The sequence below is a fragment of the Streptomyces sp. HD genome (assembly GCF_028369295.1).
Lineage (GTDB): Bacteria > Actinomycetota > Actinomycetes > Streptomycetales > Streptomycetaceae > Streptomyces.
Genome location: NZ_JAQMYP010000006.1, coordinates 115343 through 170717, shown reverse-complemented (window position 1 = coordinate 170717; position 55375 = coordinate 115343). Strand labels below are relative to the sequence as shown.

The 55375-nt window shown below is 71.5% G+C and carries 56 protein-coding genes and 1 pseudogene (1 of these 57 only partly in view); 31 read left to right on the top strand and 26 right to left on the bottom strand.

Translation table 11 applies throughout. The annotated features are described in order from the left end of the window. Both POF73_RS08470 and POF73_RS08465 read right to left on the bottom strand, forming a co-directional pair. A protein-coding gene (locus POF73_RS08470; RefSeq protein WP_272113910.1) for a phosphatase PAP2 family protein crosses the window boundary here: on the bottom strand, positions 1-500 show its 5' portion. The gene continues 172 nt to the left of window position 1, outside the view; only the first 500 of its 672 coding nucleotides appear in the window; its start codon is at positions 498-500; its stop codon lies off the left edge, out of view. Positions 501-604: 104 nt separating this feature from the next. After that, the gene (locus POF73_RS08465) at positions 605-1144 is read right to left on the bottom strand and encodes a DUF5134 domain-containing protein (RefSeq protein WP_272113909.1); all 540 of its coding nucleotides are present in this window, start codon (positions 1142-1144) and stop codon (positions 605-607) included. Between the two features lie 145 nt (positions 1145-1289). On the opposite strand from POF73_RS08465, the gene POF73_RS08460 reads away from it, so the two are divergent. From POF73_RS08460 to POF73_RS08450, 3 genes are all read left to right on the top strand, one after another. After that, positions 1290-1493 carry a hypothetical protein gene (locus POF73_RS08460; RefSeq protein ID WP_272113908.1) on the top strand — a complete coding sequence of 68 codons (204 nt, stop codon included), beginning with the start codon at positions 1290-1292 and terminating at the stop codon, positions 1491-1493. Further along, positions 1490-2026 (top strand): MarR family winged helix-turn-helix transcriptional regulator, encoded by a 537-nt coding sequence (locus POF73_RS08455; protein WP_272113907.1) that lies wholly within the window; start codon positions 1490-1492, stop codon positions 2024-2026. The genes POF73_RS08460 and POF73_RS08455 overlap by 4 nt, the downstream gene beginning before the upstream one ends. Positions 2027-2160: 134 nt before the next feature. Continuing rightward, positions 2161-4338: a cellulosome protein gene (locus tag POF73_RS08450; protein ID WP_272113906.1), complete on the top strand. Its 2178-nt coding sequence runs from the start codon at positions 2161-2163 to the stop codon at positions 4336-4338. Between the two features lie 7 nt (positions 4339-4345). On the opposite strand, the gene POF73_RS08445 is transcribed toward POF73_RS08450, so the two are convergent. Next, positions 4346-5116, bottom strand: coding sequence for a VOC family protein (locus POF73_RS08445; protein ID WP_272113905.1), 771 nt, complete (start codon positions 5114-5116; stop codon positions 4346-4348). A gap of 191 nt (positions 5117-5307) precedes the next feature. On the opposite strand from POF73_RS08445, the gene POF73_RS08440 reads away from it, so the two are divergent. After that, a complete protein-coding gene (locus tag POF73_RS08440; protein ID WP_272113904.1) occupies positions 5308-6219 on the top strand; it encodes a GNAT family N-acetyltransferase in 912 nt (303 codons plus the stop codon). A gap of 7 nt (positions 6220-6226) precedes the next feature. Here POF73_RS08440 and POF73_RS08435 read toward each other — a convergent pair whose 3' ends face one another. Next, positions 6227-6619, bottom strand: coding sequence for a VOC family protein (locus POF73_RS08435; RefSeq protein WP_272113903.1), 393 nt, complete (start codon positions 6617-6619; stop codon positions 6227-6229). A 71-nt stretch (positions 6620-6690) separates the two neighbouring features. On the opposite strand from POF73_RS08435, the gene POF73_RS08430 reads away from it, so the two are divergent. Continuing rightward, positions 6691-7242, top strand: coding sequence for a GNAT family N-acetyltransferase (locus POF73_RS08430; protein WP_272113902.1), 552 nt, complete (start codon positions 6691-6693; stop codon positions 7240-7242). Between the two features lie 32 nt (positions 7243-7274). Here the strand turns inward: POF73_RS08430 and POF73_RS08425 are convergent, their stop codons facing one another. Beyond that, a complete protein-coding gene (locus tag POF73_RS08425) occupies positions 7275-7958 on the bottom strand; it encodes a glycerophosphodiester phosphodiesterase (protein WP_272113901.1) in 684 nt (227 codons plus the stop codon). A 390-nt stretch (positions 7959-8348) separates the two neighbouring features. On the opposite strand from POF73_RS08425, the gene POF73_RS08420 reads away from it, so the two are divergent. From POF73_RS08420 to POF73_RS08410, 3 genes are read left to right on the top strand one after another with little or no spacing between them, the layout of a single operon-like run. Continuing rightward, positions 8349-9746 carry a DUF6421 family protein gene (locus tag POF73_RS08420; RefSeq protein ID WP_272113900.1) on the top strand — a complete coding sequence of 466 codons (1398 nt, stop codon included), beginning with the start codon at positions 8349-8351 and terminating at the stop codon, positions 9744-9746. Between the two features lie 53 nt (positions 9747-9799). After that, the gene (locus POF73_RS08415) at positions 9800-10549 is read left to right on the top strand and encodes an SDR family oxidoreductase (RefSeq protein ID WP_272114001.1); all 750 of its coding nucleotides are present in this window, start codon (positions 9800-9802) and stop codon (positions 10547-10549) included. Further along, positions 10546-11616 (top strand): threonine aldolase family protein, encoded by a 1071-nt coding sequence (locus POF73_RS08410; RefSeq protein ID WP_272113899.1) that lies wholly within the window; start codon positions 10546-10548, stop codon positions 11614-11616. The genes POF73_RS08415 and POF73_RS08410 overlap by 4 nt, the downstream gene beginning before the upstream one ends. A gap of 26 nt (positions 11617-11642) precedes the next feature. Here POF73_RS08410 and POF73_RS08405 read toward each other — a convergent pair whose 3' ends face one another. Continuing rightward, complete coding sequence (locus POF73_RS08405) at positions 11643-13007, bottom strand: hypothetical protein (RefSeq protein ID WP_272113898.1); 1365 nt, start codon at positions 13005-13007, stop codon at positions 11643-11645. 185 nt (positions 13008-13192) lie between these two features. Here POF73_RS08405 and POF73_RS08400 point away from each other — a divergent pair, with 185 nt between their 5' ends. Together POF73_RS08400 and POF73_RS08395 are read left to right on the top strand one after the other, a co-directional pair. Then, positions 13193-13765 carry a transglutaminase-like domain-containing protein gene (locus tag POF73_RS08400; RefSeq protein WP_272113897.1) on the top strand — a complete coding sequence of 191 codons (573 nt, stop codon included), beginning with the start codon at positions 13193-13195 and terminating at the stop codon, positions 13763-13765. Positions 13766-13773: 8 nt separating this feature from the next. Beyond that, a complete protein-coding gene (locus POF73_RS08395) occupies positions 13774-14484 on the top strand; it encodes a B3/B4 domain-containing protein (protein WP_272113896.1) in 711 nt (236 codons plus the stop codon). Between the two features lie 65 nt (positions 14485-14549). Here POF73_RS08395 and POF73_RS08390 read toward each other — a convergent pair whose 3' ends face one another. Continuing rightward, complete coding sequence (locus POF73_RS08390) at positions 14550-15290, bottom strand: lysophospholipid acyltransferase family protein (protein WP_272113895.1); 741 nt, start codon at positions 15288-15290, stop codon at positions 14550-14552. 188 nt (positions 15291-15478) lie between these two features. Beyond that, positions 15479-15895, bottom strand: a complete 417-nt coding sequence (locus POF73_RS08385; RefSeq protein WP_272113894.1) for a DUF4395 domain-containing protein — start codon at positions 15893-15895, stop codon at positions 15479-15481. Between the two features lie 76 nt (positions 15896-15971). Here POF73_RS08385 and POF73_RS08380 point away from each other — a divergent pair, with 76 nt between their 5' ends. The 4 genes from POF73_RS08380 (at position 15972) to POF73_RS08365 (ending at position 19184) form a co-directional block, all read left to right on the top strand. Then, on the top strand, positions 15972-16385 hold the full coding sequence (locus tag POF73_RS08380; protein WP_272113893.1) for a thioredoxin family protein: 414 nt from the start codon (positions 15972-15974) through the stop codon (positions 16383-16385). Between the two features lie 209 nt (positions 16386-16594). Then, a complete protein-coding gene (locus tag POF73_RS08375) occupies positions 16595-17104 on the top strand; it encodes a flavin reductase family protein (RefSeq protein WP_272113892.1) in 510 nt (169 codons plus the stop codon). Between the two features lie 242 nt (positions 17105-17346). After that, positions 17347-18135, top strand: a complete 789-nt coding sequence (locus POF73_RS08370) for an electron transfer flavoprotein subunit beta/FixA family protein (RefSeq protein WP_272113891.1) — start codon at positions 17347-17349, stop codon at positions 18133-18135. Positions 18136-18209: 74 nt separating this feature from the next. Beyond that, positions 18210-19184, top strand: coding sequence for an electron transfer flavoprotein subunit alpha/FixB family protein (locus POF73_RS08365; RefSeq protein WP_272113890.1), 975 nt, complete (start codon positions 18210-18212; stop codon positions 19182-19184). 58 nt (positions 19185-19242) lie between these two features. On the opposite strand, the gene POF73_RS08360 is transcribed toward POF73_RS08365, so the two are convergent. Next, positions 19243-20151 carry an endonuclease/exonuclease/phosphatase family protein gene (locus POF73_RS08360; protein WP_272113889.1) on the bottom strand — a complete coding sequence of 303 codons (909 nt, stop codon included), beginning with the start codon at positions 20149-20151 and terminating at the stop codon, positions 19243-19245. A 204-nt stretch (positions 20152-20355) separates the two neighbouring features. Between POF73_RS08360 and POF73_RS08355 the strand changes: the two genes are divergently transcribed. After that, positions 20356-21366 (top strand): hypothetical protein, encoded by a 1011-nt coding sequence (locus tag POF73_RS08355; protein ID WP_272113888.1) that lies wholly within the window; start codon positions 20356-20358, stop codon positions 21364-21366. A 171-nt stretch (positions 21367-21537) separates the two neighbouring features. Here POF73_RS08355 and POF73_RS08350 read toward each other — a convergent pair whose 3' ends face one another. Next, positions 21538-21777: a hypothetical protein gene (locus POF73_RS08350; RefSeq protein ID WP_272113887.1), complete on the bottom strand. Its 240-nt coding sequence runs from the start codon at positions 21775-21777 to the stop codon at positions 21538-21540. Between the two features lie 182 nt (positions 21778-21959). Between POF73_RS08350 and POF73_RS08345 the strand changes: the two genes are divergently transcribed. Together POF73_RS08345 and POF73_RS08340 are read left to right on the top strand one after the other, a co-directional pair. After that, positions 21960-23264 carry a DUF6986 family protein gene (locus tag POF73_RS08345; RefSeq protein ID WP_272113886.1) on the top strand — a complete coding sequence of 435 codons (1305 nt, stop codon included), beginning with the start codon at positions 21960-21962 and terminating at the stop codon, positions 23262-23264. Positions 23265-23359: 95 nt separating this feature from the next. Continuing rightward, on the top strand, positions 23360-25522 hold the full coding sequence (locus POF73_RS08340; protein WP_272113885.1) for a serine/threonine-protein kinase: 2163 nt from the start codon (positions 23360-23362) through the stop codon (positions 25520-25522). Positions 25523-25524: 2 nt separating this feature from the next. On the opposite strand, the gene POF73_RS08335 is transcribed toward POF73_RS08340, so the two are convergent. Both POF73_RS08335 and POF73_RS08330 read right to left on the bottom strand, forming a co-directional pair. Beyond that, positions 25525-26310 carry a hypothetical protein gene (locus tag POF73_RS08335; RefSeq protein WP_272113884.1) on the bottom strand — a complete coding sequence of 262 codons (786 nt, stop codon included), beginning with the start codon at positions 26308-26310 and terminating at the stop codon, positions 25525-25527. A gap of 7 nt (positions 26311-26317) precedes the next feature. Next, complete coding sequence (locus tag POF73_RS08330; RefSeq protein WP_272113883.1) at positions 26318-27427, bottom strand: LacI family DNA-binding transcriptional regulator; 1110 nt, start codon at positions 27425-27427, stop codon at positions 26318-26320. 224 nt (positions 27428-27651) lie between these two features. On the opposite strand from POF73_RS08330, the gene POF73_RS08325 reads away from it, so the two are divergent. Continuing rightward, a complete protein-coding gene (locus POF73_RS08325; RefSeq protein ID WP_272113882.1) occupies positions 27652-28599 on the top strand; it encodes an ROK family protein in 948 nt (315 codons plus the stop codon). A 105-nt stretch (positions 28600-28704) separates the two neighbouring features. On the opposite strand, the gene POF73_RS08320 is transcribed toward POF73_RS08325, so the two are convergent. After that, the gene (locus POF73_RS08320; RefSeq protein ID WP_272113881.1) at positions 28705-30729 is read right to left on the bottom strand and encodes an NPCBM/NEW2 domain-containing protein; all 2025 of its coding nucleotides are present in this window, start codon (positions 30727-30729) and stop codon (positions 28705-28707) included. Positions 30730-30932: 203 nt separating this feature from the next. Between POF73_RS08320 and POF73_RS08315 the strand changes: the two genes are divergently transcribed. From POF73_RS08315 to POF73_RS08305, 3 genes are all read left to right on the top strand, one after another. Further along, on the top strand, positions 30933-31916 hold the full coding sequence (locus tag POF73_RS08315; RefSeq protein ID WP_272113880.1) for a TIGR01777 family oxidoreductase: 984 nt from the start codon (positions 30933-30935) through the stop codon (positions 31914-31916). Positions 31917-32028: 112 nt separating this feature from the next. Beyond that, complete coding sequence (locus tag POF73_RS08310) at positions 32029-32289, top strand: hypothetical protein (protein WP_272114000.1); 261 nt, start codon at positions 32029-32031, stop codon at positions 32287-32289. 147 nt (positions 32290-32436) lie between these two features. Then, complete coding sequence (locus POF73_RS08305; RefSeq protein WP_272113879.1) at positions 32437-33477, top strand: NUDIX hydrolase; 1041 nt, start codon at positions 32437-32439, stop codon at positions 33475-33477. Here the strand turns inward: POF73_RS08305 and POF73_RS08300 are convergent. Then, positions 33447-34508 carry a protein kinase family protein gene (locus tag POF73_RS08300; RefSeq protein WP_272113878.1) on the bottom strand — a complete coding sequence of 354 codons (1062 nt, stop codon included), beginning with the start codon at positions 34506-34508 and terminating at the stop codon, positions 33447-33449. The two genes, POF73_RS08305 and POF73_RS08300, sit on opposite strands and share 31 nt — an antisense overlap. A gap of 25 nt (positions 34509-34533) precedes the next feature. Continuing rightward, positions 34534-35889 (bottom strand): dipeptidase, encoded by a 1356-nt coding sequence (locus tag POF73_RS08295; protein ID WP_272113877.1) that lies wholly within the window; start codon positions 35887-35889, stop codon positions 34534-34536. Between the two features lie 133 nt (positions 35890-36022). On the opposite strand from POF73_RS08295, the gene POF73_RS08290 reads away from it, so the two are divergent. Further along, positions 36023-37261: a geranylgeranyl reductase family protein gene (locus POF73_RS08290; protein WP_272113876.1), complete on the top strand. Its 1239-nt coding sequence runs from the start codon at positions 36023-36025 to the stop codon at positions 37259-37261. Here POF73_RS08290 and POF73_RS08285 read toward each other — a convergent pair. After that, a complete protein-coding gene (locus POF73_RS08285) occupies positions 37251-37700 on the bottom strand; it encodes a nitroreductase/quinone reductase family protein (protein ID WP_272113875.1) in 450 nt (149 codons plus the stop codon). The two genes, POF73_RS08290 and POF73_RS08285, sit on opposite strands and share 11 nt — an antisense overlap. 133 nt (positions 37701-37833) lie before the next feature. Between POF73_RS08285 and POF73_RS08280 the strand changes: the two genes are divergently transcribed. The 3 genes from POF73_RS08280 to POF73_RS08270 all read left to right on the top strand — a co-directional run bounded on the left by POF73_RS08280 (position 37834) and on the right by POF73_RS08270 (position 40552). Further along, positions 37834-38529 (top strand): TetR/AcrR family transcriptional regulator, encoded by a 696-nt coding sequence (locus POF73_RS08280; protein WP_272113874.1) that lies wholly within the window; start codon positions 37834-37836, stop codon positions 38527-38529. A gap of 92 nt (positions 38530-38621) precedes the next feature. Continuing rightward, positions 38622-39890 (top strand): sensor histidine kinase, encoded by a 1269-nt coding sequence (locus tag POF73_RS08275; RefSeq protein ID WP_272113873.1) that lies wholly within the window; start codon positions 38622-38624, stop codon positions 39888-39890. Then, a complete protein-coding gene (locus POF73_RS08270) occupies positions 39887-40552 on the top strand; it encodes a response regulator transcription factor (protein ID WP_272113871.1) in 666 nt (221 codons plus the stop codon). The genes POF73_RS08275 and POF73_RS08270 overlap by 4 nt, the downstream gene beginning before the upstream one ends. Here the strand turns inward: POF73_RS08270 and POF73_RS08265 are convergent. Further along, positions 40513-40797, bottom strand: a complete 285-nt coding sequence (locus POF73_RS08265) for a DUF6332 family protein (RefSeq protein ID WP_272113870.1) — start codon at positions 40795-40797, stop codon at positions 40513-40515. The two genes, POF73_RS08270 and POF73_RS08265, sit on opposite strands and share 40 nt — an antisense overlap. Before the next feature lie 71 nt (positions 40798-40868). Beyond that, a complete protein-coding gene (locus POF73_RS08260) occupies positions 40869-42353 on the bottom strand; it encodes an MFS transporter (RefSeq protein ID WP_272113869.1) in 1485 nt (494 codons plus the stop codon). An 85-nt stretch (positions 42354-42438) separates the two neighbouring features. On the opposite strand from POF73_RS08260, the gene POF73_RS08255 reads away from it, so the two are divergent. Then, entirely contained in the window at positions 42439-42813 is a 375-nt protein-coding gene (locus POF73_RS08255; RefSeq protein WP_272113868.1) for a MarR family winged helix-turn-helix transcriptional regulator, read from the top strand. Between the two features lie 7 nt (positions 42814-42820). On the opposite strand, the gene POF73_RS08250 is transcribed toward POF73_RS08255, so the two are convergent. After that, positions 42821-43561, bottom strand: a complete 741-nt coding sequence (locus POF73_RS08250) for a maleylpyruvate isomerase family mycothiol-dependent enzyme (protein ID WP_272113867.1) — start codon at positions 43559-43561, stop codon at positions 42821-42823. 114 nt (positions 43562-43675) lie between these two features. Between POF73_RS08250 and POF73_RS08245 the strand changes: the two genes are divergently transcribed. Next, positions 43676-44212, top strand: coding sequence for a DM13 domain-containing protein (locus POF73_RS08245; protein ID WP_272113866.1), 537 nt, complete (start codon positions 43676-43678; stop codon positions 44210-44212). Between the two features lie 19 nt (positions 44213-44231). Here the strand turns inward: POF73_RS08245 and POF73_RS08240 are convergent, their stop codons facing one another. Together POF73_RS08240 and POF73_RS08235 are read right to left on the bottom strand one after the other, a co-directional pair. After that, complete coding sequence (locus POF73_RS08240) at positions 44232-45401, bottom strand: MFS transporter (protein WP_272113865.1); 1170 nt, start codon at positions 45399-45401, stop codon at positions 44232-44234. Positions 45402-45441: 40 nt separating this feature from the next. Further along, positions 45442-46682: pseudogene (locus POF73_RS08235) on the bottom strand (alpha/beta hydrolase family protein). Positions 46683-47127: 445 nt separating this feature from the next. Here POF73_RS08235 and POF73_RS08230 point away from each other — a divergent pair. After that, positions 47128-48603, top strand: coding sequence for a glutamate--cysteine ligase (locus POF73_RS08230; RefSeq protein WP_272113864.1), 1476 nt, complete (start codon positions 47128-47130; stop codon positions 48601-48603). An 89-nt stretch (positions 48604-48692) separates the two neighbouring features. Here POF73_RS08230 and POF73_RS08225 read toward each other — a convergent pair whose 3' ends face one another. From POF73_RS08225 to POF73_RS08215, 3 genes are all read right to left on the bottom strand, one after another. Next, on the bottom strand, positions 48693-49790 hold the full coding sequence (locus tag POF73_RS08225) for a Gfo/Idh/MocA family protein (RefSeq protein WP_272113863.1): 1098 nt from the start codon (positions 49788-49790) through the stop codon (positions 48693-48695). Beyond that, complete coding sequence (locus tag POF73_RS08220) at positions 49760-50470, bottom strand: ThuA domain-containing protein (protein WP_272113862.1); 711 nt, start codon at positions 50468-50470, stop codon at positions 49760-49762. The genes POF73_RS08225 and POF73_RS08220 overlap by 31 nt, the downstream gene beginning before the upstream one ends. Before the next feature lie 119 nt (positions 50471-50589). Continuing rightward, complete coding sequence (locus tag POF73_RS08215; protein WP_272113861.1) at positions 50590-51432, bottom strand: class I SAM-dependent methyltransferase; 843 nt, start codon at positions 51430-51432, stop codon at positions 50590-50592. A gap of 74 nt (positions 51433-51506) precedes the next feature. Between POF73_RS08215 and POF73_RS08210 the strand changes: the two genes are divergently transcribed. Together POF73_RS08210 and POF73_RS08205 are read left to right on the top strand one after the other, a co-directional pair. After that, positions 51507-51938 (top strand): helix-turn-helix domain-containing protein, encoded by a 432-nt coding sequence (locus tag POF73_RS08210; protein WP_272113860.1) that lies wholly within the window; start codon positions 51507-51509, stop codon positions 51936-51938. A 123-nt stretch (positions 51939-52061) separates the two neighbouring features. Further along, positions 52062-52202 (top strand): hypothetical protein, encoded by a 141-nt coding sequence (locus POF73_RS08205; RefSeq protein ID WP_272113859.1) that lies wholly within the window; start codon positions 52062-52064, stop codon positions 52200-52202. Between the two features lie 296 nt (positions 52203-52498). Here POF73_RS08205 and POF73_RS08200 read toward each other — a convergent pair whose 3' ends face one another. Together POF73_RS08200 and POF73_RS08195 are read right to left on the bottom strand one after the other, a co-directional pair. Further along, on the bottom strand, positions 52499-53101 hold the full coding sequence (locus tag POF73_RS08200; protein WP_272113858.1) for a response regulator transcription factor: 603 nt from the start codon (positions 53099-53101) through the stop codon (positions 52499-52501). Next, complete coding sequence (locus POF73_RS08195; protein ID WP_272113857.1) at positions 53098-54318, bottom strand: sensor histidine kinase; 1221 nt, start codon at positions 54316-54318, stop codon at positions 53098-53100. Before POF73_RS08195 ends, POF73_RS08200 begins: the two co-directional genes overlap by 4 nt. A 150-nt stretch (positions 54319-54468) precedes the next feature. Between POF73_RS08195 and POF73_RS08190 the strand changes: the two genes are divergently transcribed. After that, positions 54469-55086, top strand: coding sequence for a hypothetical protein (locus tag POF73_RS08190; protein ID WP_272113856.1), 618 nt, complete (start codon positions 54469-54471; stop codon positions 55084-55086). Positions 55087-55375: the final 289 nt, after the last annotated feature.

The window sequence follows — 55375 nt, the reverse complement described above, 5'->3', positions numbered from 1 at the left end:
CCGGCGCCGTAACGGTGCAGGAGCCACAGCAGCAGCCCGCACACCACCGTGGCCGTCATGGCGTGGCCGGAGGGAAAGGCGGCGTAGTGGGCGGAGTCGACGGGGTCGGGCCAGACGGGGCGGGGCCGGTCCACCACGGCCTTCAGGGTCTGCTGGACCCCTGTGGCGAGCGCACATGTGGCTACCAGCCATACGGCCGTCCAGCGCGCCGCTCTGCGCCACACCAGCCAGATCGCGACCGCAGCGGTCAGGGTGCGCATCGTCCATGGATCCCAGACCCAGTCCGTCAGGATGCGGAACGTGTGCGTGACGCCCTGTTCGTCGACCGCCCAGCGATGCGTGGTCTCGGCGATGTCCCCGTCGAGGGTCATCAGCGGGTACCACCGGACCGCCACCAGGGCGAGCAGCAGCGCCGAGCACAGCGCCAGGGCACCGGCCCAGCGGGAGGTGCCGTGCTCGGCCGGCGGGCGGGGCGGGGAGTCGACGGACTGGGTGTGCATACTGCGATCCTCGCCGACCGCAGGGCGAGAGGCGAATGCCGGGGTGGATTTGCGACGCCCCCCACAGCGTGCGCAGGTGTAACGGCCGCGCCGTCAGGCGCCGGTCAGAGGGTCAGCAGCATCGCCACCATCGCGATCCCCATCGACAGCCGGCAGGCCCGCGCCAACTCCGGCCGGTCGCCCCATGCGACGGCCCCGCCGCCCGCGGTCACGGGCACCAGCCGTACCCCGGACAACAGCACGTACCCCGTGAAATACAGCAGCAGCACGCCCGTCACCAGCGGGATCCCGGAGTCGCCGTGCCCACCCCCGTGCCCGGGCGCGACGGCCATCGCGACCGCCATGTAGACCATGGCCGACACGCCCACCAGATGGTGCAGATGATGGCCACCCGCCCGCGCCGACCACAGCGCGTGCAGGGCGGCCGCCCCGAACACGGCCGCGTAGCCGGGCCACGCCCACGACGGCGGCGTGAACACCGCGGCGGGCACCGCCATCACCGCCATCCCGAAGCCCATCAGCGCCTCGCCGCCCGCGGCCCGGCGCTGCTCCTCGACATGGCTGCGCATCCGCAGCAGACAGTAGGCCCCGGTCGCCGCACACAGCGCGACCAGCAGCCAGCCGTGCGAAGCCGGTCCGTGCATGCGCACCCTCCCCGCTCGACGCTCTCGGACAGTCCGTCGATGCCCGGGCGGCGCGGCGCGCACGCGAGCGCAAGGGTGTACACGGGGAGCACTCGGCGGAGCACGGCCGGTCAGCCGGACCGGGCCGCTGATCACCGAGCGGATCGTGGACGCTCTGGTCGGTGCGCCGGCCGGTCTCGTCGTCGCGGTGGCCGTACCCGACCGGCGGAGGCAGCGGGTCGTGCACGCCGAGCGGACCGCACCCCGTACGCTCGCGGCTACGGGGCGGAGCCGGGGCCTGTCCGACGCATCCCGGCCGCACCCGGACCAGCGCACGGGCAGCGACACGACGGAGGGCGTACTGCCATGACGGCGACCAACGGCGGGCCGACCGGGGCGAGACAGGACACGGTGGCCGCCGTCGTCCGGCAGTGGCAGGCCGTCCACCCGGATATCGACACCGCCCCCATCGAGATCATCGGCCGCATCAACCGCTGCGCCGCCCTCCTCCAGCAGGCCGAGGACGCCCCCCTGCGCCGCGCCGGCCTCAGCCGCCCGGAGTTCGACCTGCTCGGCGCGCTGCGCCGCACCGGCCAGGAGCTGACCCCCAGTGAACTCGCCCGCGAGACCTTCTCCTCGGGCGCCGCCGTCACCAAACGCCTCAAGCTGCTGACCGAACGCGGCCTGGTGGAGCGCCGCGGCGACAGCCGGGACCGGCGCGTCGCCCACCTCCGCCTCACGGACGCGGGCCGGGAGCTCGTCGACGGCACATTGCCCGAGCAACTTGCCTACGAGACGACCGTACTGTCCGGGCTCGCCCCGAAGGGACAGCACGAACTGGCCTCCCTGCTGGGCGAGTTGCTGGCCCAGTTGGAGGGGCGGCTGGGCGCTCTGCGCGTCTGAGCCCCCGAGCTGCGGTTTCGGAACTTTCGGAGCGGGAACCCCGTTGACTCGGCATACATGATCTTCCTAAGTTCGACCGGCCGGTCCGGATCACCGGCACGCGTGCGGCATGTCGAACCAAAAGGAGGGGTGCCGTGGCAGTCGAAGACCCCGGGCCCGGGACGCTCACGATCGACCTCGGCGCCGGGACGGGCCCCTTCCACGGTGGCGCGAGCGGCACCTCCTACGGACCGTACGGCGACGTCCACGTCCAACTGCCCGGCCTTCACCGGGGGTTCCCGGAGGTCGTCCGCCGCCAGGTCGAACACGCCCTCACTCTGGGCGAGTCGGCCTCCCGCATCGTGTACGTCCCGTTCGGCGAACCCGAGGGCCACGGCCGCGTCTCCTGGCGCACCGACCCGCGCCCCTACTTCGCCGCCTGGCAGGAGACGTACCGCCTGATCAAGGGTCTCCACCCCGGGGCGCGCGTCGCCGGACCCGACACCGGCATGTCGTACCCCGAGGTCAGGGGCTTCCTGGAGTTCGCCAAGGAGCACGGTGTGGTCCCCGACGTGATCACCTGGCACGCCCACGACCACCACCTGTCCGTGCCGGGCCGGATGGTGCAGTGGATCGCCGCGATCGAGGAGTCCAAGGTGGACTCCGACCTGGCGTGCCGGGACATCGACGGCAAGGGGACCGGCCAGTGGTGGCTGTTCAACGCCTACGGCCGTATGACGGGCACCACCGTGCGGGTCATCGCCCCGCGCACCGACGTGCAGCACCCTCTCCAGGGCGTCGCCACCCTGGACACCGAGAAGCGGCAGTCGCGGCTGCTGTTCGGCGGCGCGGGCGGCACCGCGAACGTCGTCTTCGCCAACGTCGACCCCGAGGTCTTCGGCGCGACGGTGCATGTGCGGCTGGACGAGCTCCGCTGGGCGGGCCGAGTCGGCGCGAGCGGGCCGCCGTTGAGGATGCGTGACGATGAACTGCCTGTCGTGGACGGCATGGTGGCCCTGCCGCTCACCGGCCTCGACGAGATGTCCGCGTATCACCTGATCCTGTCACCCGGCGGCCACGGCGCCGACCCGCTGCCGCCCGAGGTGCGCTGGCGGCGGACGTACGAGGCCGAGGACGCGACCTGCACCGGCGGCGGTCACTCGAAGAACGGTCCCGAGGACGGCCTGCGCACCGGCTTCGACGGGGTGCTCACCTTCGACGTGGAGGTCCCGCAGGACGGGACGTACGACATCAGCGTCTACGCCGGCTCCCACAACCAGGCCGACCCCGTCCGCGAGCAGGGGCCCACCCACGTCTTCCTGCGCGTCGACGGCGAACGGCCCCGCGAGCTGCTGCTGCCGCTCGGCCACGGGTGGGCGGTCCGGGGCCACACCGAGGCCGACCTCACCGCGGGCGGCCACCGGATCACCCTCGCCGCGCAGGACCCGGATCTCGGCGCCGCCAGGGGCGACGCCGTGATCGACGGACTGGACCTCACCCTGCGCGCCACCGAGGGCCCCGCGCCGTACGACGCCGAGTACGCGGACCTGCGCGACGGCGCCCGCGTCAGCCACGCCCACCGCGGCGCCTCGGGCCCCGGCGTCGCCGTACTGCCCCGGGGCGGCACCGCGACCTTCTGGGTGCACGCGGCCGACGACGGCGAGGCGACGGTCACCGTCGAGCGGCTCGGCCCCGGAGAGGGCGTGGTGACGGTCGACGGCGAGGCGGTCGGACGCGTCGAGGAGGGCCCGCTGCCGCTCTTCCTGGCCGGCGGCATCAACAAGATCACGGTCACCGGCACCTCGGAACGGCTGATCGTGGACCGGCTGCGGGTCGGCCCGTCCCGGGGCCTGCTGCCGGGCACGTCCTACGCCGCCGAGGACGGCGTCCTCACCGGTACCGCGAAGGTGACCGCACTCCCGTACGCCACGGGCGGCAAGGCAGTGGACGGCATAGGCGGCGGCCCCGGCAACGCCCTCACCTTGACAGTCACCGCTCGGCACGCCGGCCCTCACGCCCTGACCATCCGCTACTCCAACGGCGAGCAAACCCCGGCCACCCGCTACAACCCAGACCCGGTCTGCCGCCATGCCGACCTCACGGTCAACGACGGCACACCGCACCGGATCCTGTTCCCCACCACCTTCGACTTCAACGCCTTCCGGACTCTCACCGTCCCCGTCACCCTCGTCCAGGGCGCCAACACCCTCACCTTCACCGTCGGCGAACTCCCCGCCTTCGACGGGGAGTTCAGGAATGCACACGACCGGGGCCCGGCCTGCGCGCCGGTGATCGACCGTGTGACGGTGACGCCGCTGACCGTGCCGCGCTAGGCGGGCCTCAGCGCGCGTCGGCGGCGCGGTACACGCCGAACATCGCGCCCTGCGTGTCCCGCAGTACGGCGATGCGCGGGCCCTCGGGGACGGACGTGGGCTCCATGAGGACGGAGCCGCCCGCCTCCGTCGCGTCCGCAGCCGTGGCGTCCACGTCGGCGACCGCGAAGTACGGCAGCCAGTGCGCCGGGACCTCGTGCGGGAACTTGTCGTCCATCGGCACCATGCCGCCGAAGTCGGCGCCGTCCAGGCCCCACTGCGTATAGCGCTCCAAGGCGTTGACGCTCCAGCCGAACACCGAGGTGTAGAAGGCCTTCGCCTCCTGCGGCGCACGGGTCAGCAGTTCCACCCAGCCCAGGGAACCGGGGGCGTTGAGCACACCGGCGCCTGCGAAGCCCCGCTCCTGCCACAGCTGGAAGGCGGCGCCCTGCGGATCGGCCACCGAGGCGAAACGGCCCATCGCGGGCACGTCCCCGGGCTCGGACATCACCGACCCGCCCGCCGAGCGCACCTTCGCCACGGTGGCGTCGAGGTCCGCCACGGCGAATGTCACGTACCAGACCACGGGCTGCGCAGGTGCCCCCTCGCCCAGCGGGACGAGCGCGCAGACCGGGGCGTCCGCCAGATACGCGATCGTGTAGCCGCCCATCTCCTCCCGGGCGTCCGTCTCGGTACGCCAGCCGAACAGAGCGGAGTAGAACCGCTTGCCGGCCTCCAGATCAGGGCATCCCACCTCGGCCCAGCAGGGCCCGCCGGCCACCGGCTTGTCGAGCTGCATGGCGTTCCTTTCGCAGGGATCGCTGGAAGAGCTCCGCCCACACGCCTCCCCAAGCACGCTAAGCCCGGCACCCAGGCCCCGGCCATCCGGCGGAAACCCAGTGGAGCCCGGCGCCGCCACCGCCGTACCCTCGACCCCGTACCGCACCGCATGGCGGCCTGCCGACACCGTTCTCCGACCGGAGGTCCCGCATGCCCGCGCCCGTGGTGCGCCCCTTCCGCCGCGCCGACCGCGACCAGCTCACCGAACTGATCAACCAGCACGTCGCCGCCGTCGTCCCCGGCGTCTCCGTCTCCGTGAACACGGTGCTCAGCGATCTGGAGCGGCAGCCGGACGAGTTCATCACCGACCCCTGGGTCGGCGAGCGCGTCACCCTCGTCGCCGAGCAGCGCGACTACGTCGTGGCCGCCGCCCATCTGCTGCGCTACCGGGCCGACGACCGGGTCGGCGCGGGCTACCGGGACATCGGCGAGATCGACTGGCTGGTCTGCCATCCGCCGGCCTCCTTCTGGCCGGACGCCGACGACGCCGCGGACCTGCTGATGAGCGCCTGCCTGGCCCAGCTGGCCCGCTGGAACGTACGTGCCCGGTACGCGAGCGGCGAGCTCCCCGCCCCGGCCGTCTACGGCCTGCCTCGTACCTGGCCGCACATCCGCGCCCTCTACCAACGCTCCGGTTTCCGGCACGTCGGCGACACCGAGGTGATCCTCATCGCCCGCGTGGCCGACCTGCCGCCGCACGAGCCACGGCCCGGCATCACCGTCGACCGCACGCTGGGCGAGTGCGGCACGCGCCTGACGGCGTACGCCGACGGCCGCGCCCTCGGCTTCATCGAGGTCGACACGGCCCTGTCCCGCCCCGAACGCCATGTCCGCGGCACCGGCCTCGCCGACATCGGCAACCTGCACATCGACCCGTCGGCGTACGGCGAGGGTCTGGAGCAGTGGCTCCTCGGCCGGGCGGCCGACTGGCTGCGCCTGTGCGGTGCGGACCGCCTCCTGGCCTACGAGGCCGCCACCGACGACACGATGCTCGCCCACCTCACCTCGGCCGGCTTCCGGGAACTGACCCGCACCGACCGAGGCTGGCAGCACCGGCCCTAGGTTCCGTTCAGATCCCGGGTCGGTACCGCAGGGGATGATCCGCCGGAATCTCCACCAGCACGATCCGCGTCCCGTCCGGATCCGCGATCCACATCTCGATCAGCCCCCACGGCTCCTTCACCGGCGGCCGCACGATCCCGACGCCCTTCGCCACCAGCTCCTCCTGCGCGGCGGCGACGTCCGCCACCTGCATCCAGAGCTGCACGGCGGGGGACGGCGGGGTCTCGGACCGGCCGGAGACCTCCAGGAAGCCCCCGCCGAGGAAGTAGACGGTGCCGCGCTGCGGCCCCGTCCCGAACTCGCGATAGACGACCAGGCCCAGTTGCTCGCCGTAGAAGACACGGGAGCGCTCGGGATCGGTGGGGCGGAGCAGGGTCCGTCCGCTCAGTACGTGCACCATGCAGCCGGAGCCTAGCGGCGCGTTACTCTCAGCGGTGCCCGAGCCGCGCCCGAGTAGGGGAGAACCGCACCATGGACACCGCCGCGACCGACGCCTCCGCCGGACTCAGCTTCCGCGACGCCACCGACGCTGACGTGGACACGCTGGTCGTGCTGATCGAGTCCGCCTACCGCGGGGACTCCAGCCGGGCCGGGTGGACCACGGAGGCGGACATCCTCGAAGGGCGGCGGACCGACCCGGAGGGTGTGCTGGAGGTCATCAAGTCGCCCGACAGCCGGCTGCTGACGGTCGAGCGGGACGGCCGGGTCGTCGCCTGCTGCCAGCTCGAACACCGCGGTGAGTACGCCTACTTCGGGATGTTCGCGGTCAGCCCCGCCCTCCAGGGCGCCGGCCTCGGCAAGGTGATCATCACGGAGGCGGAGCGGCGGGCCCGCGAGACCTGGGGCGTGACCGAGATGCACATGACCGTGATCTCCGTACGCAACGACCTCATCGCCTGGTACGAGCGCCGCGGTTACCGCCGTACGGGACGGATGACCCCGTTCCCGTACGGCGACGAGCGCTTCGGCATTCCGCAGCGCGACGACCTGCAGTTCGAACTGCTGGTCAAGGAACTCGCCTGAGTCCTACGACGTTTGGCGGCCTGGCTTCGCCGTCACGCGGTGAAACGGCCGGTGCGCTTGATCTGCGGGTAGTCGGTCGTCGCGCCGTCCAGTTCCAGGGCCCGTACGAGACGCAGATGGTCCTGGGTGTTGACCACCCAGCCGATGATCCTGAGGTCCGCCTTGCGGGCGTTCTCCACGACCTCCAGGGTGAGGCGGCGGATGTTCAGGCAGACCGTCGCCGCACCGACCGCGACCGCGCGGTCCACGACGTCGGTGCCGTAGCGGCTGGCGATCAGCGCGGTGCGCACCCCGGGTACGAGGCGGGCGATCTCGGCGACGGCGTCGTCATGGAACGAGGACACCTCGACCCGGGGGGCCAGGTCCCGGTCGGTCATCACCTCGGCGAGTGCCCGGGCCGCCGCCACGTCCTTGATCTCGGCCTGGAGCGGTGACTTCACGGCGTCCAGGACCTCTTCGAAGACCGGCACGCGCTCGCCACGGCCCGCGTCCAGGGAGCGCAGCTCGGCGAGGGTCTTGTCGGCGATCGGGCCGGTTCCGTCGGTCGTGCGGTCCACGTCGGTGTCGTGCATGACGACGAGGGCGCCGTCCTTGCTCAGGTGGAGATCGAGTTCGATGACGTCGAGCCCGGCCTGCTGGGCGGCGACGAAGGAACGGAGGGTGTTCTCGGGTTCGACACCCATGACTCCGCGGTGACCGATGGTAAGGAAGTTCAAGATTCAACTCGCTTCCGTCGACGGCGGCGGGGGGAGTGCGCGCGAACCGGAGCGGACTGTTCGCGTGGCAGTGCCGCAGCCTAGTGGTCCGGGCGCGTGATGAACCCCACGTGTACACACGGTTTGCGGCAATGGACATGTCGTAGCTGGATCATGCGCCTCTCGACGGTCACCCTGGCGTGGGCGAGTCCTGCGGGCATTGACCGGATGTCGCCGGTCGGTTCGCGTATGCCCAGCCGACGCCGGAGTATGCGCCGTCGCGGCATCCAACAGGAAAAAGTTCGGTGACCATGAGGGTGTGCAGGACAATTTCCCGAGGTGCCTCTTGCTGGGAGAAGACTCGTGTGCGTACGGTGTCCTGACGCGAGGTTCTCCCGTGGAGGATGGGACATGACGGAAATTCTTGTGCAGGCGGCTACGGAGGAGCGGGTTCCTCCCGCGACCAGGGTGGTTGAGCACCCGGCGTGGCCGGTGCTCAAGGGTGCCGTGGAACGGATCCGGCCATGGCAGTCCAAGGACGGCTCGATCGACTTCCAGGCCGAGGGCGCGCCCGAGCGCACGGACGCCGAGGCCGCCGTACGGCGTGTCGTGGAGGCCGTCGAGAAGCTCTCGGTGCTGCTGCCCCACGACGCCGCCTACCACCAGGCCCTGGTGAAGGACCTGAACCGCTGGGCCGAGGGCGGCTTCGAGGTGCCCGACTTCCTCGACTCGCTGCTGGCCTTCCAGCCCGCCGCCGGCCGCGCGGACGGCCTCCAGCACCTGGTCGTCTTCCCGATGTACACGCAGAACGGCAACCCCGACCGCAACCTTGAGGCGGTCGTCCTGCGCATGGTCTGGCCGGACTGGCTGGCCGAGCTGGAGCGCACCCGCTACGACAACCCGCTGTTCTGCGGCATCAAGTTCGAGGACTTCACGGCCGGGTACGACACCAACTCCGCCGTCCTGTTCCCGGAGACGATCGCCGTGCGCCAGGCGCCCGAGCGCTTCAGCTGGGGCGGCATCTTCTGCGACCGCGAGGCCGCCCGCTTCCGCCGGGTCACCGACGCCGCCGTCGACATCCTGGGCCTGGACCTGCCCGAGGACATCGCCGCGATGGTCCACGACCAGAAGCGCTGCGAGGAGGCCTTCGTCCTGTGGGACATGGTCCACGACCGCACCCACAGCCACGGCGACCTGCCGTTCGACCCGTTCATGATCAAGCAGCGCCAGCCGTTCTGGATGTACGGCCTGGAGGAGCTGCGCTGTGACCTCACCGCCTTCAAGGAGGCCGTGAAGCTCCAGGCCGACGGCGTCCCGCAGGCCCGTGACGTGCAGTACGCGGTCCTCTTCGACCGCATGTTCCGCTTCCCGGTCACCGGCGAGCGCGAACGCAACTACGACGGCCTCGGCGGCCAGCTGCTCTTCGCCTACCTGCACAAGCACGACGTCGTCCGCTGGACCGACAACAAGCTGCACATCGACTGGGACCGCGCCCCGCAGGTCACCAACCAGCTGTGCGCCGACATCGAGCAGCTGTACCGCGACGGCATCGACCGCCCCAAGCTCGTGCACTGGTTCGCCGGCTACGAGCTGGTCTCCACCTACCTCGCCCCGCACCCGGGCTCCCGCTGGGCCAAGGGCCCGGAGGCCCTGGACCTGACCCAGCCGCCGCGCAAGCTCGTCGATGACGTGCTTCCGGACGAGTTTCCGCTGAGCATGTTCTATGAGGCACTCTCCAAGAAGCTGAAGAACGTGATCGCCTCCACCAAGGGCATCACCGCGGAGAGCGCCGAGCGGGTCGCCGCGTGAGCGACGGCTTGTTGCGCGAGACCGAGAACACTGCTCAGCAGGAGGCGAAGATCATGGCGGGGAACGGAGCTCTCAGCGGTGCGGTGATCGCGGTGGCCGGCGCGGGCGGACCCGCCGGCCGGGCGGCGCTGCTGCGGCTGGCCGAGGCCGGCGCGACCGTCGTCGGCGCGGACAACGATCCCGAGCGGCTGGCCGAGGCCGTGGACGCGGCCCGTTACGCGTCCGGCGGCGCGACCGTCACCGGCGAACCCGTCGACCTGCTCGATCTGCAGTCCGCCCGGGACTGGGCCGACCACATCGAGAAGGACTTCGGCCGCATCGACGGCCTGGTCCACCTGGTCGGTGGCTGGCGCGGCAGCGAGACCTTCGTCAAGACGAGCCTCGACGACTGGGACTTCCTGGAGCTGCTGCTCATCCGCACGGTCCAGCACACCTCGCTCGCCTTCTACGAGGCCCTCCAGCGCAGCGAGCGCGGACGGTACCTGCTGATCAGTGCCGCCGGTGCCTCGAAGCCGACCGCGGGCAACGCCTCGTACGCCGCCGCCAAGGCCGCCGCCGAGGCCTGGACGCTCGCTCTCGCCGACGCCTTCCGCAAGGCCGGGGGCCCCGAAGGCCCGACCTCCGCGGCTGCCATCCTGGTGGTGAAGGCGTTGGTGCACGACGCGATGCGCGCCGAGCGCCCCAACGCGAAGTTCGCGGGCTTCACGGACGTCAAGGACCTGGCCGACGCCGTCGTCGGAGTCTGGGACAAGCCCGCCGCCGAAGTGAACGGAACCCGCCTGTGGCTGACCGAGAAGCCGTGAACCCTCCGAAGACCGACGCCCGGCGTCATCACGACCCGGACGTCCGCGGCTTCGCCAGTGACAACTACGCCGGCGCCCACCCGGAGGTGCTCGCCGCCCTGGCCCTGGCCAACGGCGGGCACCAGGTCGCCTACGGCGAGGACGACTACACCGAGAACCTCCAGCGGATCATCCGCAGCCACTTCGGCGCCGCAGCCGAGGCGTTCCCGGTCTTCAACGGCACCGGAGCCAACGTCGTCGCACTCCAGGCCGTCACCGACCGCTGGGGCGCGGTGATCTGCGCCGAGAGCGCGCACATCCACGTCGACGAGGGCGGTGCGCCGGAGCGGATGGGCGGCCTGAAACTGCTCACCGTGCCCACGCCCGACGGCAAGCTCACCCCCGAGCTGATCGACAAGCAGGCGTACGGCTGGGACGACGAGCACCGGGCGATGCCGCAGGTCGTCTCGATCACCCAGAGCACGGAGCTCGGCACGCTCTACACACCGGACGAGATCCGCGCCATCTGCGACCACGCCCACGCGCACGGCATGAAGGTGCACCTGGACGGCTCCCGGATAGCCAACGCGGCCGCCTCCCTGAACGTCCCGATGCGGACGTTCACCGACGCGGTCGGCGTCGACATCCTCTCCCTCGGCGGCACCAAGAACGGCGCCCTGTTCGGCGAGGCCGTCGTCGTCCTCAACCAGGACGCCGTCAGCCACATGAAGCACCTGCGCAAGCTGTCCATGCAGCTCGCCTCCAAGATGCGCTTCGTGTCCGTGCAGTTGGAGGCCCTGCTCGCCAAGGACCTGTGGCTGCGCAACGCCCGCCACGCCAACGAGATGGCCCAGCGCCTCGCCGAGGGCGTACGTGCCGTGCACGGCGTGGAGATCCTCTACCCGGTGCAGGCCAACGGCGTCTTCGCCAAGCTTCCGCATGACGTGAGCGAGCGCCTGCAGAAGCGGTTCCGGTTCTACTTCTGGGACGAGGCGGCGGGCGTCGTGCGCTGGATGTGCGCCTTCGACACGACCGAGGAGGACGTGGACGCCTTCGTGGCGGCGCTGAAGGAGGAGATGGCGCGCTGAGCCATCCCCTCCGCCGCGGCGCGGGTTCAGCCGTTGACGACGATCTCCGACCGGTTGTTCCGCAGGTTCGGGTCGAACTTCCGGATGGACAGCTCGGGGTCGTCGTTGAGGGTCTCGACGGTGGTGCGCGCCCCGCGCACCACCTCGTCGATGCGCAGCCGGATCTCCATGGTGTGCGACGCCCTGTCGTGCAGATAGATCGGCGTCTTGCAGAAGTAGGTCGTCACGGACGGCTCTTCCGCTGACTCCGGCAGGGTCCAGCACTCCTCCGGCAGCCCCACGACCGTCGTCCCGCGCGGTGCCTGGAAGCGCACCGTCGCCACGGACGCGCCCGCGCCGAGGGACGCCACCCACGCCGGGCCCCGGTTGTACACGGTGACGGCGGCGGTCACGGTGTCGCCGACGGCCCCGCGCACCTTGCTGCCGGTGAGCTTCAGGTCGGCGGTGTTCCTGGCGTCGAGCATGACGGCGCGGTAGTTGTCCGACAGATCGAGGTCCTCGTCGGCGGCTGCGGCCCGCCGCGTCGCGACGGGGCGCAGATCCAGCTCGGGCCCCGTCCCCGGGGTCCACGTCCATTCACCGCGGGCCTCTTCCAGTGCCGCGTCCGAGTACGGCAGGACGGAGTGGTCGAACCGCTCGTACAGCGCCTTGTCCCGCACGCGCAGCCCGGTCGTCAGCGCGTACTGCTCACCCGGAGCCACCTTCTCGTCCAGCACACACAGCGCGGACGTCCCGGTCTCGTGCTGCCGGTATTCGCAGTTGGAGTGCCGCTCCTTGAGCCGCAGCCCGTACGACGCGTTGATCCACAGCAGCGTCCGCTCCACGGAACGGTTGCCGGAGTTGCCGACCGTCGCGCTCACCCGGGTGTCCGAGCCCGGCCTGAGGTCCCTTTGGTACTCGGCCTGGCTGAGCCCGAGGTCAGGTCCGTCGCCCAGGGAGATCCGGGTCTCCGCGGGGAACGCCGTCAACTCACCGGCGGTGGCGGTGTAGCGCACATGCCCCGTGGCGGTGAGGTCGGCGTCCGGCAGTGCGCTCAGGCGGATCTGGGCCGCCGTCACGATGTTCTTCCCGGACGGCATCCCCGGGAAGTCGCACAACGCCTGCACCGCCGACGCGGGCACGCAGTTCGAGGGCCACGCCACCCGCGCGAAGGCGGAGAGCTCGCTCGCGTCCACGGTCAGCCGACCGGGTGCGACCTCGTTCTCGGTGTTGTCATGCGTGACGCGCACCGTGACGGTGCGCTCGGCCCGGCCGCCCGAGACCGACGCCGGCAGCACCGTCTCCGACGGCACGTCGATCCACAACTGGTCGGACACAGCATGTACGGGGCCGGCCCCGACGGCGGCAAGGGCACAGCCGGCGAGCGCGGCTCCGAGCAGGCGATGCTTCATGGATTCCCCCTGGTCGACGATCCGTCGGTGACGAGACCGGCGGCGTGGGGGAGGGGTTGTGGCCGGGCGTGAGGGTTGCGGCGAGGTTCGGCCGTTCTGCCCGTAGGCGGCTCTTGCTGTATATCTATGCAGTAGTCCGCAAATTAATTGACCGTGCGGTCGGCTACCGCCTACGCTCTGCTGCCATGCAGATGATCCAGCAAACCGCCGACCTCTCCGCCTACTTGGCTGCTGACGAGGTGATCGACCATCATCATCCGCTGGTGCGGGAGGTGGCCGCCCGACTCGCGAACGGCGTGGCGGATTCGTATGACTATGCGCGGGCGGCGTTCGAGTTCGTGCGTGACGCCATTGCGCACTCTCAGGACTCCGGCGACCTCCGGGTCACCTGGCGTGCCTCCGATGTCCTGGAGCAGGGCACCGGCATCTGCTACGCCAAGGCCCACGCGCTGACCGCGCTGCTGCGGGCCGAGGACATCCCGACCGCGCTCTGCTACCAGAAGCTCGACGTGGTGCACGGCCTGGTCGCCGTGCGGTTCAACGGCGCCTGGCATCGACAGGACCCGCGAGGCAACAAGCCGGGCGTGGACGCCCAGTTCTCGCTCGACGGGGAGCGGCTGGCCTTCCTGCCCGACCTGGAGTTCAATGAGTTGGACTATCCAGTCCTGTATGCTGAACCGCATCCGTCCGTGCTGAGCGCCCTCAAGGCCGCCCCCGACCGGCCCCACCTGTGGAAGACGCTCCCGCCCGCACTCTGAGGCAGGCCATGACCCTCTCCCTGACCGTGTCCGACGAGGTGCGCGCCCTCGCGCCCGGTTTCACCCACGTCGCCATCGAGGCGCGCGGGCTGGTCAACGGCCCGAGCACCGACGCCAGTGCCGAGCTGCTCGACGACGCGGCCCGCCGGCTCGCGGTACGCCTGGGCGGACGCGCCCCGCACGAGGACCCGCACATGGCGGCCTGGCGGGAGGTGTACACGGCGTTCGGGTCGAAGCCGTCACGCACCCGCAACTCCGCGGAGGCGCTGGCCAAGAGGGCACTGTCGGAGGCGGGGCTGCCCCGGATCAACCTGCTGGTCGACCTCTACAACGCCATCAGCGTCGCCCACCTCATCCCCGTGGGCGGCGAGGACATCGACCGCATCGAGGGCGGTATGCGCCTGGTGCGAGCGACCGGCGAGGAGGACTTCGTGACCGTCGCCGGCGGTGAGGAGGCCGTAGAGCACCCCGACGCGGGCGAGGTCGTATGGCGCGACGATGCGGGCGTGACCTGCCGCCGCTGGAACTGGCGCCAGGGCCCGCGCACCCGCCTCACCGAGGAGAGCACCTCGGGCATCTTCCTGCTGGAGAGCATGGCACCCATGCCGGTGACCGACGTCGAGCAGGCGGCGACCGAGCTGGCGGAACTGCTGGAGAAGTTCAGCCCGGGAGCGAGTATCGCGGTGAGCCGGTCGCTGTCGGTCCGGCAACGCCCCTAAGGGGCGCGGGGAACTGCGCGACAAGCCACGACGGCGCCGCAGACGACCACCGGCACAACCCGGCACTACCCGGCGGAGCGCCCGGCCTCGGCCTCGCGAACCTGCTCCGGCGTAGGAGCGGTCCCACCCAGATGCGCCGGCATCCACCACGTGTCGTTGGCGTCCTTGGGCCGCACCGGATAGGCACGCTGCGCGGCCTCCAGCAGTTCCTGGACGCGCTCGCGCAGCTGGCGCGTGATGGCACCGGCGTACTTGTCCTTGGACGCCTCGATCGCCTCGCCGACCCGGATCGTGATCGGGATGTGGCTGCGCTTGAAGTTGCGCGGGTGGCCCTTGGTCCACAGGCGCTGGGTCCCCCACACGGCCATCGGGATCAGCGGCACACCCGCCTCCTGGGCCAGCCGCGCGGCACCCGACTTGAAGCTCTTCAGCGTGAACGACGGGGAGATCGTGGCCTCCGGGAAGACCCCCACGATCTCACCGGACCTCAGCGAGTCCAGCGCATGCGCGTACGCCGCCTCACCCTGCTTGCGGTCCACCGGGATGTGCTTCATACCGCGCATCAGTGGACCGGAGATCTTGTGCCGGAAAACGGACTCCTTCGCCATGAAACGGACGAGTCGTTTCTGCGGCAGCGCCGCCAGGCCGTTGAAGACGAAGTCCAGATAGCTGATGTGGTTGCTCACCAGCACGGCGCCGCCCGAGCGCGGAATGTTCTCCGACCCCTTGCAGTCGATCTTGAGGTCCCACGCCTTGAACAACGTCTGGGCGAAACCGACGACGGGACGGTAGACAAGCTCTGCCATGGACGGGAAGGACCCTTCCTCTTCTGCCTGGGAAGGAGGCTCCCAGTGGGAAAGTTACGCAGCCGTAGGTAAACGGCATGTCGCAGATCGTGCCCCAAGAACGCCCGACGGCCAAGCCCAAGTGCCTGTGAAAGGCGAGATCCTCGTCACGTCAGTCCCTTGATCCACCTCGGATTTTGGCGCAGCCTTTACTCTGCGCGCACCGTCACCCGCCGCACGAGCAGGTACATCTCGCAGCCCAGGCAGTACCCGAAGACGGCGTTAAGGAACGCGGCCGCGAGCGCGGCCCCGGTCGCGGCGAGACCCAGCCAGTCCGGCCCGAGCGTGAAACCGACCAGCCCGATGCCGGCGAAGACCAGTCCCACCGTCTGGGCGAACCGCGGCGGTTCGGGCGCCTCGAACTCGGTCGGCGGCCCGATCCGGGGGCGGACGGCCCTGCGGAACAGCCACCCGTAGGGCGAACGGGCCACCCCGCCCGCCGCGCCCAGCGCGAACGCCAGCGTCTGCCAGGCCAGCAGCCAGGCGCTCCCGGTGACCAGCACGACCGCCAGCACCACGGTCGTCACGGCCGCCCCGAAACGCGGGCCCCTCACATCGATGTCCATGAATCAAGCATTCCGCATCGGGGGCCGCGGGGGGAGTCGGGAATCTTTGCAGTCTCGTGAATGCTTGAGCAGGGTGATGACCGGACTTGTGGTGTGTGTGGCGGTGCTCGCGGCGGCGAGCGCATACGGAGTGCTGCAGCGGCGGCGGAGCGGGAGAGTGCGCGTGCGCGGGCGCGACGACGGAAAGCGGCTCGGGGCGGCCGAGTTGGGCGAGGCGCTGGGCGAGCGCGCCACCCTCGTGCAGTTCTCCAGCGCGTTCTGCGCCCCCTGCCGGGCCACCCGGCGTGTGCTGGGCGAGGTGGCCGGCATGGTCCCGGGCGTGACCCATGTCGAACTCGACGCCGAGGACAACCTGGACCTCGTACGGCGGTTCGACATCCTCAAGACGCCGACCGTGCTGGTCCTCGACGCCGACGGTCACGTCGTACGGCGGGCCACCGGTCAGCCGCGCAAGGCGGACGTGATCGCCGCCCTCGGGGAAGCGGTCTGAGGGGGTGTGACACCGAGGGTGAGTCATCTCCCACATGGCGGAACGTACTTGACTGTGCGCACCACCTATCGTCAGCCTGACCGTATGCCTGAGGAACTCCTTCTCTTCGGACGGGCCCACGTCGATCTGGCCCGTACCGCGAGCGCCTGCTGTCCGAGCTGTTGAGCAGCAACGGATCCGCACGCCTCCCCTCGCAGAAGGACAACTCCATGACGGCCATGTCCGACCTCGGCACCACTCAGCAGGCCTCGCCCGAACTGCTCCGCTCCGTGTTCCGGCGCCATGCCGCCGGAGTGGCCGTGATCACCGCGCGCGGGGAGGCGGGCCCGGTCGGCTTCACCGCCACCTCCCTCACCTCCGTCTCCGCCGAGCCCCCGATCCTCTCCTTCGGTATCGGCACCGGCGCCTCCAGCTGGCCGGCGATCGCCGGGACGGACCACGTCGGCGTCCACATACTCGGCGAGCACCAGCAGGAGCTGGCCGCGACCTTCGCCCGCAGCGGCGCCGACCGCTTCGGCGCGCCCACGGTGTGGCGCGAGGGCCCCGAGGGTGTCCCCGTCCTCGACGACGTCCTGGCCTGGATGGTGTGCCGGATCGTGGCGCGCGTGCCCGCGGGCGATCACCGCATCGTGCTGGGCGAGGTCGTGCTCGGTGACCCCAGCGGTCCCGGACGTCCGCTCCTGTACCACCAGGGCCGGTTCAACGGCCTACGTGACTGACCTCACCAGGCCGATGTGACCGATCAAGCCCTCCGTCGTTCTGCGAAGCCGTCCGAATCCGATTACGCTGCGTTGCAAAGGTCACAGTTCAAAGCGCTTGCTTAGCGGGGATGAACTGGGTGTACTGACGAGTAATATTTCGCTCGGGGCGCGGGTCGCTCCGAACGGGACCAGCCGCTTGGGGCGCCTATGCTGCCTGCAAGTAGGCAGCAGAGAAATGTCGACGCAGTAGGAGAGCCGGCGTGAGCTTGAGGATCGTTGTCACTGTGAAGTACGTGCCCGACGCCACTGGCGACCGGCACTTCGCCGATGACCTGACCGTCGACCGGGACGACGTGGACGGTCTGCTCTCCGAGCTCGACGAGTACGCGGTCGAGCAGGCGCTGCAGATCTCCGAGAACTCCGACGACGACGTGGAGATCACCGTTCTGACGGTGGGCCCCGAGGACGCCAAGGACGCCCTGCGCAAGGCGCTGTCCATGGGCGCCGACAAGGCCATCCACGTCGAGGACGACGACCTGCACGGCACCGACGCCCTGGGCACCTCGCTGGTGCTGGCCAAGGCCGTCGAGAAGGCCGGCTACGACCTGGTGATCTCCGGCATGGCCTCCACCGACGGCACCATGGGTGTCGTACCGGCGCTGCTGGCCGAGCGTCTGGGCGTCCCGCAGGTCACCCTGCTGTCCGAGGTCTCCGTGGAGGACGGCACGGTCAAGGGCCGCCGGGACGGCGACACCGCCACCGAGCAGCTGGAGGCGTCGCTGCCGGCCGTCGTGTCGGTCACCGACCAGTCGGGCGAGGCGCGTTACCCGTCCTTCAAGGGCATCATGGCCGCCAAGAAGAAGCCGGTGGAGTCCTGGGACCTCTCCGACCTCGACATCGAGGCGGAGGAGGTCGGTCTTGAGGGTGCCTACACCGTCGTGGACAGCGCGGCCGAGCGTCCGGCCCGTACCGCCGGCACGATCGTCAAGGACGAGGGCGAGGGCGGCAAGCAGCTCGCCGAGTACCTCGCGAGCCAGAAGTTCATCTAAGGGGCACCGGCCCGCTTGAGGCTCAACACCCCTTCCGCCCCTTAAGACTTCGCAATCCGCAGGAGAGCATTCCCATGGCTGAAGTTCTCGTCTACGTCGATCACGTGGACGGTGCCGTCCGCAAGCCCACGCTGGAGCTGCTGACCCTGGCCCGCCGCGTCGGCGAGCCGGTCGCCGTCGCCCTCGGCAGTGGTGCCGGTGACACCGCCGCCACCCTCGCCGAGCACGGCGCGGTCAAGGTCCTCACCCACGACGCGTCCGAGTACGCCGACTACCTGGTCGTCCCGAAGGTCGACGCCCTCCAGGCCGCCGTCGAGGTGGTGTCCGCCGGGGGCTCCCTGGCCGCCGTGCTGGTGCCGTCCTCCGCCGAGGGCAAGGAGATCGCCGCCCGTCTGGCGCTGCGTCTGGGCTCCGGCATCATCACCGACGCCGTCGACCTGGAGGCCGGCGACGAGGGCCCGGTGGCCACCCAGTCGGTGTTCGCCGCGTCCTTCACCACCAAGTCCCGTGTCTCCAAGGGCACCCCGGTCATCACGGTCAAGCCGAACTCGGCCGCCGTGGAGGCCGCTCCGGCCGCCGGTGCGGTCGAGGCCCTCGCAGTGACCTTCTCCGCCGCCGCCACCGGCACCAAGGTGACCGCGCGCACGCCGCGTGAGTCGACCGGGCGTCCGGAGCTGACCGAGGCCGCGATCGTGGTCTCCGGTGGCCGTGGCGTCAACGGCGCGGAGAACTTCTCGATCATCGAGGCCCTCGCCGACTCGCTCGGTGCGGCCGTCGGTGCCTCGCGTGCCGCGGTGGACGCGGGCTGGTACCCGCACACCAACCAGGTCGGCCAGACCGGCAAGAGCGTGTCGCCGCAGCTGTACATCGCCTCCGGTATCTCCGGCGCGATCCAGCACCGCGCCGGCATGCAGACCTCGAAGACGATCGTGGCGATCAACAAGGACGCCGAGGCCCCGATCTTCGAGCTGGTCGACTACGGCGTCGTCGGCGACCTCTTCGACGTCGTCCCGGCCCTGACCGAGGAGATCAAGGCCCGCAAGGGCTGATCCCGCACAGGCGCAGCGAGGCCCCCATGACCGTGCCGACGGTCATGGGGGCCTCGTGTCATCCCAGGCTCAGGAACGCCTGCACGGGCAGATGGTCGCTCGGGAACTGGCCGTTCTCGGCGAACGTGTTGATCACCGCCCGGTGCGCCGTGACGCCGGGCGTGCTCAGGATCCAGTCGATGCGGTCGCCGTCCGGCTTCAGCGGCTTGTAGCCGTGGAAGGTGCCGTACAGCGCGCTGCGCTCGCGCGCGGTGTCCCAGGTGTCGACGAGACCGGAGTCGAGCAGGGTGTCGTACACCCCGTTCTTGTGGGCGGCGACATTGAAGTCACCGGTCACCACGACCGGCAGCGAGCGGTCGAACCCGGCGATCCGTTCGGCGATGAGCCGGGCGCTGCGCACGCGGGCGAACTGGCTGACATGGTCGAAGTGCGTGTTGAGGACGTAGAACTCCCGCCCGTCGTCGGCCAGATCGCGGAATCGGACCCAGGTGACCATACGGGGGAAGGCAGCCCCCCAGGTGTTGGAGCCGATCACGTCCGGGGCGTCGGAGAGCCAGAAGTGGTCATACTCGGTCGGGTGCAGTCGATGGGAGTCGTAGAAGACGGCCATGTTCTCGTCGCGGCTGCCGTGCAGGCGGCCGGTGCCCACCCAGTCGTAGCGCTCGCCGAGGTCGGCGTCGAGGTCGAGCAGCTGCGAGAAGACTCCCTCCTGGGTGCCTATGACGTGCGGGGCCTCGCGGCGCAGCAGCTCACGCATCACCGGTCTGCGCACGGTCCAGCTGTTGGGCTCCGTGGTGCTCGCGAACCGAAGGTTGAAGGACATGGCCTGGAGATGCCGGCGGGGCGGATGCTCGCCCGCCGAGGCCGCGGAGGTGGGCAGAGCCGCGCTGGACAGGGGCGCGGTGACCGCGGTCGCCAACGCGATCCTGAGGCCCAGACGGCGCGTGACTCGGCTGTGGTTCGGCACAGGGGCTCCTTCGTCGAGTACCGGATCGGACAGAGCGAGGAGATGAGGGGTGGCTTCCCAGGCCGAGGGGGCGTTCATGCCCGACGGCCGTCATCCGCACGGGAGTTGGGCCGGAACCGGCGGGGCCTTCCGGTAACGGGCCCGCGACGGCGGGCGCCCTACCGTGGCCTGGCGTCGCGATAGCCGATGAGGGAAGGGGGCGCCATGGACGTCGTCGTGCACGGGTTCGACCAGCCGTGGGTGTCGACCGCACCCGCCCTGCTGGCCGTCACGCAGGTCCCGGCCGACGACACGCCGAGCGGTATGCCCGCGATACGTCTGAGCGCGCGCCCTGAGGCCGGCGGAGCACGGGCCGAATTCGTGCCGGGCGCCCCACTGGATCTGAACGACGCCGGTGAACTGCGCCTGTGGATCCGCTCGGACCAGCCCGCCGACGGCACCGACGGCCGGCCGTTCCTCGCCGAGTTCGGCTACACCGACGCCGCCGACACACCCGGCGAGGAGCACCGCTGGCTGCTGCCGGCGGCCCGCCCCGGCGCCTGGGAACAACGGCACCTCGGCATCGACCGGGACCGGCGCGGCGCCATCACCCGACTCACGCTGCGCTGCCTGACCGACCATCAGCTGGAGATGTCCTTCGACGAGCTGCTCGCGATCGTCGACGAACCGCTCGTCGCCGCCGAGGCCGCCCTCGTCGCCGTACTGGCCGAACCCGTCGCGCTGCCCGGAGCCCACCGGCTGCCCCTGCGCCCGGCCGCCGCGGGCAGTACCGAACTCCGGCTGTCGCCCGTCCGGCGCAGGCTGCGCGCCCGCAACCGGATCCTTGTCGACCCCGGCACGGGCGGGACACCGCAGTCCTACGACGTGATCGCCGCCGTCCACGACGACCCGGCGGACGAGACCCGGCTCACGCTCGATCCCACCCACCCACTGCGCAATTCCGTCGGCCCCGGCGCCACGCTCTCCGTGCAGGTTCCCGTGGTGGTGGAGGAAGCGCCCCTGGACGGCCCGGCCGCTGCCGACCGGCTGCCCGACCCCGTGCTCCTCGTGGAGCTGAGCGACCTGCGAGACGACCCGGAACGGGCCGGTCCCGCCGTCCAGCGTGACAGCTTCCGGCGCCGAGCCGACGGCACCACGTGCGCTGTACGGCCGCCGGCCCGGCCGGTGCAGGCCGAGTACCGGCTGCTGCCCGCCGGCCGGGACCGGGAACATTGAGCCGTCGCGTGCCGACCGTGACGTACGGGCCGTTGAAGAGGTGCAGGACGGGGACGTCCTCAGGGGCCTCGTCGTCGACGAGTGACTGCGCGAATTCGGCGACCATGGCACTCCTCCTCCCCCGCTGGTGTGCCACGCCGCGAGCGTAGAGATGCCCGCGTCACCACGCTGTCACGAGGATGCCGGCCCCTGCGGCGGATGCGTTTCATCCGTTTTCTGCCGTTCGGCCTCGAAATCCAGGAGGAACGCGCGGAAGATCCGTACGGCGGATCCGATGTCCGAGGTGACGAATGTCTCGACCGTCGCGGACCGCTCGATGTCGGGTACGAGGCGCAGGGTGAACAGGGTGCGGTCGGACTGCAGTACGACGCGTACGAGGCATATTGCCGTACGGCGTTCGGCGGAAGTCATTCGCTCACCGTGCCAGAGGGGCGTCACGGCAGCGTGGTGAGCGACCGTGCCACGCGCCCCTCGGGGCGGGACTGGCGCGGTGCGCCGCTGCCGAGGAGGGTATTGACCATGAGCATGGTCCGCGCATAACTTCATTATACGGATTGTTGATTCCGTATAGCGGAAAACAGGAGGGTGTAGGAATGGGTCAGGGCCAGCAGGAGAAGGTGGCGACGAGCCTCGCGGGCGCCGTCAGCGAGGAGATCAGCGCTTCCCTCGCCCCGGTCGACGCAGAGCTGGAGCGCCGCTACCCCGGCGACCCCGGCACCCGTCAGCCCGTCCACACCGTCTACGTCCCCGGCGATGTCTTCGCCGCCGACACCCTGCGCTCCTGGGGCGACCAGGCCCTCGCGCTCCTCGACGAGCATGCCCCGGACGCCGCGTCCTTCGCCGCCGTCCTCGGTCTGTCCGACGAACTCGCCGAGCCCGTCCACGCGCGCGTGCGCGCCAAGCTGGAGCACGAGCCCATCGAGGACCTGCGCGTCGACTTCGAGGACGGCTACGGCCCCCGACCCGACGCCGAGGAGGACGAGGCCGCCGCCCGCGCTGCGCGGCTGATCGCTCAGGCGTACGAGAACGGCACCGAGGCGCCGTACATGGGCATCCGCATGAAGTGCATGGAGGCGCCCGTCCGCGACCGGGGCATCCGCACCCTCGACATCTTCCTCAGCGGCCTGATGGAGGCCGGCGGCCTGCCCGACGGGCTGGTGCTCACGCTGCCCAAGGTGACGTACCCCGAGCAGGTGACCGCCATGGTGCGGCTGCTGGAGGCCTTCGAGAAGGCGCGTGGGCTGGAGCCCGGCCGGATCGGCTTCGAGATCCAGATCGAGACCAGCCAGTCCATCCTCGCCACCGACGGCACCGCCACCGTCGCCCGGATGATCCAGGCCGCCGAGGGCCGCGCCACGGGCCTGCACTACGGCACCTTCGACTACAGCGCCTGCCTCGGCGTCTCGGCCGCCTACCAGGCCAGCGACCACCCGGCCGCCGACCACGCCAAGGCGATCATGCAGGTCGCGGCGGCCGGCACCGGCGTACGCGTCTCGGACGGCTCGACGAACGTCCTGCCCGTCGGCCCGACCGCCAAGGTCCACGACGCCTGGCGACTGCACTACGGCCTCACCCGCCGGGCCCTCGCCCGCGCCTACTACCAGGGCTGGGACATGCACCCCGGCCACATCCCGACCCGGTACGCCGCCGTCTTCGCCTTCTACCGTGAAGGTTTTGAGCAGGCTGCGGCCCGCCTCGCCCGCTACGCCAACCGCGCCGGCGGCGACGTCATGGACGAGCCCGCCACCGCCAAGGCGCTCAGCGGCTATCTCCTGCGTGGCCTGGACTGCGGCGCCCTCGACATCGCCGAGGTCGCCCGGCTCACCGGCCTGACCCGCGCCGATCTGGAGGGATTCGCGGCGCCCCGGCGCGGCGATCTGACCGTCTCGGCCAAGTAGCGGGGGCCTTCACAGGCGCCACCGCAGGCTGGCGCTGTCACCGCTGCCCCGTACTCTGTACGGACGCATTGACGTGTCACAGGAACGGGGCAGCGGTGTCATCGGGGGAGAACGGACAGACCGACGAGGCCGGACGCCTGCTGGCCGGGCGTTATCGCGTCCTCGCACAGCTCGGGCGCGGCGGCATGGGCGTGGTCTGGCGGGCCGTCGACGAGGTCCTCGGCCGTGAGGTCGCCGTCAAGGAACTGCGCACCTACAGCGATGCCGACGGCCCCGAACTCGCGGATCTGCGGCTGCGGATGCAGCGCGAGGCCCGCGCGGCGGCCCGGGTGCGGCACCCCGGCGTCGTGGCGGTGCACGACGTGGCCGAGGTCGACGGACGCCCGCTGATCGTGATGGAGCTGGTCGACGGCCCCTCGCTGGAAGCCGTTCTGCGTGAGCGCGGCACCCTCGACCCGCGTGAGGCGGCCGCGATCGGCGCCAAGGTCATGGACGCGCTGGCCGCCGCCCACCGCGCCGGCGTCCTGCACCGCGACGTCAAGCCCGGCAACATCCTGCTGGAGGCCTCCGGCCGCGTCGTGCTCACCGACTTCGGCATCGCGACGATGGAGGACCCGGGCGACGGCTCGGCCACCAACCTGACCCGCACCGGCCATCTCGTCGGCTCCCTGGACTACTTGGCCCCCGAGCGCGCCCAAGGCTCCGATCCGGGCCCCTCCTCGGACGTCTGGGCCCTGGGCGCCACGCTGTACGCGGCGGTGGAGGGCTCCGCGCCCTTCCGCCGCACGTCGACGTTCTCCACCCTCACCGCGATCGTCAGCGAGCCCCTCCCCGAGCCCGCGCACGCCGGCCCCCTCGGCCCCGTCCTCCAGCGGCTGATGGACAAGCGCCCCGAGTCCCGCCCCGAGGCCGGCGAGGCACGCGAACTCCTCCAGGCCGTGGCGGACTCGGACGGCACGGACGCCCCGACGGCGGCCCTGCGCGGACCTGATCTCGCCGGGCCCGGTGAGACGGAGCGCAGCGTCTCGTCGGTACCGCCGGCCGTGGCACCGACGGCGGCCACGGGCCCCGACGGACAGGCGCAGCCCGGCCCGGCGGCACCCGCCGGACAGGCGTACGGCGGCCAGTCACAGGGCGTGCCGGGAGCCCAGGGCAACGACACTCCCGTGCAGGGCGTGCCCGCCTCCGACCTCCCCGGGGCGCCTCGCTTCGGGGCCGCGGGACAGGGGGCGCAGGGCCCCGCGACTCCCGGCCAGAGCCAGGGCACGCCGCCGGTACCGGGCTTCGGCGCCGCCGGGCAGCCCGGCCCGGGTGTACCGGGGCACGCCGCCCCCGGACAGTCGCCCGCGTCGCCGTTCAGTAACGCACCGGGGCAGCCCGGCCAACCACAGCCCGACCAGCCACAGTTCGGCGGGCCGCAGTCCGCTCAGCCGTACTCCGGGCACCCGCAGTCCGGCTTCGGCGGCACCACCCCGCAGTCGCCGGACCAGGCCCCCACCGGCCCGATGGTCACCTCCTCCTCGACCCCGCCCGCTCGGCGCAAGGGCCGCGCCCTGCTCGCCGCCGTGGCCGTCGTCGTCGTTCTCGCGGCTGCCGGGGTCACGGTCGCCCTGGTGAACAACACGGGCGGCACCAAGGAAAAGGCGCAGACCAACGCGTCCGCCACCTCCCCGGGCGCGTCCGCGGATGCGAGCGGCAGCCCCGACGCCGACGACCCGGGCGAGGCCGGCCTGACCGACAAGGACGACAAGAAGTCGCCCGACGCCACGAAGTCCCCGAGCCGATCGGCGGGAAGCGAGCCGACCGAAGGGCCCACCACCTCTTCCCCGACCAAGACCTCGGGCTCCGGCGGGGGCGGCACCGACGGCGGCACCACGGGCGGAGACGGCGGAACGACGGGCGGCGGAGGCAGCACCGGCGGTGGCGGCACCACGGGCGGCGGGGGAAGCACCGGCGGTGGCGGCAGCACACAGGCCCCGGCCTGCACCGCCGTGGGCGGCGGCAAGTACAACTGCGAGGTCTGGCGGACCGCCAAGTCCTACACCGCTTCCGGCTCCGAGGTCGGCGTCCTCAACGCGGGCACCAACTACTTCTACTGCCAGCAGAACCTGGGCCGCCGCGAGACGTACGGCGAGTGGACCAACGTCTGGTGGGCCAAGACGGACGACGACAACGGCAACACCAACGTCTACGTCAGCGACGTCTACATCAAGGGCGGCGACAACGACGCGCCGCTCCCCGGTCTCCCGGTCTGCTGAGCTCAGGGCTGCCCGGACTGGAGGTGTCCCTCCAGTCCGGAGGCCGTCACCAGCTTCTCCTCCGCGAACAGCAGGGTGCCGCGATCGCACAGCCCGGCGTCGGCTCGCGCCCGCGCGGAGAACTCCTCGGGAGTGACGCCGAACAGCTCCCGCAACCGGGCCGAGCCCACCAGGAGTTCGGTGAGCAGCGCACGCTGGCCGGGGTGGGTGCGCGGCGCGCCGGTGCCGTCGTGCAGGACGCCATGGCGGTTGACGTAGGCGAACACGCCCGGGAGGGTGGTGCCGTCCGCCAGGTCGGTCCGCACGTCGGACGCCGGCAGCCAGGCGCGGCCGTAGTTGCCGCGCGGCGCGCGCACTCCCTCGCTCGCGTCGACCACCGCGAGCTGCTCGGCGTCGAGCCAGCTGAGGAACAACTCCCGTACGTGGCCCGGCGCGTGGAACGGCGACGCGGACACGTACCCCATGCGGCTCACATGCGCGGAGACACCCACCTCGATGCCGGTCACCCGTGCCTTCACCATGGGGAGGGGGGAGACGATGCCGAACTCGTCCATCTTGTGGCGGAGTTGGCCGGGACAGGCGTTGGAGCCGACCGCGAGGACGGGCACGCGGTCGTCGTGCACCAGGCTGTCCAGGGGCAGCAGCCGGTTCCCGTCGAGGAGTGCGGAGTCGGACGGCCAGGCGCCCGGGTAGAGCAGCGGATGATCGCGCGGCGCCTCGGCCAGGCCGAGCGCCTCCAAGGAGCGGCCGCCCTCAGGGAGCCACGACCCGCTCGTGCGGTCGTTCATGGCCGGTTCAGTCCGCCGGCGGCAGCTCGCCGGAGCCGCGGGTGACGAGCCGCGTCGGCAGCTCGATGCGTTCGGGGGTGACGAGGGTGCCGTCCAGCTGGCGGAACAGCCGCTCGGCGGCGGTACGGCCGATCGCCGCCGCGTCCTGCGCGACGACCGTGACGCCGGGCTGCAGCAGGTCGGCGAGCTCGATGTCGTCGAAGCCGACGAGGGCGACCCGGCGGGTCTGTTCGGCGAGGACCCGGATCACGGTGACCGTCACCCGGTTGTTGCCCGCGAAGACCGCGGTGACGGGGGAGGGCCCGGAGAGCATCTCCTCGGCCGCCCGGCGCACCCGCTGCGGGTCGGTGACGCCCAGGGACATCCAGGAGTCCTCCACCGGTATGCCCGCGTCCTCCATCGCGGCCCGGTAGCCGCGCAGACGCTCGGCGGCCGTGTGGATGCGGGGCATGTCACCGATGAAACCGATCCGGCGGTGGCCGTGGGCGATGAGATGGGCGACGCCGTCCCGGGCACCGCCGTAGTTGTCGGACAGGACGCAGTCGGCGTCGATCTGCCCGGCCGGGCGGTCGACGAAGACGGTGGCGACGCCCGCCTTGAGCTCGGGCTCCATGTACCGGTGGTCGTCACCGGCCGGAATGATCACCAGCCCGTCCACCCGCCGCGCGCACAACGCGAGCGCCAGCTCCTGCTCGCGGTCCGGGTCCTCGGCGCTGGAGCCGTTGATGAGCAGGGCACCGTGCGCCCGGGCGACCTCCTCCACCGCCCGGCTCAGCGGACCGTAGAAGGGGTCCGCGAGATCCTCCAGGACCAGGCCGATGCTCGCCGTACGGCCCTTGCGCAGCACTCGCGCGCTGTCGTTGCGGCGAAAGCCCAGCGCGTCGATGGCCTCCTGGACCCGGCGCTCCGTCTCCGGGGTGACCCCCGGCTCCCCGTTGACCACGCGAGAGACGGTCTTCAGACCGACTCCGGCACGCGCCGCGACGTCCTTCATGGTCGGACGATTGCCGTAGCGGGCCCCGGAGAGGCGGTCGGCGGGGCGATCGGATCGGCGGATGGCCTCGGGCACGATGCGGTGTCCTGTCCTGTCGTCGTCCAAGCGGATGCGTCGGTTCATGGGGGTACGTCGGTCCGCGAGGATGCGTCGGTCCATGGGGGGTGCGTCGGCCCATGGGTTTGTATGAGGATGTGGCGTCGAGCATAGAGCCTGGACAACGTTGTCAGATCCAGGAGACACTGTCCACCGCAATCTCCGGCCTGCGCCCCCACCGCGAGACCGGCTCGTCCAATTCCCGTGGCCCGCGGGGAGTTCCGAATGGTTGACCGGGAGAACTGACACAGATGCACACCGACCTCGTGGCTGCGCTCGACATCGGCGGCACCAAGATCGCCGGAGCGTTGGTGGACGGTCACGGCACGATCGTGGCCCGGGCCCAGCGTGCGACGCCGGCCCGGGAGGACGGCGAGACGGTGATGCGGGCCGTCGAGGAGGTCGTCGGCGAGCTCACCGGGGCGCCCTTGTGGGAGCGTGCCTCGGCCCTCGGCATCGGCAGCGCGGGCCCGGTGGACGCCTCGGCGGGCACCGTGAGTCCGGTGAACGTGCCCGGCTGGCGGAACTATCCGCTGGTCCGGCGGGTCCGCGAGGCGGCCGGCGGGCTGCCGGTGGAGCTGATCGGCGACGGGGTGGCCATCACCGCCGCCGAGCACTGGCAGGGCGCGGCCCGGGGGCATGACAACGCCCTCTGCATGGTCGTCTCCACGGGCGTCGGCGGCGGCCTGGTGCTCAACGGCCGGCTGCACCCCGGCCCCACCGGCAACGCCGGCCACATCGGCCACATCAGTGTCGACCTGGACGGCGACGAGTGCCCGTGCGGTTCACGTGGCTGCGTGGAGCGCATCGCCAGTGGCCCCAACATCGCCCGGCGGGCCCTGGAGAACGGCTGGCGGCCCGGCCCGGACGGCGACACCTCCGCCGCCGCGGTGGCCGCCTCCGCACGCGAGGGCGACCCGGTCGCCGTGGCCTCCTTCGAGCGGGCGGCGCAGGCCCTGGCGGCCGGGATCGCGGCCACCGCGACCCTCGTGGAGATCGACATCGCCGTGATCGGCGGGGGCGTCGGCAAGGCGGGCGACGTCCTCTTCGTACCGCTGCGCAAGGCGCTGACCGACTACGCCACCCTGTCCTTCGTCCAGCACCTGGTGGTCACGCCGGCCCAGATGGGCACGGACGCGGGACTGGTGGGGGCCGCGGCGGCGGCGCTCGCCAAGGGGGCCGACGCGGCCACGGTCTGACGGCCCCTGGCAGGAACGTTCCCCCGGCTGCCGAGCCCTGTCACCGGCTCGGCAGCCGGAGGCCCGCTCATGTGCTCCGGGCCGAACGGCCGGCCCCTGGCCGGCTCAGCAGCTGAGCCGCGCGTCCGCCCAGTCACCGTGGTCCGACGTGATGCCGTCCCCGCCGTCCGTGACGACGAGCCGCACCACCTGGGCGCCGCGCACGTCGGCCGTGATCGGCTGGGCCGGCATCGCGTTGGTGAGGACTCCGGTCGAGGCGGCCTTGGTGCCGTCCGCCCAGATCTCGAAGGCGACGGTGCCGTCCGCGCCCTCCTCGTCGTCGAGCCCGACCTGTGCGGTGACCGTCTCGCACGCGCCGCCGGCGTAGTACTCGACGGCACTCTCGGCATGCACGCCGAGCCCGTTGCCGTACACCACGCCGCCGACGGTGATGGGTTGGCCGTCACCCACGCCGCTCTCGCCATTGCTGGTGTTGCGTTCGACCGGTCCCCATCCATTGGTGGCCGACAGCCATGGCAGGTCACCCAGCCCGGACGTCCCTGAGGGAGGTGGTGCCACCACACTCGCGGTCAGCGGCAGCGCGTTGTCCACGCGGACCCCGGCCGGTGAGCGGTGACTCGCCTTGAGGGTGAGACCGTACGACCCCGTAGGCGTTCCCTCCGGCGCGGTGACCGCCCATGTCGTACGCAGGGAGCGGCCTGTCGGCAGTGCGGGCGAGGTGGTCGGTGACATGGCCCGGACGGCCCACCCCTCGGGCCCGGTCAGCGCGACGGACACGCGCTGGGCCGGCGTACGCCCGAGGTCGGTGACCGTCGACGTCAGTGTCGCCGTCCGGCCCGCCTCGACGAACGGGCCGCCGTCCAGGCCGAGTTCGACGGCGGGCGGGTACTGCGCCCACTTGGGGTCGGCCCAGGCGCGCAGGAGGACCGTCCCGTGTGCGGGGACGGTCGCGGAGATCGTGCCCGCGGTGTTGTAGCTGCGGTGCTGCCATAGATCGCGCAGCGTGTACGCGTCGGCGGCGGGCAGGCCGACCGCCGCGGCGCTGGTGGAGATGCGCCGGGCGGTACCGGACTCGTTGAACAGGGCCACGGCGCGGCTGCCGTCCCGCATCTCCTTGGCGACGACCCAGCGCCCGCCCTGCGAGGAGATCACCGTGCCCTGCTTGCCCAGCGGGTCCTGGTCGACCGCGACGACCTCGCGGTTGCCGAGGATGTCGAAGGTCGCCGCGGAGGCCGACCTCAGGTCGGAGCCGATGAGCAGCGGCGCGGCCATGATCGACCACATCGAGAAGTGCGAGCGGTACTCGGTGTCCGTCATGCCGCCGTTGCCGACCTCCAGCATGTCGGGGTCGTTCCAGTGCCCGGGGCCGGCGTGCGGCGCGAGCGGCAGGTTCCGCTTCAGGATCGCCAGCATCGAGCCCCAGTTGTCGCTGATGTCACCGGTCGTGCGCCACAGATGGCCGACGTCGGCGGCCCATTCCCAGGGCTTGTTCTCGCCCCACTCGCAGATGCTGTAGACGATCGGGCGACCTGTTTCCTGGGAGGCAGCCTTCAGTGCGTCGCGCATGGTCGTGTAGCGCTGCTTGGCGTCCACGCCCTGGTTGTTGCAGTTGTCGTACTTGAGGTAGTCCACGCCCCAGTCCGCGAACTGCCGGGCGTCGCTGTACTCATGGCCGAGGGCGCCGGGGAAACCGGCGGTGTTGCACGTCTTGGTGCCCGCGCTGGTGTAGATGCCGAGCTTCAGGCCCTTGGCGTGGACGTAGTCCGCGACCGCCTTGATCCCGCCCGGGAAGCGGACCGGGTCGGGCACCAGCTTGCCGTTCGCGTCCCTGGTGAGCAGGGCCCAGCAGTCGTCCAGGTTGACGTACTCGTATCCGGCGTCCTTGAGGCCCTTCTCGACGAAGATGTCCGCGATCCCCTTGACCATGGACTCGTTGAACTCGGCACGGCAGTGCGTGGAGTTCCAGTTGTTGAAGCCCATGGGCGGGGTGAGGGCGAGCCCGTCGTCCAGGGCGGGAGCGGCGGGGTCCGCGGCGGCCGTGGGGACGGCGAGCCCCGCCGCGCACAGCAGACCTGCGGCCAGTGCTCCGACCAGTCTCGTGCGGGTTGTGCGGGTGGGAAGGTGACGCATCGTTACGTTCCTCCGAACCAGCAAAAGGTGGGATGACGGCATGCACGCGTCATGGCGGGGTTCACGGTAGAAGCTGTCGGAGCGTGTTGGAAGTCGCGCGGCAAGGTGTGGATTCCTGAGGGTCTCGGAATGGCTGGCGCGGCAATGTTTTGAACGTGTTCAATTCTTGCGTTAGGCTTGTGCCACACGAGATGGGGGAGTCGATGAAGATAGTGATCCCCGGAGGAACCGGGCAGGTGGGCACCGTCCTGAACCGCGCGCTGACCGCCGCGGGCCATGACGTCGTGGTCCTGACCAGACGGCCCAACCATGACCGGCAGGTCCGCTGGGACGGCGAGACATTGGGGCACTGGGCCACGGTGATCGACGGCAGCGACATCGTGATCAACCTGGCCGGCCGCAGTGTCAGCTGCCGCTACACCGCACCCAATCTGCAGGCCATGATGGACTCGCGGGTCCACTCCACCCAGGTCGTCGGCGAGGCGATCGCCCGGGCCGCCCGGCCGCCCCGGGTCTGGCTGCAGATGAGCACCGCCACCGTCTACGCCCACCGCTTCGACGCGCCCAACGACGAGGCGACGGGCGTCATCGGCGGCGGCGAGCCCGGCGTGCCGGACTACTGGGCGTACAGCGTCGAGATCGCCAGGGCCTGGGAGCGCGCGCAGGAGGAAGCCGACACCCCGCACACCCGCAAGGTCGCCCTGCGCTCCGCCATGGTGATGAGCCCCGACCGGGGCGGCGTGTTCGACGTCCTGCTGGGGCTGGCACGCCTGGGCCTCGGCGGCCCCGTCGCGGGCGGCGGACAGTACGTCTCCTGGATCCACGACCGTGACTTCGTCCGCGCCGTCGACTTCCTGGTCGACCGGGACGATCTCACCGGGCCGGTGAACCTCGCCGCCCCCGAACCGCTGCCGCAGCGTGCGTTCATGCGGGCGCTGCGCTCCGCGTGGGGTGTCCCTGTCGGTCTGCCCGCGACCCGGTGGATGGCGGAGCTCGGCGCGTTCGCGCTGCGCTCGGACACCGAGCTGCTGCTCAAGAGCCGGCGCGTCGTCCCCGGCCGGCTCCTCGACGCGGGGTTCGCCTTCGAGCACTCCCGCTGGCCGGAGGCGGCCGACGATCTCGTCCAGCGGGTGCGGCTGCGCCGGGTCGACCGGCGGCCCGGATCCGGGGTTCCCGCGCTGTCCTGATTGTCCCGAGGTGGGGCGTGACCCCCGGTCCGGTTTCGCAGTTGAACCGGCCATGAAGAAGCGCAGCATGCTCGCCATCGCCTCCCTGGCCACCGGATGCGTCGTCGCGGCGATCACCCCGTCCCACTCTGCCGACCTCTCGGGCACCTCCGGCACCGGGACCCCCGCCGCCGGGATGCCCGACGTCGGCGGTAACACCAAGGTCGCGGGCCTGGACATGGGCGGCCGGAGCAAGCTCGGCGGCCTCAACACGGGCGGTCAGACCAAGCTCGCCGGGATCAGCGTGGACCGGGCCCTGGACACCGTCGGCACGGCCATCAACCGTGAAACGGACAAGGCTGTGAACAACGCCCCCCACGGCAAGAAGCGCTGACGAGCACAATCGACCCGATCACACGGCGCCGGCACCCTCGCACCCGCGAGGGCTCCGGCGCCGTAGTCATGCGCCCTCTACGGGAGCTGGTTTCCGTGGCAGGGTGGAGCGGGCAAGCCACAGGGGGCCAACAGAAGAGGGGGAAACGTGATCGTTTGGATCAACGGCGCGTTCGGTGCGGGGAAGACCACCACCGCACGGGAACTGATCGAGCTGATCCCGAACAGCACGCTCTTCGACCCCGAGGTCATCGGCGGAGCACTCACCCACCTGCTCCCGCCCAAGCGCCTCACCGAGGTCGGCGACTTCCAGGACCTGCCGATCTGGCGGCGTCTCGTGATCGACACGGCGGCCGCGCTGTCCGCCGAGCTCGGCGGGACCCTGGTGGTCCCCATGACGTTGCTGCGCCAGGAGTACCGCGACGAGATCTTCGGCGGTCTCGCCGCCCGCCGTATTTCCGTCCAGCACATCCTCCTCGCCCCGGCGGAAACGATCCTGCGGGAGCGAATAGCCGGGCGGGACGTCCCGCCCGACCTGCCCGACGGCGAGATACGGATCCGGCAGTGGTCGTACGACCACATAGAGCCGTACCGTGCCGCACTCGCCTCCTGGCTCACCGCCGACGCCCATCCCGTCGACAACGGCGGCCTGACACCGTACGAGACCGCCGTCCGGATCGCCGAAGCGGTCGGTGACGGTACGGTCCCCGTCTGCGACATCGTGCAGACACCCGAGCCCACCGCCGAGACCGTCGCCTCCGGGGTGCTGCTCTTCGACGAGCAGGACCGGGTACTGCTCGTCGACCCCACCTACAAGCCGGGCTGGGAGTTCCCCGGCGGGGTCGTCGAACCCGGCGAGGCGCCCGCGCGCGCGGGCATGCGTGAGGTCGCCGAGGAGACGGGGATCCAACTGGACGACGTACCGCGTCTCCTCGTCGTCGACTGGGAGCGGCCCTCGCCTCCCGGCTACGGCGGTCTGCGCCTCCTCTTCGACGGCGGGCGCCTGGACTCCGTGGCGGCCGAGCGTCTGCTGCTGCCCGGCCCCGAGCTGCGTGACTGGCGTTTCGTCACGGAGGAGGAGGCCGCCGATCTGCTGCCGCCGGTGCGCTACGAGCGGCTGCGCTGGGCGCTGCGGGCGCGGGAACGCGGGGCGGCGCTCTACCTGGAGGCTGGCATTCCGACGCCCTGAAGCGCGTCCCGCAGTGCTTCGTGCGGGTACGGGGCGAGCCTGCTCTCGTGCTCCAGCCGGTGCCGGAACTCGTCCATCACAACGGCTCCTCGTGCACGTCGGGCGATGACGCCGGCGGCGGCCTCCGGAATGCCGCCGCCGGGCCTGGCGCCGTCGGCGCAGGCCCGGACGAAGTCGGTCCGCTCCTGCCCCCGGTACCCGTACAGCTCGGTGACGAGCCAGATCACCAGGTACCAGGTGGTGTGGGCGCGGTCGTAGTCACGGTGCCGGGCGAAGAAGTCGCGCTCCTGCCGGGTCAGCGGGAAACGGTCGGAGAGCGCGAGGCCGTAGTCGGCGAGGTAGAGCTGCCCGCCGTCGGTGAGGATGTTGTGGAAGTGGGTGTCGAAGTGCAGGAGTTGGTGGGTGCGCAGGAAGGCGGTGGTGGCTTCGAGGCGCTGTTCCACCAGCGTGCACGCGGCCTGAGCGTCGCCCGTCGCCAGCTGGGTGCCGAGCCAGTCGTGGAGTGTGTGCGGGATGTGCTCCAGGAACAGCGCCAGGCACGAGGAGGCCGTACGGAGCCCCTCGATGCGCTCGCGTACCTGCGGGCCGCCTCCCCAGTAGGCGACGGCCCGCTCCACGTCGGCCAGTTCGTCGGGCAGGGGCTGCGAGGGCTGGGGCAGGATGCGCCAGTGGTGCATGAGGGGGAAGCCCGCGAACCGGCCGGCGACGACCCAGTTCGTCGTCATGGTGTGCACCGCGAGCTCCCGCCAGGCGCCGAGGCCCGGGCTGCCGATGCCGTAGTGGCAGAAGGCGGGCACATCGAAGACGTTGGCCGTCGAGCGGACGTTCTCGGCGAGCAGTTCGGTGTCGGTGAGCCGTACCTGCTTCACGAACACCCGGGCGCCGTTCACCTCGATCACCTTCGTCGGCCCACCGATGCCGGTTCCGGCCGGCGTCCCCTCCGCGACGAGCTGCGCGAGCTCGTGGTCGGAGAGAAGCGCGAGGGACGTGGCGATGTCCGTGTGGGCGCTGAGGCGCGCGGTGCGGGTCATGCACCCATCCTCAGCGCCCGCGCCCTCAACTCGCCGCGTAGTTGCGCAGGAACAGCGCCTCGGCGACCGAAAGGCGCTCCAGCTCCTGCGGGGACACGCTCTCGTTGACGGCGTGGATCTGGGCCTCCGGTTCGCTCAGACCGATGAGGAGGATCTCCGCCTGCGGGTACAGGGCGGCGAGGGTGTTGCACAGCGGGATCGAGCCGCCCTGGCCGGCGTACTGCATCTCCTGGCCCGGGTAGGCCACCGCCATCGCGTCGGCCATCGCCTGGTACGCCGGGCTGCCGGTGTCGGCGCGGAACGCCTGGCCCTGCCCTATCTGCTCGGTGCGCACCTGGGCGCCCCACGGCGTGTGTGCCTCGACGTGCGCCTGGAGCAGCTTGGTGGCCTCGGCCGCGTCCACGCCCGGCGGCACGCGCAGGCTGATCAGGGCACGTGCGCTGGCCTGCACGGACGGGGTGGCGCCGACGACCGGCGGGCAGTCGATGCCGAGGACCGTGACGGCGGGGCGCGCCCAGATGCGGTCGGCGACCGTGCCGGAGCCGATCAGCTCGACGCCGTCGAGGACCTTGGCGTCCTGGCGGAACTGCCCGTCCTCGTACTGCAGCCCTTCCCACGACGCCTCGCCGGTCAGCCCGTCCACCGTGGTCGAACCGTCCTCGGCGCGCAGCGAGTCGAGGACGCGGATGAGGGCGCCCAGCGCGTCGGGTGCGGCCCCGCCGAACTGGCCGGAGTGCAGGTTGCCTTCGAGGGTGTCGATCTGCACGCGCACGAGGGTCATGCCGCGCAGGGTCGAGGTGACCGTCGGCAGGCCGACGCGGAAGTTGCCCGCGTCGCCGATCACGATGGTGTCGGCCGCCAGCAGCTCCGGGTGCTCCTCGGCGTACCGCTCCAGGCCGCCGGTGCCCATCTCCTCCGAGCCCTCGGCGATCACCTTGACGTGCACCGGCACGCCGCCGTTCGCCTTGAGCGCGCGCAGCGCCAGCAGGTGCATGATCACGCCGCCCTTGCAGTCGGCGGCGCCGCGCCCGTACCAGCGGCCGTCGCGCTCGGTCAGCTCGAAGGGCGGGGTGGTCCAGGCGGTCTCGTCCAGCGGGGGCTGCACGTCGTAGTGGGCGTACAGCAGGACCGTCCTGGCGCCCTCGGGCCCGGGCAGGTAGCCGTACACCGACTGCGTGCCGTCGGGGGTGTCGAGCAGCGCGACGTCCTGGAAGCCCTCCGCTGCGAGTGCGTCGGCGACCCAGCGGGCGGCGCCCTCGCTCTCGCTCCTGGGGAACTGGTCGAAGTCCGCCACCGACTTGAAGGCCACCAGCTCGGTGAGCTCCGCCCGCGCCCTGGGCATCATTGAGGCGACGGTCTCGGCGACCGGATTCGACGACATGGGCACGCTCCTTGTGGGTGCGACGTTGTACGTATGAGTGCTGTGATCCTCCCACAGCGGCCTGCGACGATGCCCGCCGTAGGATGCGGGGGACAGCAGCAGACAGCGGCTTGATCGGGAGCAGTAGACCATCGTGAGCAGCGAGAACTCTTCGGCGGACGACGTGCGGCAGGTGTGGGACGTCGTCGTGGTGGGCGCGGGGCCCGCGGGGGCCTCGGCCGCGTATGCGGCGGCGGTCGCGGGGCGGCGCGTGCTGGTGCTGGAGAAGGCGGAGCTGCCGCGCTACAAGACCTGCGGCGGCGGCATCATCGGCCCCTCGCGCGACTCGCTCCCGCCCGGGTTCGAGCTGCCCTTCCGGGAGCGGGTGCACGCGGTCACGTTCTCCAACAACGGCCGCTTCAGCCGTACCCGCCGCTCCAAGCAGATGCTGTTCGGGCTGATCAACCGGCCCGAGTTCGACCAGCAGCTCGTCGAGCACGCGCAGAAGGCGGGCGCCGAACTGCGGACCGGCGTCACCGTGCAGCGCGTCGAGCAGCACGGCTCGGCGGTGCCCGACCGGCGCAGCGTCGCCGTCGTCCTGCAGGGCGGCGAGACGCTGCTCGCTCGGGCGGTCGTCGGCGCGGACGGCAGCGCCAGCCGGATAGGGGCCCATGTCGGGGTCAAGCTCGACCAGGTGGACCTCGGCCTGGAGGCGGAGATCCCGGTGCCGGAGACGGTCGCCGAGGACTGGAAGGGGCGGGTCCTCATCGACTGGGGGCCGATTCCCGGCAGTTACGGCTGGGTGTTCCCCAAGGGCGACACGCTGACGGTCGGGGTGATCTCGGCGCGCGGTGAAGGCGCGGCCACCAAGCGGTACTTGGAGGAGTTCATCGGGCGGCTCGGGCTCGCCGGGTTCGAGCCGAGCATCTCCTCAGGGCACTTGACGCGCTGCCGCGCCGCCGACTCCCCGCTGTCACGCGGGCGCGTGCTGGTGTGCGGCGACGCGGCGGGTCTGCTGGAGCCGTGGACCCGCGAGGGGATCTCGTTCGCGCTGCGGTCGGGGCGGCTCGCGGGGGAGTGGGCGGTCAGGATCGCCGAGGCGCACGACGCGGTGGACACCCGGCGCCAGGCCCTGAACTACGCCTTCGCGGTCAAGGCGGGCCTCGGCGTCGAGATGAGCGTCGGCAAGCGGCTGCTGACGGTGTTCGAACGCCGGCCGGGTCTCTTCCACGCGGCGCTGACCGGGTTCCGGCCGGCCTGGAAGGCGTTCATGGACATCACCCGCGGCTCCACGTCGCTGGCCGAGATCGTCCGCGTCCATCCCATGGCCCAGCGCGCCCTGACCGCGCTGGACCGCCGTGCGGAGCCCGTGGCCGACGACGTCACTTCTTGACGGTGATCCGGAAGACCGGGTGGTCCTGGGCCGCCGCGGCGATCTCCTCGTCGGAGGACTTCGCGGTGACGCCGTTGAAGTACTGGTTGACCTCCCAGCCCCACTTCTCCAGATAGGTCCGCAGGATCAGGAGCTTCTCCTCGTCGGGAAGCTCCACCGCGGCGAACTCACGGACCTTGCGTCCGACCCGCAGCTCCCCGCCGCCGGCGGCGCGCATGTTGCGTACCCACTGGGAGTGACCGCGGGCCGACACGAGGTACTGCGTGCCCTCGTAGGTGTGCGGGTTGACCGGGATGCGCTGCATCCTGCCGCTCTTGCGTCCACGCACGGACATCTCCGCCGTGCCCGCGAGGCTGAGCCCGTGCCGGGCGAGCCAGCCGATGACGCTGTTGAGGCGGACGTTCAGCGCGCTGCCCTTGAGGTAGTACGGCGACGACATGGCGACCCCCGGAGAATGAGTTGAGAGAGCGGTGCTCTCGCTTGAGAGCAGTGTGCACGATTTCGTCGGCCCGAGCAAGAGCGGTGCTCTCGATTGTGTGCACTGCTCTGAGAATCATGGGAGACTGGCGCACATGAGCAGCAGCACCCCACAGGGCGCCCGCGCCCGCGCCCGGATGGAAATCACCGCGGCCATCAAGGACGAGGCCCGCAGACAGCTCGCGGCCGAGGGTGCCGCCAAGCTCTCGCTGCGCGCCGTGGCCCGCCAACTCGGCATGGTCTCCTCCGCGCTCTACCGCTACTTCCCCAGCCGGGACGACCTGCTGACCGCTCTCATCATCGACGCCTACGACTCCCTCGGCGAGAGCGCGGAGGCCGCCCACGGCAAGGCCGCGGACGCCGGGCCCGTGCGGCGCTGGACGGCGGTGGCGGAGGCCGTACGCGACTGGGCGCTTCAGCATCCGCACGAGTACGCGCTGATCTACGGCTCGCCCGTGCCCGGCTACACCGCCCCCGACACCACCGTCCCGGCCGCCTCCCGCGTCGGCCTCCTCTTCATCGGCATCGTCCGCGATGCCCACCACGCCTCTGCTCTCACCGAACTGGCGCCCCTGCCCGCCGAACTGCGTGCCGAGGCCGAGCGCATGGCGGCGGACCTGGCGCCCGACCTCCCTCCGGCGACGGTCGCGGCCCTCGTCGCCGCCTGGGCCGAGCTCTTCGGGCTGGTCGGGTTCGAGCTGTTCGGGCAGTTCCACCGTGTCGTGGAGGACAGGGAGCCGTTCTTCCGGCAGGCGGTGACGCGGCTCGCGCAGGGGGTGGGCCTGGGGTGAGCCGGTGAGAGGGGACGTACTTCGCGGGGAGTACACGTGATCACCACGCGCGGGGGACGCCGCCCGACGGCCATCGCGTCTAGCGTGGCGGCATGGACGAGCAGCAGGCGCGCCCGGGCGGCGGTCCGCCCACGTGGTGGCGGAACGGGCCCCCGATGTGGTGGCGGCACGGGCCGCCGTCGTGGAACCGGGGGGAGGACGGCGCGGAGCGCGCCCCGCGTTTTCCCTGGCGCTCCACCCTGCTGATCACGGTCTTCGTCATGGCCGGCTCGAACTTCGCGTCCCGGGGCCAGCACGGCCGGGAAGACATCGACCCCGTCGCCCGCGTCCTGCTGCTGGTGGCCACGGGGCTGTTGCTGTGGCGCAAGCGGTACCCGGTGGCGGTCGCGTTCGGCACGTCCGCGGCCGCCATGGTCTACCTCGGGGCCGGATACCCCTATGGGCCGATCTTCCTTGCCGTGGCCGTGGCCTGCTTCAACGCCATCGTCATGGGGCACCGCAAGGCGGCCTGGACGGCGGTCGGGGCGCTCTGGATCGGCCACGTCCTGGTGGCCCACTGGCTGTATCCATGGCTGCCGCCGTCCGGTGACCCGGCCGCCCCCTGGGGGCAGGAGGGCGTGATCGCCGCCTGGGTCGCGGCGGTCGTGGCGGTGTCGGAGCTGGCCAGGACCCGGCGCGAGCAGTGGGCCAAGGAGCGGGCCGAGCGGGCGCAGGCGGCGCGGCGGCGGGCCGACGAGGAGCGGCTGCGGATCGCCCGCGAGCTGCACGACGTCCTCGCGCACAGCATCTCCGTGATCAATGTGCAGGCGGGCGTGGGCCTCGCGCTCCTCGACACCGACCCCGAGCAGGCACGCTCGGCGCTCACCGCCATCAAGGCCAAGAGCAAGGAGGCGCTCGGCGAGGTCCGCCAGGTCCTCGACACCCTGCGCACCCCCGGCGACGCGCCCCGCACACCGGCCCCCGGCCTGGACCGCCTGCCCGAACTGGTGGAGCAGGCGGCCAGCGCGGGCCTCACCGTCGAGGTCGAGGGCGAGCCGCCCCGCCTGTCGCCCGGCACGGACCTCGCCGCCTTCCGGATCGTCCAGGAGGCACTCACCAACGTCGTACGCCACTCGGGATCGCGGCACGCGCGCGTGCGCCTCGATCGGGACGACGGCACGACGCTACGGTTGCGTATCGACGACGACGGTCCGGCGAGCGGCGCCGACGCGGGCGGCAGCGGCAACGGACTCGCCGGAATGCGGGAGCGGGCGGCGGCGCTGGGTGGCACGATCGAGGCGGGCCCGCGCGACGACGGAGGGTTCCGGGTGCTCGCCGTACTGCCGTTGAAGACTGCCGCCGAGGTCAAGGAGGACCGGTGATCCGCGTACTGCTCGCCGACGATCAGTCACTGGTGCGGGCCGGTTTCCGGGCACTGCTCGACGCGCAGCCCGACATCGAGGTGGCCGGGGAGGCCGCCGACGGCGAGGAAGCCGTGCGGGGGGTGCGTGAACTGCGGCCCGACGTCGTCCTGATGGACATCCGGATGCCACTCCTCGACGGGCTCGCCGCCACCCGCCGGATCACCGAGGACGACGCCCTCAAGGGCGTGAAGGTGGTCATGCTCACCACCTTCGAACTCGACGAGTACGTCTTCGAGGCCATCCGCGCAGGCGCCTCCGGCTTCCTGGTCAAGGACACCGAGCCGGAGGAACTCCTGCGCGCGGTAAGGGCGGTGGTCGAGGGCGACGCACTGCTGTCGCCGGGGGTGACCCGGCGGCTGATCGCCGAGTTCGCCGCCCGCTCCAAGGAGCCCGCGGCCGCCGACACCCTCGGCGAACTCACCGAGCGCGAGCGGGAGGTCATGGCGCTGGTCGGCATCGGCCTGTCCAACGAGGAGATCGCCCGCCGCCTGGTGGTCAGCCCCCTCACCGCGAAGACCCACGTCAGCCGCACGATGGTGAAGCTGGGCGCCCGTGACCGGGCCCAACTCGTCGTGCTGGCCTACGAGTCGGGGTTGGTGCGCCCGGGCTGGCTCGGCTGAGAGCCCTGCCGGAACCGCACCAGCACACTGACGACCCGGGCGAAGAACAGCACGACCGCGACCGTGGCGCCCACCCCGACGAGGGTGCCGCGCGTACCGTGCGACACGTCGAAGACGAACGCCGGCCCGGCGACCGCCCCGAACAGCACTGCCGCCGCGAACGCGGCACTGAACAGCGCGTACCCGATCTCGACGGTGATCGCGTCCCGCTCGGCCTGCCCGCGCCGTCCCCCGTAACTCTCCATCCCCTGAGTCAAACAGCCGTGCGCCCGGCGCGGCAAGTCGCTGCACCGGGCGCACGCAGGAGGCGGTCCCCCTAGTCACGGACCGCGACGCGCTCCGCTTCCGCCTCCTTCGCGGTGGACCTGGCGACCACGACGGTCGGTCGGCTGCGCCGGGTGCGCAGTCCGGTGAGGGCGATCAGGAGGCCCACGACCGCGATCACGGTGATCACGACCAGAGCGGGCAGGTAACTGTCCAGGACCGCCTGCGGGGACGCCGGATCCTCCGGCGCGTTCGCCGTCAGGACCGCCGTCACGACCGCCAGGAACAGCGCGCCGCCCACCTGGACCGAGGTGTTGAGCAGCCCGGAGACCATGCCCTGCTCATGCTCGTCGACGCCGTTGGTGGCCTGGACGTTGAGCGAGGGGAACGTCAGCGCGAAGCCCGTGCCGACCAGCAGCATGGTGGGCAGGATCACCGCGGCGTAGACCGGGTCGAGATCGATCCGCAGGAACAGGAGGTAGCCGACGACCAGCGCGGCGAACCCGATCGCGATCAGCCGTGCCGTGCCGAACCGGTCGATGATCGCGCCGACCTTCGTCGCCGACAGCGCCACGAGTGCGCCCGCCGGCAGGAATGCCAGCGCGGTGTGCAGCGCCGACCAGCCGAGCAGCTGCTGCATGTAGAGGGTGACCAGGAACTGGAACCCGATATAGCTGCCGACGAACGTCAACGCGCCCAGTTGGGCCCGGACCTGAGGCCCGGAGCGCAGCACGCCGAGCCGGATCAGCGGGCTCGGGCTGCGCCGCTCGACGAGGACGAAGGCCGTCAGCAGGACGGCGACGGCGGCGAAGGACACGATCGTACGGGGCGCGGTCCAGCCCACCTCGGGCGCTTCGACGACGGTGAAGACGAGCAGCAGCATCGAGGCCGTGCCGAGGACGGCGCCGGGGATGTCGTAGCCGCCGTCGGCCCGTTCGCGTTCGCTGCGCGGCAGCAGCTTCAGGCCGACGGCCAGGGCGATCAGCGCGATCGGCGCGGGCAGCAGCATGGTGAAGCGCCAACTGGCCTCGGTGAGCAGGCCCGAGAAGACGAGCCCCATCGAGTAGCCGGTGGCGCCGCAGGTGGTGTAGATCGAGAGCGCGCGGTTGCGCAGCGGGCCCTCGGCGAAGGTCGTGGTGATGATGGACAGGCCGGCGGGGGCGGTGAAGGCGGCGGCCAGGCCCTTGATGAAGCGGCTGGCGATCAGCAGCGGACCCGAGTCGACGAGCCCGCCGAGCAGTGAGGCGAGCGCGAAGACGGCCAGGGCCACCAGGAACACCTGGCGTCGGCCCAGCAGATCGGCGGTCCGTCCGCCGAGCAGGAGCAGACCGCCGTAGCCGAGGATGTAGCCGCTGACGATCCACTGCAGGGTCGACGTGGACAGGCCCAGGTCGGCGCCGATGGACGGCAGGGCGACACCGACCATGGACACGTCCAGCGCATCCAGGAACATCGCGGCGCAGAGCACCAGCAAGGTGCCCCAGAGGCGAGGCGTCCAACGGTCCTCGGAAGCGGGGTTGGTGAGCGGAGAGGTCATGGCGAAGACAGTACATGCGCATGCATCGAATGCAAGCGCATTTAATGCTGGTGCAATGAACTAGTATCTCTGCTACGGTGCGCCCATGGCGGCGAAGAAGGCCGAACAGGCGCTCGTGGACCAGTGGCGGGACATCCTGGCCCTGCATGCGCGCACACAGTGCGAACTCGACCGCGCCCTGACCCAACACGGCCTGTGCGCCAGTGACTTCGAGGTGCTGGACGTGCTGGCGGACGGCTGCTCGTACCGCGTCCAGGAGATCTCCGAGCGCGTCCATCTCAGCCAGAGCGCGCTGTCGCGGCTGATCGCCCGGCTGGAGAAGGACGGGCTCGTCGAGCGCGGCATGTGCGCGGAGGACCGGCGGGGCGTGCGCGTGTGCCTCACCGGCAAAGGGCGCACGCTGCACGGCGAGGTGCTGCCGGTGCAGCGCGCGGTGCTGACGAGGATGCTGGCGAACTGATCCGACGTCAGCTCCAGGTCACGGCGGACTTCTCCCGCCACAGCGCGGCGACCGAGGCGTCGCCGGTCACCTGCGGGAAGGGCAGCCGGTTCCACAGCGACAGGTAGAGCTGCCCGGCCGGCCCGGTGAGCTCGCAGTCGGCCCCTCCCGCATCGTCCGGCTCGGCCACGGGCGGCTCCTGCGACAGCCGTACGGTCCATACGGCGCCGTCCGTGTCCGTCGCCCGTACCCTCAGCACCCGGGGTTCGGCGCTGCGGACCCGGCTCTTGGGGCGGGCGTGGAAGGCGCGCAGCAGCTCGTCGATGCCGTCGGCCGCGAAGCCGGGGTCGATCGGGGTCGGTGTCCCGCCGCGTGCCGCCTCGGCGTCGAAGCGGTGCACGGTCGTCTCGTGGGCCTGTCTGCGCGCCCAGAACGCCAGCGGTGACGGGGCGGGCAGGAAGTGCCAGCACTGGACGTCCGCCGGGGCGCCCGCGAGCGTGCCGACCAGGTTGCGGTGCCCCTCCCGGAACCAGGCGAGCAACTCGGCGCCGTCGAGGTCGGGCAGACCGGCGTCGGCCTGGTAAGAGGTGTGCTTCTCGGCGACGAACGCCGCCGCCCAGCGGTGCACCATCCCCGTGTGCCGCAACAGATCCCGCACCTGCCACCCCGGACACGTCGGCACCTCGGCCCCCGTCCCGGCCTCCTCGGCGGCTGCCGCCAGCAGGGCACCCTCGCGGTCCAGGGTGCGAACGAACTCGGTTGTCTCCATGGAGGTGAGTGTGACGGACGACGTAAGGATTCCGTCATCACGGTCGGCGTCCATGGTGTGCCCCGTGGCCGTTGAATGGGTGCGTACGGGCAGCTCTCAGGAAGCGAGACGGGTATGGGACGGGTGCGGAAGGCGCTGGGCAGGCCGCTGGGCATCGGAGTGTCGGCGCTGATGGTGGCCGCGGGCGGCTTCGGGCTGTACTGGTTCCAGCCGTGGAAGCTCTGGCAGGACGAGACCGTTCAGGAGGCCCTGCCCGGCGCGGTGGCACCGGCCGACGCGACCTCGCCGGCGCCCGGGCCGAAGACGCTGGCCGACGGTGAGCTGATCAGCCATGAGCACGAGACGTCGGGCACCGTGAAACTCGTACGGCTGGCCGACGGCTCCCATGTCGTACGTCTGGTGAACCTCGACACGAGCAACGGCCCGGACCTGCGGGTGTGGCTGACGGACGCGCCGGTGAAGGAAGGGGTGGCCGGGTGGCGGGTCTTCGACGACGGCGAGTACGTCAGCCTCGGCAGGCTCAAGGGCAACAAGGGCAGCCAGAACTACGTCGTACCGAAGGACGTCGATCTCGACCGCTACGGCAGCGTCAGCATCTGGTGCGACCGCTTCGACGTGTCCTTCGGGGCGGCGGAACTCGTGCGCGTCTGAGGGGCGTTGACGGGGCCGGTCAGCTCGATGTCGTGCGGCGCGTCGCCACCCCGATGAGTGTGGCGATCGCCGCCAGGACCGCGACGCTGGTCAGGGCGACCGGCAGGGAGAACCAGTCGGCCATGAAGCCGATCGCGGGTGGGCCGAGGAGCATGCCGCCGTAGCCGAGAGTGGAGGCGGTGGCGACGCCGTCGGGGCCGGCGAGGGTGCCCGCGCGTTCGACGGCCACGGGAAAGAGGTTGGCCAGGCCGAGCCCGGTGACCGCGAAGCCCAGCAGCGCCGCCCAGAGGGAGGGCGCGAGGGAGCCGAGGAGCATGCCGGCCGCCGCGGTGGTGCCGCCCGCGATGACGGTACGGCCGTGGCCGAGCCGTTCGAGGAGGGTCGTACCGGTGAGCCGGCCGATGGTCATGGCCAGCGCGAAGCAGGAGTAGCCGGCGGCGGCGACGCCGGGCGAGGCGTGGAGGTCCTGTTCGAGGTGCAGGGCGCCCCAGTCGGCCATGGCGCCTTCGCCGTACGCCGTGCACAGGGCGATCAGGCCGAAGACGATCACCAGCCCGCGTGTGCGGGCGTCCGGGCGGCGTGGGGTGCCGCGTTCGGGGCGGGTGGGTCGCGTGGTCGTCGGCGGTTCGTGGCGCAGCAGCACGCGGCCCGCCGCGACCGTCACCAGCAGCCCGATCACGGCGAGGCCCAGCAGATGCCGGGTGGGGGAGAGGGCTCCCGCGACCAGCCCGCCGAGTCCCGCGCCGACCATGCCGCCGAGGCTGAACGCCGCGTGGAAGCTGGGCATGATCGGTCGGCGCAGAGCGGCCACCAGGTCGACGGCGGCGCTGTTGAAGGCGACGTTGATGCTGCCGTAAGCGGCGCCGAAGAGGAGGAGCACGGCGCCCAGGGCGACTACGGAGTGGGTGAGCGGGGGCAGGGCGACGCTCAGGGAGAGGAGTACGGCGCACACGACGGTGACCTGGTGGGTGCCGTAGCGGCGGCAGAGGCGGCCGGTGAGCGTCATGGTGAGGACGGCGCCCGCGGAGACACCGAGGAGGGCGAGGCCGAGGGCGCTGGCGGAGGCGCCGGTCTGTTCCTTGATGGCGGGAATGCGCACGACCCAGCCGGCGAAGAGGAAGCCGTCGAGGGCGAAGAACGTGGTGAGGGCGATACGGAGGCGGGTGAGGTCGTTCGTGGAGCCCGGCACGGCACTGTGCGATCGGGTTTTGTTTATTTGCGGCACAAAGTCAGGCTAGGGGGGTCCGGCGGACGGGGCAAGGGGGCTGCCGGAGGGCACCGGACCGCCCTGCCCCCTCCCGGAACGCGACCTCGGGATGGTCGGCAGTGGGCCCATCGAGGATCGGCTGAGGTATGCCCCGCAGGTGGAGATCGAAGAAGGCGGCCACGTAGTCGCGGGTGATGTGCCACCCGCGCACTCCCGAGAGCGGAACTGCCGGGTCCGACAGTCCCAACTGGCCTGCCAGATACGGAAGATCGGTGAAGGAGAAGTGTTCGGCTCCGGTCACGGTCAGCCAGCGTCTCCAGCCTTCAGGTGGCTCCAGGCATCGGGCCAGTCGGCGTCGTCGCTGTCGGGGCTGTGCGTGGACTCGGCGCCGACGATCATGAACGGGCGTCGGCCGAGCCCTGCCGCGGCAGGGTGGACGAAGAAGTCACCGTCAAGATCGACCCCGGCACGCACGCGATCGTCCGCGGACATGGTCGCCGCAGCCGCCGCTCCACCGATCGAATGCCCCGCGATCCCGATACGGCGAGAGTCGATCATGCGGGACAGCATCCCGGCTCTCCGGTGGTTCGTGAGTTCGTCGATCACGAAGGACAGGTCCTCGGCCCGGCCACGCACGACGGCCGCCTCCTCCTCAGGGGTGTCGACTTGTTCGCATGCCGCACAGGTCAGCAGCCGGTCTCCCGGGAATTCGGTGCCGATGGACTCGTGGGCGTGATCCACGGACGCGACGACATAGCCGCGGCCGGCCAGATCATCGGCAAGCGCGGTGAGCGTGCTGCGCGGCATCGAGAAGCCGGGAGAAAGCAGCACCAAGGGGAAGCGGCCCGGCGCCGGGGAAGCGAAGTCCTGCGCATGGGTACGGGTTCCCGCGACGGTTGTCGCCGGAACGATCCCGCCGAGTCCCCTGGCCTCCAAAAGGAGTCGTGCCTCGTCGGCGGTCATGTATGCCGCCGGTGGGCCACCGGTCGAGCGCGCGGGGCAGGACACGGACACCATCAGTTCCCGGTTCCCCGCCGTCGGCACCCAAGGGTCGGCGCGACGCGGATCGACCAGGTGCAGGACATGGCGGCCCACGAGGTGAGGGCCGACGGGAAGGGGTAACTCCAGTTCGCGCGCATACGCACCTCGGCTCGGGGTGTGCACAACGTGAGCCGAGGAGGCAGGGGCGGCGCCCAGGAGCGGAACGGACAAACCGAAAGTGAGCAGAGTGGCCAGGGCTGCCCTGCGTGATCTTGTCGTCATGTCACCGAAGCCAGACCTCGGACTTTCTCAAAACGTCGGCCCGCGGCGGTATTCAGGCATGCGCCCACAGAGTGACCTTCGTACGCCGGGTGTCACCACAGGATGAGAGCAGAGGCCGCACACCGCGGGCCGTTCGCCCGGACGACTCCAGGGGCCGCTGCCCTACCGGCGTCCCCCGGCGCCCCCGCACCTGGATACGACGCCGACATCTCCCTGGTCGACCCGGACCGCATCTGGAGTCGGCCGGGAGTACCTGATCACCGGGCGGTCCCGGATTCTCACTCCGCGTAGCGGAATTCGAGCGCGTCGGGTGAGCAGGAGGTCACCGGATGCCCGCTCACCCGGTGCCACGGCGCACCCCTGCCGCGCCCTGACTGTCCGGCGGCCGCCCGAAGTGCCACTCTGGGACAAGAGGCAACCGCCGAGGGAACTCGGGAGGGGCACGATGGGACGTGATGTGCCGGCCCTGGTGTTCACGCGGGAGGACCGCCGCCGATACCGGGAGAAGATGCACACCTGCCTCGATGTGCTGGCGCAGATGCTGCGCGAGTCGACCTTCGAGAGCGAGCGCCCCCGGGTCGGGCTGGAGATCGAGCTCAACCTCGTGGACGGCGACGGGCGCCCCGCGATGCGCAACACCGAGGTGCTCCAGGAGATCGCCGACCCCGCCTGGTCCAGCGAGCTGGGCCGCTTCAACCTGGAGATCAACATTCCGCCCCGGGAACTGACCACCGGTGGCCCCGGCGCCTGGGAGCAGGCGATCCGCGACGCGCTCAACCACGCCGAGGAACGTGCCTCGGCCGTCGGCGCGCACCTGATCATGGTCGGTATCCTGCCGACCCTGGGGGAGTCGGACGTCGACGAGCGGGCCCTGTCCGGCGACCCCCGGTACCGGCTGCTCAACGAGCAGATCTTCGCGGCCCGCGGCGAGGACCTGCGGATCACGGTGGACGGCGTGGAGCGCCTGGCGACGTACGCCGACACCATCACCCCCGAGGCCGCCTGCACCAGTACCCAGTACCACCTCCAGGTCTCGCCGAAGGACTTCGCGGACTACTGGAACGCCGCCCAGGCCGTCGCGTCCGTACAGGTCGCGCTGGCCGCCAACTCGCCGTTCCTCTTCCGCAAGGAGCTGTGGCGCGAGACCCGTATCCCGCTGTTCGAGCAGGCCACCGACACCCGCCCCCAGGAGATCAAGGCCCAGGGCGTACGCCCCCGGGTGTGGTTCGGCGAGCGCTGGATCACCAGCGTCTTCGACCTGTTCGAGGAGAACGTGCGCTACTACCCGGCGCTGCTGCCCCTGTGCGACGACGAGGACCCTCAGGAGATGCTCGACCGGGGCGAAGCTCCCCAACTGGGCGAACTGACGCTGCACAACGGCACGATCTACCGCTGGAACCGGCCCGTCTACGCCGTCACCGAGAGCGGCCCGCATCTGCGCATCGAGAACCGGGTCCTGCCCGCCGGCCCCACCGTGGCCGACATCATCGCCAACGGTGCCCTCTACTACGGCCTGACCCGCGCCCTGGTCGACGAGGACCGGCCGATCTGGACGCGGATGTCGTTCTCGGTCGCCGAGGAGAACCTCCACACCGCGGCCCGCGACGGCATCGACGCCCGCCTGTACTGGCCCGGCATGGGCGAAGTGCCGGTCACCGAGCTGGTGTTGCGACGCCTGCTGCCGCTGGCCCACCGGGGCCTGGAGCTGGCCGGCATGGACGCGGCGTGGCGCGAACCGATGCTGGGCATCGTCGAACAGCGCTGCGTCACCGCCCGCAACGGCGCCCTGTGGCAGGCGGAGACGGTCCACCACCTGGAGAAGGGCGGCGCCGACCGGGAAGAGGCGCTACGGCAGATGACCACGACGTACATGGACTACATGCATCTGAACGCGCCCGCGCACACGTGGCCCGTGGACTGAACGCCCTTGGACTCAGCCTCCTGGTGGAATCAGCCCTCCTGGACTCAAGCCTCCTGGACTCAAGCCTCCCGGCCTCAGCTCCCCTGGTCTCACCTCCACTCGTCCGCGGCCGTCAGCGGAACGGGGGCCGGCGGTTCGGCCGAAGTCGTCAGCTCGATGCGCCGCCCCTCGGCGGCGGAGCGCAGGAGGGCGCTCATCGTCTCCAGCACATGCAGGGCGAGGTCACCGCTCGCGCGCGGTGCCCGCCGGCCGTCGGCGGTGACGAAGTCGAGCAGGCCGACGCCCCGCGCGGCGTCGACGTAGCCCGCGGACGACGGGAGCGGCCGCCACTGCGTGCCACCGAGTTCGAAGAGCCGTACCTCACCGTCGAAGCGGTTGGGATCCGGGACCGCCAGGGTGCCCGCGTCGCCGTGGACCTCGATGGGCGCGGCGGTCGTGGCCACGCCGTCGAAGCTCGTCGTGATCGTCGTCAACGCCCCGCCCACATGCTCCAGCACCCCGGAGACATGGCTGTCCACCTCGACCGGGATCCGCTCGCCCGCGCGTGGCCCGGACCCGATGACGCGCTCGGTGCGCAGCCGACCGGCCGCCCCGATCACGGCACGTATCGGCCCCAGCAGATGGACCAGCGAGGTGAGGTAGTACGGCCCCATGTCCAGCAGCGGGCCGCCTCCGGCGGTGTAGTAGAAGTCGGGGTGCGGATGCCAGCGTTCGTGCCCCGGAGTGACCATCACGGCCGTGGCGAACTGGGGGCGTCCGACGGCCCCCGCCGCCACCGCCGCCCGGGCCGTCTGGAGGCCGGTGCCGAGGACGGTGTCCGGCGCGCATCCCACACCGGTACCGGCCTTCGTGGCGGCCTCCAACACGGCGTGCGCGTCGGCGAGTTCGGCGGCCAGCGGCTTCTCCCCGTAGACGTTCTTGCCGTGGCCGATCGCGCCGAGGGCGATCTCGGCATGGGCGGCGGGGACGGTGAGGTTCAGCACCGTGTCCACGTCCGGGCTGCTCAGCAGCTCCTGAACGGACAGCGCCGCGACGCCGGGGAGCTCGGCGGCGACCGCGGCCGAACGGGAGGCGTCGAGATCGGCGACCGCCGTGACGCGTACGGCACGGTGGCCGACGAGTGTGTCCAGGTACGCGCGGGAGATGACGCCGAGCCCTACGACGCCGATGCGGTGCGCGTCGCCCACAGCATGCCCCTCTCGATGACGGTGCGGACGTTCGGGTCCTCAAGGACGTCGAGGCTGTGCCCCGGTGTCGTCACCACGATGCGCCCGGCTCCCCACCTGCGGGTCCAGATCGCCGGCGAGGTGACGGGCCGGTGCCAGGGCTGCCACGGCCGGGCGGGATGCGTGGTGGTGGCCAGGACGTCGATCAGGTCGTCGTGGAGCACCCAGTACTGCTCGGTGTGCAGCTCGAAGTCCCCGATGCCCGCCGTGACGGGATGCTCGCGGCCGAGGTCCGTGAGGGTGACGACGTACGGCAGGTAGTTGTCCTCCTGCCCGCCCCGGCGTTCGCACGGCTCCTTGCCCGGGTGGGTCGCGAACTGCCCTCCCACCAGGTGCAGATAGTCGGCGGAGGCGCGGAACGAGTCGGCGATGCCGCCGTGCCAGCCGGTGAAGCCGGTACCGGCCTCGACCGCCGCGGTCAGTCCCGCCAGCTGCTCGGAGCTGATCTGCGACATCGTCACGCACTGCACCACGAGATCGGTGGCGGCCATCTCGGCGGCGTCCGCGTAGACGTCGGTCGACTCCTCGACCCGGACGGTGTAACCGTTGTCCCGGAGGAAGGGCAGGAACAACTCGGTGGCCTCGACCGGCCGATGCCCCTCCCAGCCACCTCGGACCACCAGGGCGTTCTTCCGCGTCATCTCGTTGAATCACCGTTCCAGTGGCCGACTCGTAGCACCGCTCCCTCACTATGCGCCGGTTCGCGCACGCTCAGGAAGAGGTACCGAGATCACGAAAGTTTCGCGTCGGGGAGGCCGGCTCAGGCCCGGGCGTCGACCAGCCAGCAGGCCCCGGTGAAGCGGACCTCGGTGCCGTGCACAAAGGGGTCGAAGGCCGCGCGGACCGTCTCGACGATCCGCGCCCGGGCCTGCTCGTCCGTGTCGGGCAGCACCTGGCCCAGCGGGCCGAGCCGGGTGAAGTAGCCGACCAGTTCCCGCTCCGGCAGGGTGCACTCCACGTCGATCGGCCGGATGTCGATACCGCTCCATCCGCTCTCCTCCAGGATGCGGTGGACTTTCTCCGAGTCCGCGAAGGCGAACTGCCCCGGCCCGTCCGAGCGGCGGGCGGGAAGGCTGGGCAGCAGCGGTGCCGCCGCGCGCTCGGCCGTCGTCATGAACGGGTTCTCCGCGGGGCCGCGCCAGGCGATGAACCGGAGCCCGGCCCCGTCCCTGGCCGCCCGCCGGAGGTTCGTGAAGGCCCGGACGGGGTCGTCGAAGAACATGACCCCGAAGCGCGAGATCACGGCGTCGAAGGCGGCGGGCTCGAACGGATGCTCCGCCGCGTCGGCACGGATGAAAGAGGCCGGCGTGCCCGCCCGTTCGGCACGCGCCCGGGCGGCGGCGATCATCGGCTCGGAGATGTCGACGCCGACACAGTGACCCGCCGGCCCGAGCCGTCGGGCGACCGCCAGCGTGGTGCCGCCGGTGCCGCAGCCGACGTCCAGCACCCGGCCGCCGCTCTCGGCTGCCGCCGCTTCGACGAGCGGCCCCTCGTACGGCTTGAGCGTCTGGTCCAGCACCGCCTGTGCGTCGACCCAGGCGTGCCCGGCCCGTCCGTTCCAACGCGTTGCCTGTTCGTCGTCCGTGCCGTGCGTGACGTCCATGATCGCCTCCTGGGCTTGCCTTCGTCGGGCCGGGATGACAGCGTGCTACTTCAAGTCGACTTGAGGTCAAGCTGATGACGGACCTGGATATCGCCGAGGTGGCACGCCGCGCCGGAGTCCCTGCCTCCACCCTGCGCTACTACGAGGAAAAAGGACTGATCGCCGCCGTCGGCCGACGGGGCCTGCGGCGTCAGTACGATCCCGGCGTGCTGGAGCGCCTGGCGCTGATCGCGATGGGGCGTACCGCCGGGTTCTCGCTCGACGAGATCGCGCACATGTTCGCGGCGGACGGGCAGCCCCGTCTCGACCGGCAGGTGCTCGCGGCCAAGGCGGACGAGCTGGACCGGCGGATCCACGAACTGGCCGTCATGCGTGACTCCCTGCGGCACGCCGCCGCCTGCCCCGCGCCGCGCCACATGGAGTGCCCCACCTTCCGCCGCCTCCTCAGAGCAGCGGCGTCGGGCGCGGTCGCGCTGCGTGGGAAGCGGGCTCCGGGCACGTCGTGACGCCCGGCGCCGTCACGCTCTCCACATCGGTTCCCTGTCCGTGGGCCGCCGACGGGGGATCCACGGCCGGGCCTGACCCGGCCGCGAAACCCCCGACTTCCGGGACGGCTCCGGAGCCGCCAGATGATGTCGCAGGTCGAGGTGGCGGAACTGGTGGACCGCCCCGGACCGGCGCAGCACGCCACGGCGTTCGTGGGCGTCGGCGAGGAAGGCCGTCAGGTCGCGGGGGGAGATCCCGGCGCATGGCCAGCTGGTGGCGGGTGAGGGCGTAGTACCACCAGGCGTTCCGGCTGAGCGCGGCGGCCAGGCCGACCGTGATGCCGTAGGCCAGACCGCGGTCGAGGATGTGGGCCGGGGGTATCGGGATCGCCCGGCCGTCCGTGGTCCCACGGCCCAGACCGTAGGAGAGTCCGCCCTGGACGGCGTAGTCGACGCCCTAGCAGAGCAGGAAGGCGGCGCCGGCCGTCCGGCCGACCGCGAGCCACAGCCGGGCGAAGAACACCGGACGAGGGACATCCGCGGACCGGCCCCACGGATGAGTGACAGCGGGGCGGGTTTCGTCAGATCCAGCCCTGCTCCCAGGCGCGATGCGCGGCCGCATGCCGGGTCGGGACGCCCAGCTTGGACATCGCGGAGGAGAGGTAGTTGCGGACCGTGCCGGGCGCAAGATGGACCCGGGCGGCGATGTCCGCGACCGACGCGCCCGTGCGGGCGGCGCGCAGGACCTCCAGTTCGCGGTCGGTGAGCGGGCAGTCGTCCTCGGTCAGCGCGGAGGCGGCGATGTCCGGGTCCACGTAGCGGCGCCCTCCGGCGACGTCACGGATGATCTCCGCCAGCCGGGCCGCCGGAGTCGTCTTGGGGACGAAGCCGCGCACCCCGGCGGCCAGCGCCCGGCGCAGCACGGCGGGCCGGGCGTGCCGGGTCACCAGCACGATGTGCGTGGGCAGTTCGGCCCGGATCTCCTCGGCGGCGCGCAGTCCGTCGGTGGGCGGCATCTCCAGATCCAGGACGGCGATGTCCGGACGGAACTCCCGGGCCAGCCGCACCGCCTCGGTCGAGCTGGCCGCCTCCGCCACGACGGCGAGGTCCTGCTCCAGCGCCAGCAGGGCGGCCAGTGCGCTTCTGAGCAGGGCCTCGTCATCGGCGATCAGCAGGCGGATCACGGGGCGGCTCCGTCCGTGCGGTACGGCGGGTTCGCCGGCAGCGTGGCCACCACCACGAAGCGGTCACCGTCCCGGCCCCACGTCAGCTCGCCGCCGGCCGCCCCCAACCGTTCGGCGAGCGTGCGCAGTCCCGTGCCGTCCAGGCCGGTGGGGTGGTCCTCGGCGCCGTCGTTTCCGATCCGCAGCCGGGCGTGACCGTTTACGACACGGAAGTCGACGTCGGCCCGCCCGGCCTGGCTGTGCCGGAGCACGTTGGTGGTGGCCTCCCGCATCACCAGACCGAGCAGGTGTCGGGCGGAGTCCGTGAGCCGGGCGGCGACGGCGGTCGGGTCGAGGGTCATCCTCGCGTCGATGCCGGCCGCGGCCAGCACCCGTGTCGCGTTGCCGATCTCGTCGTCCAGCGAGGTCCGACGGTACCCCTGCACCACCGCCCGGGTGTCGCTGAGGGCGTCCGCCGCCAGCCGCCGTATCTCCTTCAGTTCCGCGGCGGCACGCGCCGGGTCCAGTTCGACGAGCCGGGCCGCCAACTCGCTCTTCAGCGCGATGACTTGGAGGTGGTGACCCTGGATGTCGTGCAGGTCGCCGGCGAACCGCAGCCGCTCCTCCCTGACCGCCAGCTCCGCCTCCAGGCGCCGTGCCTCGTCCAGCCGTCGCGCCGTGTCCCAGGCCCACAGGGGGCCGAGTGTCACCCAGGCGGTGAAGGCGACGAGCCCGGCCGGGAACAGCGCGGCGTACACGAGCTCCCCGTCTCCGCCGAGCAGAGCGACCGCGCCCCCGGGCAGCGGGGCGAGGACCACGGCGCTCGCGACCAGTGGTCGTCTGCGGTGCGGCGGGAGGTACGTGGCGACGACGGCGACCACCAACGCGGGCGCGACCGGCCACAACCCGTAGTCGCGCAGGGCCAGCGGAAAGGCCGCGAGCACGACTCCGGCCCCGACGGCGGCGATCAGCAGGCCCAGGGGCGGTCCGTCGGGGTGTGCGTCCGGCACCGGCATGAGTGCCAGCCGACGGCTCAGCAGTACGACGCACGCCCACGCCTCGACCACCAGCGCGGCGGCGACCGGGCCGCGGGCCCACAGCGGGACGTCACCGTCGAGGACCCACGCGCCGACGAAGACGGCCAGCACACCCACCGTCATGCCCGGCACGGTCCACCACGTGTAGCGACGGAAGCTGGTCAGCCCCGCCGTCCCGCCCTCGATCGCCCCGTCTCGCACCCGGTCATTGTGGCCCAGCCGGCATGACAAATGTCATGCGAGGACGTGACAACACCACGCGTGCGCAGGGGGATTCGGCACTACTGGCGGGTCGCTCCGGACAGCAGGTTGGAGGTGTCGCCGCAGACGCCCACGACCAGGAGACTCCCCATGTCCACCTCTGCCTCCCAGCCCGCCCCCCGGCCAGCCTCCCACCCGACGGCACACAGCCCGCACCACCCGGCCGCGACGCTCAAGCGCCGCTGGCCCACGGCGTTGGCGCTCGCGGTCGTCGCCCTCAACGTGATCGCGTCCGGCTCGCAGGACGTCGCCGACGCGGTCGGCGGCTTCGGCGAGATCCTGCCGCTGCTGCCCCTGATCTATCTCGCCGTCAACCAGATCGGAAAACCGCAGGCCACCTGGCCGGTGCTCGGGGCCGGGCTGGTGGTCGTGTTCGCCCTCCCCTTCCAGGACGCGGTCGCCCCCTCAACGGTCCTCGTCGCCCTGTCCCTGGCGCTCCTCGCCTGGGGCGCCCTCCGTGGAACTCCGCACGGACGGGCCACGTTCGGGCTCCAGGCCACGGGTGCGCTCCTCTTCTGCGGGCTCGGGCTCGCCGGGCTGGCGGTGGATCCCGACCTGGGCCGGTATCTGGTGGCGGCCGGCTGGTTCTTCCACGGCGTGTGGGACTTCGTGCACCTGAGGCTCGACAAGGTCGTCTCCCGTACGTTCGCCGAGTGGTGCGGCGTCATCGACGTATGCGTCGCCGTCCAACTGCTCTTCGTGGTCTAGGGGGTGTTTTGAAAGTCCCGCACAGCACCCACGGCGCCCGGCACGCACCCTCGCCGCACCGGCCAAAGGCCCAAGTAGCTCCGCTACGAGGGCCTTCGTCCGGCACGCCGAGGGCACGCACCGAACACCGAGGGCACCGCACGGGACTTTCAAAACACCCCCTAGGACCTGTCCCGGGCAGGCACCCAGAACGGCCGAGAAGCGTCGGCGCGGGGCCTGTAACCGGGCTCCGCGCCGTAGGTTGCCACCAGTGGTCTCTCCCGTCCGACCCGTCAACTCCGTGCACTGG

Bases quoted from the DNA above. Each gene is read 5' to 3' on its own strand.
- POF73_RS08465 (WP_272113909.1), bottom strand. From the start codon at position 1,144: ATGCACGGACCGGCTTCGCACGGCTGGCTGCTGGTCGCGCTGTGTGCG.
- POF73_RS08455 (WP_272113907.1), top strand. From the start codon at position 1,490: ATGACGGCGACCAACGGCGGGCCGACCGGGGCGAGACAGGACACGGTG.
- POF73_RS08445 (WP_272113905.1), bottom strand. From the start codon at position 5,116: ATGCAGCTCGACAAGCCGGTGGCCGGCGGGCCCTGCTGGGCCGAGGTG.
- POF73_RS08440 (WP_272113904.1), top strand. From the start codon at position 5,308: ATGCCCGCGCCCGTGGTGCGCCCCTTCCGCCGCGCCGACCGCGACCAG.
- POF73_RS08435 (WP_272113903.1), bottom strand. From the start codon at position 6,619: ATGGTGCACGTACTGAGCGGACGGACCCTGCTCCGCCCCACCGATCCC.
- POF73_RS08430 (WP_272113902.1), top strand. From the start codon at position 6,691: ATGGACACCGCCGCGACCGACGCCTCCGCCGGACTCAGCTTCCGCGAC.
- POF73_RS08420 (WP_272113900.1), top strand. From the start codon at position 8,349: ATGACGGAAATTCTTGTGCAGGCGGCTACGGAGGAGCGGGTTCCTCCC.
- POF73_RS08415 (WP_272114001.1), top strand. From the start codon at position 9,800: ATGGCGGGGAACGGAGCTCTCAGCGGTGCGGTGATCGCGGTGGCCGGC.
- POF73_RS08405 (WP_272113898.1), bottom strand. From the start codon at position 13,007: ATGAAGCATCGCCTGCTCGGAGCCGCGCTCGCCGGCTGTGCCCTTGCC.
- POF73_RS08400 (WP_272113897.1), top strand. From the start codon at position 13,193: ATGCAGATGATCCAGCAAACCGCCGACCTCTCCGCCTACTTGGCTGCT.
- POF73_RS08395 (WP_272113896.1), top strand. From the start codon at position 13,774: ATGACCCTCTCCCTGACCGTGTCCGACGAGGTGCGCGCCCTCGCGCCC.
- POF73_RS08390 (WP_272113895.1), bottom strand. From the start codon at position 15,290: ATGGCAGAGCTTGTCTACCGTCCCGTCGTCGGTTTCGCCCAGACGTTG.
- POF73_RS08385 (WP_272113894.1), bottom strand. From the start codon at position 15,895: ATGGACATCGATGTGAGGGGCCCGCGTTTCGGGGCGGCCGTGACGACC.
- POF73_RS08380 (WP_272113893.1), top strand. From the start codon at position 15,972: ATGACCGGACTTGTGGTGTGTGTGGCGGTGCTCGCGGCGGCGAGCGCA.
- POF73_RS08375 (WP_272113892.1), top strand. From the start codon at position 16,595: ATGACGGCCATGTCCGACCTCGGCACCACTCAGCAGGCCTCGCCCGAA.
- POF73_RS08365 (WP_272113890.1), top strand. From the start codon at position 18,210: ATGGCTGAAGTTCTCGTCTACGTCGATCACGTGGACGGTGCCGTCCGC.
- POF73_RS08355 (WP_272113888.1), top strand. From the start codon at position 20,356: ATGGACGTCGTCGTGCACGGGTTCGACCAGCCGTGGGTGTCGACCGCA.
- POF73_RS08350 (WP_272113887.1), bottom strand. From the start codon at position 21,777: ATGACTTCCGCCGAACGCCGTACGGCAATATGCCTCGTACGCGTCGTA.
- POF73_RS08345 (WP_272113886.1), top strand. From the start codon at position 21,960: ATGGGTCAGGGCCAGCAGGAGAAGGTGGCGACGAGCCTCGCGGGCGCC.
- POF73_RS08335 (WP_272113884.1), bottom strand. From the start codon at position 26,310: ATGAACGACCGCACGAGCGGGTCGTGGCTCCCTGAGGGCGGCCGCTCC.
- POF73_RS08330 (WP_272113883.1), bottom strand. From the start codon at position 27,427: ATGAACCGACGCATCCGCTTGGACGACGACAGGACAGGACACCGCATC.
- POF73_RS08325 (WP_272113882.1), top strand. From the start codon at position 27,652: ATGCACACCGACCTCGTGGCTGCGCTCGACATCGGCGGCACCAAGATC.
- POF73_RS08320 (WP_272113881.1), bottom strand. From the start codon at position 30,729: ATGCGTCACCTTCCCACCCGCACAACCCGCACGAGACTGGTCGGAGCA.
- POF73_RS08315 (WP_272113880.1), top strand. From the start codon at position 30,933: ATGAAGATAGTGATCCCCGGAGGAACCGGGCAGGTGGGCACCGTCCTG.
- POF73_RS08300 (WP_272113878.1), bottom strand. From the start codon at position 34,508: ATGACCCGCACCGCGCGCCTCAGCGCCCACACGGACATCGCCACGTCC.
- POF73_RS08295 (WP_272113877.1), bottom strand. From the start codon at position 35,889: ATGTCGTCGAATCCGGTCGCCGAGACCGTCGCCTCAATGATGCCCAGG.
- POF73_RS08285 (WP_272113875.1), bottom strand. From the start codon at position 37,700: ATGTCGTCGCCGTACTACCTCAAGGGCAGCGCGCTGAACGTCCGCCTC.
- POF73_RS08280 (WP_272113874.1), top strand. From the start codon at position 37,834: ATGAGCAGCAGCACCCCACAGGGCGCCCGCGCCCGCGCCCGGATGGAA.
- POF73_RS08275 (WP_272113873.1), top strand. From the start codon at position 38,622: ATGGACGAGCAGCAGGCGCGCCCGGGCGGCGGTCCGCCCACGTGGTGG.
- POF73_RS08265 (WP_272113870.1), bottom strand. From the start codon at position 40,797: ATGGAGAGTTACGGGGGACGGCGCGGGCAGGCCGAGCGGGACGCGATC.
- POF73_RS08260 (WP_272113869.1), bottom strand. From the start codon at position 42,353: ATGACCTCTCCGCTCACCAACCCCGCTTCCGAGGACCGTTGGACGCCT.
- POF73_RS08255 (WP_272113868.1), top strand. From the start codon at position 42,439: ATGGCGGCGAAGAAGGCCGAACAGGCGCTCGTGGACCAGTGGCGGGAC.
- POF73_RS08250 (WP_272113867.1), bottom strand. From the start codon at position 43,561: ATGGAGACAACCGAGTTCGTTCGCACCCTGGACCGCGAGGGTGCCCTG.
- POF73_RS08245 (WP_272113866.1), top strand. From the start codon at position 43,676: ATGGGACGGGTGCGGAAGGCGCTGGGCAGGCCGCTGGGCATCGGAGTG.
- POF73_RS08230 (WP_272113864.1), top strand. From the start codon at position 47,128: ATGGGACGTGATGTGCCGGCCCTGGTGTTCACGCGGGAGGACCGCCGC.
- POF73_RS08220 (WP_272113862.1), bottom strand. From the start codon at position 50,470: ATGACGCGGAAGAACGCCCTGGTGGTCCGAGGTGGCTGGGAGGGGCAT.
- POF73_RS08215 (WP_272113861.1), bottom strand. From the start codon at position 51,432: ATGGACGTCACGCACGGCACGGACGACGAACAGGCAACGCGTTGGAAC.
- POF73_RS08210 (WP_272113860.1), top strand. From the start codon at position 51,507: ATGACGGACCTGGATATCGCCGAGGTGGCACGCCGCGCCGGAGTCCCT.
- POF73_RS08205 (WP_272113859.1), top strand. From the start codon at position 52,062: ATGATGTCGCAGGTCGAGGTGGCGGAACTGGTGGACCGCCCCGGACCG.
- POF73_RS08190 (WP_272113856.1), top strand. From the start codon at position 54,469: ATGTCCACCTCTGCCTCCCAGCCCGCCCCCCGGCCAGCCTCCCACCCG.